Source organism: Chryseobacterium cucumeris (genome assembly GCF_001593385.1).
Lineage (GTDB): Bacteria > Bacteroidota > Bacteroidia > Flavobacteriales > Weeksellaceae > Chryseobacterium > Chryseobacterium cucumeris.
In genome coordinates this window covers 57,672-115,342 of sequence record NZ_LUVZ01000002.1, presented here as the reverse complement: position 1 = coordinate 115,342, position 57,671 = coordinate 57,672, and the positions used below count along the sequence as shown (strand labels likewise).

Below are 57,671 nucleotides of genomic sequence, written 5' to 3'. Positions count from 1 at the left end.
TTAGGTTCTGCATAGTCCCAGAAGTATTTTAAAGCATCTTTCTGCACTCTGTCCATCAGTTGTTCATCCGTGATATTGCTTTTTACTGCTTCAGTTTTTCCAGCTTCCTGTTTGGCAACGGGCGCATTTTTACAGGAATACACAAAGAATAATGAAGTAATAGCTATTGATAATACGTTCCTTTTCATGAGATCTCTTTTTTAGGGTTTCTTACTAAAAGAAGAGGAGAACTTTCATTCTCCTCTAAAGTTTTTATTGATTAAATTTAATAGCCGGGGTTTTGTGCTGACAATCCACCAGCTTCCATTATGAAGTCTTGTGGAAGTGGGAATAGTTCATGTTTTCCAACGATGAATTTTTTACCACCATCAGCCGCCATGGCTGCCTGGGCTTGTCCGGTTCTTACAAGATCAAACCATCTGTCATGTTCGAAAGCAAGCTCTAATCTTCTTTGTTTCCAGATATCCAATCTTACGTCTGCCTGAGAAAAAGCAGTAGTGTTTCCGATGTTAGCTCTGTTTCTTACCTGATTCAGGAAAGGAATAGCTGCAGATGTTTGTCCGAGCTCATTCATTGCTTCAGCTCTGATTAATAGTACTTCGGCATATCTCAGATAACGAATGTTTACGTCTGTTGAAGCCTGATCTCTATAATTGGAAGAATAAGCTTTATAATTATAGAATTTATTTTCTGTATTTGGACCTACATAATATCCATCATATAAAGTCATATCTCTATGGATAATCGTAGCATCTCTTCTGGAATCTGTTGCAGAGTAGGCGTCATATAATCCTTGGGTAGGCGTTGCAAATCCCCAGCCCCAGCCTGTAGTACCTCTGGCTCCCTGAACCTGGCTATACTGCTGGATTGCTCTTCCTGCTGTTCCTCCACTACCATTAATTTCGAAGATAGATTCAGCATTATTTTCTCCGGAAACTTTATAAATATCCTGGAAATTAGTTGTCAATGAATAACCTGTCACCAAATTAGTCTCATCTACTGCCAACTGCCATTTCTTCTGATATAAATACACCTTAGCTAAAAGTGCATGGGCAGCACCTTTTGTAGCTCTTTGTCCCCCCGTTCCAGAAGGCAAAACTGCTGCTGCATCTTTAAGGTCTTTTTCTATAAATGCATAAATCTCTTCTTTGCTTTTTCTGGTTAGTGTCATTTGCTTGTCGGCTTCAACTCCTGTAACGGGAACATGGTCTACTAACGGAACACCTCCAAAAGATCTAACTAAAGTAAAGTACATAAATGCTCTCAAAAACTTTGCCTCTCCCGCTAATCTCTCACGTAATTGCGGGTCTACTTTATCCAATTGAGGAAGATATTTCAACGCCTGATTACATCTATTAATACCTTGATAATTAGAAGCAAACAATTCTTTGAATGACGGTGTTGATGCTGTAAATGTCAAAGCATCTAAAATATCTTTATCTGAACCTGAATCACTTGCACTTGAACCTTTATCCGCATCATCAGAGACAATTGATGTAACCCCGATCCATGCAAATGTACTCATATTCCAGTCTAAAAACTTAGCATAAATAGCTGTAACTAAACTATTGGCTCCTGCATCATTATTGTATATTTCACCCAATGCGCTCTCAGGAATTGCTTCCGTAGGTGACACGTCGATAAAGTCATTACTACAACTTTGGTTAACAGCTCCTAAAATCAAAAATGCCGCTGCTATGATATATTTTTTGTTCATTTTTTTAAAAATTTAGGTTAACACCAAATACAAAAGATCTTAATGTAGGGTAAGCATCTAATTCTACCCCCGCACGTTTGTAAGGATCTCCTTCTGCAGTAGGATCCGCAGGATTATATCCTGATAATTCTGAGGAATATCCTGAGTATTTCTGGAAAACAAAAGGATTAATTGCACTTACATAAAGCTTAATTGATTTCATATAATCCGTTACATTTTTAAATGTATATCCTACTGAAATATTATTGATTCTGAAATAATCTCCGCTTTCCAAATAGAATGTAGATGCAATTGGAATATTTGCAGGATTTACAGGATTTGCTGCATTAGTGTTTGTAGGAGTCCAAAAATCATTCGCTACAGAAGCTTCGACATTTTCTCCACCATTCCTTTGTGCTTTTTTACCGTTATACACTTTGAATCCGAAAGCTCCATAACCACTTAGGGCAAAATCCCAATTTTTATAGGACATTGAAACATTAACACCTAATGTTGACTTTGGTATGTAAGAGTCAAAGAATCTTCTGTCTCCAGGATCTGCACTTCCTGTAATTCCGTTACCATTCAAGTCTTTAAACTTCAGGTTACCATTTGCATCATAACCATCAGCTTCCCATAAATAGAAACTTCCTAATGCATAACCAACTGCATTAGCGTTAAAAAGTTTTGTATCTTGTCCGTTTCCAAGATTTCCTCCAACAATTTGAGAAACAGGCTTAGAAAGATTAATGCTGGCAAGTTTGTTCTTATTGTAAGAATAATTGGCACCAATTGAATAGGTAAAATCCTCGCCTACTTTATCAGCCCAGTTTAGGCTTACCTCAGCACCTTTATTAACAACACTTCCCATATGAGAATAATTCAAATCAGAAATTCCAGTTGCCATATATGGAACAACTCCCAAAATAAGATTTTTGGTTTTTCTGTTATAAATATCAAACGTACCTGTCAATCTTTTATTCAGGATTCCAAAATCTAATCCTAAAGAGGATTCTTCTGTAACTTCCCATCCTAAGTCCGGATCGTAACCTTTATTAACAGTAACTCCATTGCTTACTGGTGAACTTCCAAACGCATAATTATAAGTTGCTCCCATTGAAAGTGGTAGATAATTCAAAGGAACATTCTGGTTTCCGATTTTACCCCATCCACCTCTAAGCTTCAAAAGGTCAAAGAAACCATCTTTCATGAAGTTTTCTTCGGAAATAATCCAACCTGCACCAAATGATGGGAATGTACCCCACTTATTACCAGCAGCAAACTGAGAAGAACCGTCTCTTCTGATCGTTCCACTTAATAAGTAACGATTCATAAATTTATATTGGAATCTTCCGAAATACGAAATTGTAGTATTTCTGTTTCCTTTTATTGATTCAAGAGCTTTTGTATCACTATCACTATACAGGTTACCATAGTAATCAACTCCGCTAAGATTCCAGTAATCTTTTGCAATAGGAACATCTTTCCTGTTAATAATTAAAGTCTCAAGCCCATTCTTTACTGAAGCTTCTGTACCTACAACAACTTCAATATCATGGTTTTCAATTTTCTTTGTATAGGTTAAATAATTATTAAGTAACCAGTTGAAATAGTTCTGACTTTTATTGGTTAACCTTGTTAATGGTGACGTAGCTGAGTATTGGTTTTCTGTTCTCATAGGATCACTATCTAACCAGAAAGATTTTGAATTTACGAAATTATAGTATTTATAGTTACCATATTCTCCACTAAATTGAGAGGTAAATTTTAAATCTTTGTAGATATCTATATCCAATTTTAATCCACCTTGTAATAAGAAATTTCTACCTCTTTGATTATCATAAGCAAGCTGCATCACCGGGTTGCCTACATTATTAAATCGTCCTCCTTCATAATCGATATTCCCGTTGGTCTTATTATAAATAGGCTGACCATATTTTCCATTCGGATAATATACAGGGACTAATGGTGATTGTTTATAAGCATTTGTAAAAGCACCATACGATTTAGGAGTATCATTAGTAAATGTTGCACTTAAAGTCTGCGCCAATCTGATTCCTTTGGTAATTCTGAACTCGTTATTGGTTCTTACTGTAGTCCTGTTATAATTTGTTCCTTTAAGGATAGACTGCTCATCATAATTACTTAAACTTAAAAAGTACTTTGCAGCTTCTGAAGATCCTGAAATTGATAAGTTATGCTGGTTGTAAATTCCCGTTCTTGTAATTTCTTTAAACCAATCTGTATTATAGGGTTGATTAGGATTCAAATAATTACTTGCTTTACCAGCATTATTATAATTTGCAAATTCAGACCCGTTAGCCATTTTAATGGTTTTTAAAGGAGTTCTGAATCCAACTAATCCATCATAGGAAACGCTTAATTTTCCTCTACCTGACTTTGTCGTAATGATAATTACTCCATTAGCAGCTCTGTTACCATAGATAGCCAATGCTGCAGCATCTTTCAATACATCATAGGTCAGAATATCATTAGAGTTAATATTGTTGATGTTATCAGTAAACATCCCATCAACTACATATAAAGGTGTTCTTCCCCCCAGTACTGTACCAAGTCCTCTGATCATCACTGTCGGAGTAGATCCTGGTGCATCGGAAGCTATTACCTGTACCCCGGCTGCTTTACCCTGAATGGCTTGTGATGCATTCAACACTTTAGTTTTAGTTACTTCTTCCGCACTGATAGAACTAATAGAAGTAGTGTTGTCTACTTTTTTACGGCTACCATATCCAATCATAACGACTTCGTCGATCTTCTGGACTTTAGCAGAATCCTGCGTAACCTGTGCATTCACATTCATCCCGAAGTATAGAACGGCAATGAGACCTGAATACTTTAAATTACTTTGTTTCATATAGTTTCAATTTTATTCAAATAAATCAAATTTGTACCTGTCTCTAAATAGTGGAGTTATTTAAAATCTCAAAAAAAGACATTAGCCAAAAATATAAAAAATATCCAACACTGTTAAACTATCTTAAATATTTAAAAATTTCCACATTTTATTAAATGAAAAACACTAAAAAATTAAATTTTATAATCCTTTATTTAAAATCAAGATACTTTATTCATCATATCTCTAAATGAAATTTTATTTTTTTTGACACAATATTCACCAAAACATGTACTCAATTTAATATTTTGTTAAATACAGAATAGTAATTACCTTTGGTGCAGTTTTTGACAAAAGCATGTTAGAAATACATAATAAAAGATCAATGAAAAAATATATCATTGCAGCCGCTCTTCTGATCGGGACCGGTGCTGTTATTACCACCAGTGTACAATCCTGCACTTCACTGGCCACATCAGACATGGGGCTTTCTATTATCAAAAGAATTCTGCTCAATGGTATTGATAAAGGAATGGGTATCTACGGGAATAAAGAAGCGTTCCTGCAGAATAATATGGTTGATAAAGCTCTTCCCAAAGAATTGAGAGATATCAATTCTACGCTGGAGAAAATTGCACCCTCACTGGTCGCCAAAGAAAGAGATTATATAGCACAGGCTGCAGCTTATACCGTGAACACCTCGAAACCCATTTTGCAGGATGCAGTCAACAGTCTTAATGCTCAGGATGTAACGCGAATTATGCAGGGAACAACCGCTACACAGATTCTGAAGGAAAAAACATCCCAACAGCTTATTGCTGCCATTGCTCCTAAAGTAGATGAAAAACTGAACGAATATGGCATAGTAAAAACTATCAATACAGCGTTATCAGGCAGCAATTTTCTGGGCAGCCTTTTAGGGAGAAATAACAACACTGTCAATTCAGGAGGACTGAGTAAACTTGCTTCTGAACAGCTTGTAAATGGATTATTCAACATCATCGAAGATTATGAACACCAGAACTCCAAGTCTCTGCTGGGACCATTTGGAAAATAGGAAATTTTTCGTTATATTTATATTATATTAACAATTGCAGATGGATATATTACAAGGAAATCAACACGCAAGCCCTGAAGACTTTTATCAGTCTTTGAGGGAGAAACTGGAGGATCATCATGATTTTCCGGAGGACTATTTATTTAAATTTATTATTCCTACAGATCAGGCAAAACTTACTGAAATTTACAGAGTTTTTGATGGTATTAAATTTACACTGGGAAACCGCGAAAGCAAAAATGGAAAATACACAGCCTGCAATATCAATGCATTTGTTCTGGATGCCAATCAGGTAGTGAATATTTATAAAGAAGTAGCAAAAATAGAAGGCGTTATTCTATTATAAAAACAAAGGCCGTTTCATCATGTTGAAGCGGTTTTTTTATTATTAATACATAAAAACAGAATATGATGAATATCCAACTGATCCTGTTTAATATCATTTTAGCAACCTCCGCTACAAACTGTATGCACAAAAATAACAGCGAAAATAATACCCAAAATATCTCTTCTGCAGTTCAGCAACAAAAGATTGAACAGATCCGCTTAACAGAAAGGACAAGAGGATTCAGCAGAGATATTGTTTTCACTCCTTCCTCAAAAGAATCCAATATTAACGAAGAAATCACTACTACTAAAATATCTCCCGCAGAATGGCAGATGGTTTCCAGATTAGCTCAAACTATTGATTTATCGAAGATATCAGATCTTAAAGCTCCTACAGAGGGCAGGCATTCTGACAGGGCAATGATAGCATCCATTATCATTACCGCTGGCGGAAAAGAGTATACTTCCTCAGAATTTGATTCCGGACGTCCTCCAAAAGAACTGGAAGCTTTATATAAGGCGATAAACGGCCCGGTTACTACAAAAATCCCATAACATAAAAAGATCCGCTCTTTAACAGAACGGATCTTTTTTATTTATTAAGTTTCATCTATTTTTCAATAAAGAACTTTACATTTTCAATGGGTCTTCCCAGCATTGCCACTGAACCTTTTACCAGAATGGGTCTTTGTATTAAAGATGGGTTTTCGGAAAGAATCTTTATCCATTCCTCTTCTGAATAGTTTTTATCTGCATAGTTCTCAACGTAAAGCTTATCGGTTTTACGGATAATATGAAAAACACTCTGATTCAGTTTCTTCAGCACCGTTCTTATTTCAAGAGGACTTAAAGGATCATCAACAATATCAATGATCTCAAAAGGTACTCCGTTTTCGTCAAGATACTCCAGTACAGCATTGGACTTTGAACAGTTTACGTTATGTAAAACTTTAACTACCATGATACATTATTCAAAAATTAAACTTGGTCTTAACAAATTTAAAAAGATTTACCCTGAGTTTGTCTTAATGTTCTGATAAAAATATGTTAAAACAATCCGTGCAGTTCTGCTTCAATCTTCTCCAGAATAAACCCGAAATCTTCAGGTTTTTCAACGAAATCAAGATCATCCACTTCTACAATCAGCAATTTTCCTTCTGTATAGTTGGAGATCCATTTTTCATATTTCTGGTTCAGTTTTGAAAGATATTCAATACTGATGGATGCTTCATATTCACGACCTCTTTTGTAGATTTTTTTAACCAGGTTAGGAACATCAGATTTCAGATAGATTAAAAGATCTGGAGCAGATACGAAAGACTTCATCAGATCAAATACTGATGAATAATTATTGAAGTCCCTGTCTGAAAGAAGATTCATATCATTCAGGTTTTCCGCAAAAATATGGGCATCTTCATAGATGGTGCGATCCTGAATAATATTTTTCCCGCTTTCTCTGATCTCTTTTACCTGACGGAATCTGCTCCCCAGGAAATATACCTGCAGTGCGAAACTCCACTTGCTCATGTCTGAATAAAAATCTTCCAGATAAGGATTATGATCTACATCTTCAAATTGTGCATCCCATCCGTAATGCTTGGAAAGCATCGTTGTCAAAGTTGTTTTTCCGGCTCCGATGTTTCCTGTAACTGCAATATGCATAATATTCTTTTTCCTTGTATTTACCGATTAGTTGATAAGTTTTTCGACAGCCTCAGTCTGAACCTGGGAAATATCTTCAATCAATTTCTGTAAAGTATTGTCTGAAGGTTTCTCTGCTGTATTCTCAACTGGTTTTTCTTCCATCTTTTCTACTGGTTTTTCTGTAGATGGCTGCAGAGATTCCGGCTGAGCTTCGAGCTGTTTTTGCTGTTGGGCTTTCTTTACTTTTTCAAGGCTGTAAAGATAGAGTTTGTTCCCTTTGATTGCAAAATAAGAGAGGATGTTTTTATCCACAATTTGCGCTTCCTGATCTTCAAAAATGGATGTCATCCCTTTTTCAGGGATGTATTGTGAAATGGAATTACCAGCGACAACCATGATCACATCATTTTCTCTTCGAAAACGTTTTCCGTTTTCCAAAGGGGCTTCGAAAAGTTTTTCAAATTTCAGGCTGTAAATCCTGATATGTTTTCTTGTTAAGATATAGACCTTATTTTCATAGACCAGCATATCCATTAAATCTTCAAAACTGATATCAAAAGGATATGAGTTGATGGTGGTATCATTTCTGAAATTATATTGTATCAGACGTTTTGTACTGTCGTCCAAAAGCCACAGCTGCTGCAGATCTTCGGCATAAGCCATTCTGATAAAACCAAATTTCTGTTTAAAATCCAATCTTTGAATCTCATTCATATTCTGGTCTACAAATTTCATTTCCTGGGCATTTTCAGAAAACAAAGGTACATTCAGAGGATTTTGAACGTTCTGAACTTTATAGGGTACAGTAAGCATCATTTTTCCGATCTGTTTTCCTAAAGAATCATATTTGGTAAAACTGAAATCTTTGTTTTTATAGATATAGAGATTTCCGTAGTCATCGGCAAGCATATCTTTAGCTTCCTTTAGTTTCAATGTATCCAAAGGAAGAATATTCTGCGCTGAAGCTATACAGAAAAGAAAAAAAAATAGTATGTTTAAAAACTTCACTCTGTTTTTTTAATGGGGTCAATTTACTGAAAAATAACTTCACTCAAAAGATGGTTTTATTTCAATAGAATCTTCATTGAGGTGAATCAAAATTGAGACCATCTTCTTGATGAAAAAACTGCTCTACAATAGATATAATGAGTTTATTGAAAAGCGGCTTCATAAATTTTCTCCCAGTTTTTACCTGTCACGAGCATATTATCCCCTTTAAAAGCTATTCCGTTTAAGACATGCTCGCTGTCTCCCTTATCATTTTCCTTTGTCAATTGTGTAAAATCAAGTTTACCTATGACTTCTCCGTTTGCAGGATTAATTTTTAGAATGACAGGTTGATGCCAAACATTAGCATAGATAAATCCCTTGTGATATTCAAGCTCGTTGAGCTGATTATAAACGGTAGAATAACCGCCAACTGCAATCGTTTTCACTACTTTTGAAGGATTATTAACATCCAGAAAATAAAGATTCTTTGAACCATCCGTAGCGATCAGGTTTTTCCCATCATAGGTCAGTCCCCAACCTTCTCCAATTACACCGGGCAATGGAAATTCGGATAATTTTTTCAAAGTATTTTTATCATAAATAAAACCGATTTTATTCTGATAGGTCAGTTGATACACCTTATCTTCTACAATCGTACACCCTTCAGAGAAAATATCAGCGGGCTGCTTAGCCATAATTTTGGGAACTGAAGATCCTAGAGTATATTTTATAAGCTGAGAAGATCCCTTCATTCCATCACTTTCATACACTGTATTTCCTTCTACCACAAAACCTTCAATAAAGTTTTTGGGATCATGAGGGTAATCGGCAACTATTTTATAGGGAATATTATGCTCAGGAGTTTTAGTAAATACATTAATCGTAGCATCCTGGTTTAAAGTTTCACCGCGATTAGTTTTAATCACAAAGACTACTTTATTATCACCCAATGTGAAAAATTGAGGATTAATTCTTAAGTCTTTTGTTTCTTTATCCCCAAAGCTGATGGTTATACTTTCCGTATTTTCAGTCACTTCTTTGGGAAGATCAAGTTTATCACCGAAATGATAGCCTTTTTCTTCTTTTGAGTTATTGTAATCCGCCAGAGAATCCAGCATTTTTTCCTTGTTGCTGCAAGAGGCAAGGAATAAAGCGGCTGCCAAAGCAATATGGATATTTCGCTTCATGAAGGTATTAATCATTTTCCAAAAGTACTAAAATTTAATCCTCAAAACGAAAATAACGCTCCCAAGGGAACGCTATTTTTATTTTTTATCAATAGAATCAGATTATTTGATCTGAACTTCGTAAATCTTTGGCCAGTTCTTTCCTGTTACCAGCATATTATCTCCTTTGAAGGCAATTCCGTTCAGTACATCATCACTTCCTTTGGTATTCTGTTTTGCAATTTCTGTAAAATCAAAAGTTCCCACTACTTCTCCATTGGCAGGATTGATCTTTAAAATAACCGGCTTCTGCCATACGTTGGCATAGATAAATCCATTGTGGTATTCCAGCTCGTTCAACTGATCATATGCCTGAGAACTTCCTGCAACAGCAATATATTTGATCAGTTTTGAAGGATCATTTACATCAAGGAAATATAAAAGTTTACTTCCATCAGAAGCAATCAGGCTTTTCCCGTCATACGTTAATCCCCAACCTTCACCCAATACATTAGGATAAGCAAATTCTGAAAGCAGCTTTAAAGAACTTTTATCATAAACATATCCTTTTTTGCTCTGCCACGTTAACTGATAAACTTTATCACCCACGATGGTGCTTCCTTCAGAAAAGTCTTCCTGAGCCTGTTTTGTAGAAGCCAGCGGAGTTGTTGTTCCCAGCGTATATTTTAAAATCTGTGAAGATCCGTTCTGCCCGTCACTTTCATAAATGGTATTTCCTTCAATCTGGAAACCCTGTACAAAGTTTTTAGGATCGTGAGGATATTCCGCTACAATCTGATAAGGAATATTTTTTTCAGGATTTTTTGCAAATACATTTATGGTTGCATCCTGATTTAGCACTTCACCTCCTTTTGTTTTAATATTGAATGTAACAGCATTGTCTCCTAATGTGAAAAATTTAGGATCAATTGTTAAATCTGCTGTTTCTTTATCTCCAAAGCTGATTGTTACGCTTTCTGCATTTTCCGTTACCTCTTTCGGAAGCTCAAGCTTATCTCCGAAATGGTATCCCTTCGCCTCCATTGAAGTATTATAAGTGTTTAATGTATTAAGAATTTCTTTATCCTTATTACAAGACGCCAATAATAAAATCGCTGCGAAACCCGCTATTATACTTTTTTTCATTGAATTTCTAAATATTTCTCCAAAAATAGCAAATTTTATTCCGTATTGCCAATATTATCTGCGGGTTCACCAAATTGTAATATGTATCCATTGTTGTCATATATTGCAAACTCTCTCATTCCCCACTCAAAAGTTTCGATTTCATAGCAGACTTTGGCTTTTGTTTTAAGGTCTTCCCAAAGATCATCTACCTGATTTACATTGAAATAAAATGATCCTGAAAACCCGATGGAAAGATTGTTTTCATGTTCATTAGGCTGGGAGAGCATAATGTATATATCATTTTTTCGAAGAGAAGCCCATTGCCAGTCGTCATTTCTACCCATCAGGGTAAATCCGAGAACATTCATATAAAATGTAATTGTTTCATCCAGATTTTCTGTCCAGAAAACAGGGCGAAGTGCGGTAAACTGTGTCATGATTCCTGCAATTTAAAGGTATTTTTATGGATTTTCATATTCAGAGAAACCCATGTTTCCTGATCAATCCTGGCTTCGCTTTTAACATATGGATCAAAAGCAAAACCTACTTTTTTGTAACATTCTATAGCTCCGGTATTCCAGTCGTACACGTTCAGCTCTGCTGTTTCTTTATCAAAGTGATTAAACCCATATTTCAAAAGCTCTTGCATAACCTTCTTTCCATAGCCTTTTCCTCTGTTATTTTCATCCCAGATCAGAATTCTTCCCAGCAGGAATGTCTTCTCTTTTAGAAATATCTGGGCATGCCCGATTGTATTTCCGGTCTGATCTGTAATTTTAAAAAGAGTTCTGTTTTCATCAGATAAGTCCTTTTCCAGCTGCTCTTCTGTGAGAGGGAAACGGTATACGGGCCCGGCAAACTGAAGAAGCATCCTTTCGTCTTTTATCTTTGAAATCAGTTGTGGAGCATCTTCTATCGTAAAAAGGTGTAATGTGATCATAATTTATTTTTCTAAATATTCTTTTAAACTCTGTCCCAAAATCGTGTTTCAGCCTTCTGTAAAGTTTCCTCTTGAAAAGCCTTCCCCTAACTCTTTAAAGTTTTCAATATCTTCATGGGTTAGCTTTACCACAGTTTGTCCGCCCTCAGGCAACAATTCCCAGGTTACGATGGTCTTCAGGGCTGAAAAATCAGGATAGGACCATGTGTGCTTTAATTTTTCATTGGGTATTACTTCTAAAATCTGTGCGTGGTGATGGTATTTATTCTCACCTCCCGGTTCATAGAAGTTGAATTCCTTACCTGTTTCCAAAACAAAATCCTGGATATCAAAATACCAGGATTTCATTTCATTTTTATCGGTTAATGCTTTCCAGACTTTTTCAGCCGGAGCATTTATGGTGTACTGAACAGTGATGGGTGTACTCATATTATAGGTTTAATATGTTTAAATGTACACATTTTACCTATAATCTTTAACCACAAAAGTCACAAAGTTTTATCTAGTAAATTATTAAGTTTAAATTTCTACTCATGAGAAGTACACGTAAGCCTTCAAAATTTCAGAATTTTCCTTTTGTGAACTTTTTATTGCTGCAAGTTCATTTTAACTTTTATCCTTTTGTGACTTTTGTGGCTTATTTTGTAATTATCCATGTGAAAAACCTGTGATCTTGGCTTCGTCAAAATCCAACTGCATTTCAATGGTTCTCATCACGTGATCATCAAATATCTTTTCTCTTTTCATTCTGTGCAATTCATTCCTCTGCGCCTGAATGATCTGTCGGAGGACATCTTTATTTTCATTGATAGCAGTTACATAATCTCCTGTGGAAGCCATACACTGTGCTTTATCAGCCATCAGCATCATTTCATTTTCCAACTTGTGCTTTTGATGACGAACCAGACTGTTGGTTACGGCTAGTTCAGAAAAGTCATTATCAAGTTTGTGCAAAGCTGTTTCCTTCAGTTTGCGCATAAGGATTACTTCCTGTTTTTCTTCCGGTAATTCACTTCCTGCATCCTGAATATTTAATAATTTCAAGATGGGAGCCAACAATAAACCTTGCCCTACCAAGGTAATCAATATGATCACAAAAGTGACAAATAAAATAATATTCCTGTGCGGAAACGCTTCTCCGTTTGGTAAAAAAGCAGGAATTGACAAGGCTGCAGCCAGTGAAACCACTCCTCTCATTGCTGCAAAACTGATGATAAACGGCTCTCTCCAATCCGGTTTGGGAACTTTTAATCTTAATTCTTTAGAGCAGACTCTTGGGAAATACATTAATGCGTAACTATACAAAATTCTTGTTCCGATAATCGCTCCGCCAATCACTACACTGTAGAAAATACCTTCTGAAATGGTATATTCTTTCATTCCTTCCACTACAATCGGAAGTTCCAGACCAATCAGGATAAAGATGATGGTATTCATCAGAAATATCAAAACACTCCAAACATTTCCGGACTGTATTCTGGAGGTATGACTTAAATAGCAATGTGAATTATAGGACATCAGCAGACCTCCGGCAACCACTGCCAATACTCCAGAAAAATGAAAATGTTCTGCTCCCACATACATAATGTAAGGAACGATAAGGGTAATAATGGTATCGATATTGGAATTGGTCGGGATAACTTTTAATAGAGCTCCAAACAGGAAGCCTACTGCCACTCCCACAGCAATTCCACCGATCGCCATCGTGAAGAAATCCTGAACGGCATCTCTCCAGATAAACTGTCCTGAAATAACGGCGGCCAGAGCAAATTTAAATACAATTAAACTGGAAGCATCATTGATCAAACTCTCGCCTTCCAGAATATTGGTGATCTTTTTAGGTATTTTCATATGCTTCAATACCGAAGTAGCTGCAACAGCATCCGGCGGAGAATTTACTCCTCCCAGCAAGAAGCCCATAGCTACAGTAAGCCCTGGAATAATGGAAGATGAAAGATAAGCAACGACTATGGATGTTAAAAACACCAGTCCGAAGGCCATCGAAAAAATCTGTTTTCTCCATTTATGAAAATCCTGCCATGAAGTAAACCATGCGGCCTCAAACAAAATAGGCGGAAGGAAAATCAGAAAGACAAGATCAGGTTCTATTTCAATACGCGGCATGCCCGGCACAAAGCTTATCAGCAATCCTGCAATAACAAGGAAAATAGGATAAGCAACTTTTAATTTCTGGCCGATCATTACCAATATCATCACAGACAGCAGTACTGCAATGGATATTATAACATAGCTGTGAATCATTTTTAAGTAAGTTTTTTTTAAGTTTAAGTGTTATTTGTATGGGATATCAAATATTTATTATTACCCAAACCTTATAGGTTTTAGATATATTTGAAGTCTGTCATTAATCTATATCTAAGATCATAAAAGGTTAATCTAAAGCACAATATTATTCTTCGGAGCAATGGCAGGCGGAAGATCAGATTCATCCAGCATATCTCTCATATCAATTTCAATGGTACGGCTGATCTGAGTGATAGGAACATCATTGGGACTTCCTTCAAAAGGATTTACCGAAGCCTCCCCCACGCTGTCCAAGGTATGGAAGCACCATGTTACCAGTAAAGAAAATGGAATATTGAACCACAATGTCCAGCCTTCTACCATGGTTCCTTCACCTAATTTATCGAACTCTTTCAATAATCCGAAAGGCACAAAAACAATGAATAAAAGCAAAAGATACGTGGTGATGGAAGAGAAATTTCTTGGATAGGGAAAATTTTTAATTCTTTCTGCCTTTCCCTGATTATCGGTAAACTTCACCAATTGCTGGTTGATCTGTGTCCATTGAAAATCATTGATTTCTCCTTTTTCATACGCTTCGGACAAATCCTTACTTTGCATTGCCATCAATTGAGTCGCTCTGTTCTTTTTGCTCAAAATATACTGAAGTTCAGATTCTGAAAGGTATTTCTTCAATTCTTCATCCAGTGTGGCCAGTCTCTCGGGAATGTCATATTTTTTAGCATATTCATCAAACTGATCTGTTCCCATATTTTCCCATGCTCTCGGTTCACGGAGCTGAAATCTCAATGCAGTAAGCCATGCATAATGCCGAAGAAACATTTCTTTTACTTTACCGGGATCTTTTGAGAACAATGCATCTCTCAGAATATATCCAAAGCTGCGGCTGTCATTAATAATCGCTCCGTAAATCTGTCTTGCTTCCCAAAGTCTGCTATAGCTGGCATTGTTTTTAAATCCAACGATAAAGGCAACCGCTGTTCCCATAATGGCAATTGGCTGCCAGGGAACAGAAAGAAACTTCCAGCCTAAAAAGTACAGGACTGTAGGAATGGCTGATAGTACGACCAAAGCGTAAATACTTCTTCTGGTCCAGATAATGAACTCGCGGGCTCCGAATCTTTTTCCTGAATGCATAAGTGTTTATTTTATAATGTTTATGATGATCTATTTTCAGATAATGGTTTTCCTCACAGCATTCAGTAACAGTTTTATTAGTTCTTAGTGAATGGGATATTATTATAAAAACCAATCTGAATCTGTCCCCGGTTTCTGTTCTCTTGAATCTGGTTCATATACCCTGCTTCAATCCTCATATTTTTGTTGATGACATATCCTAAAGCTCCATACACTCTGTTCCTGTCGAAAACCGGACTATCGAAGTGCAGAAAAATTTCGTTGTATACTGATGCGTAAAGGGTTTTCGGCAGCATCTCTTTTTGAGTAATCGGAATATTGACTCCCAGCATATAACGGAATCTCATTCTGAAATCATCTTCCAGAAAGCGTTCTTCCAAACGATAACGGTGCTGAAGATAGAAACGTCCGAATTTCTGCTTAGTAATATACTGCTGGAAGATTCGGTGTTCAATATTTTCTTTTTTTTCACCGTTTACGTAAGGCTGGCTGAGAATGAAACCGTATCCTAATAAAACATTGTTATTGTTCTCTGTAAGATCATACCCGATTCCTGTACGGATCAGTAACTGTTCCAGGTCTCCAACAGCGTCGAAATTACGGTACTGAATTTCATTGTGCCAGTTCAGTTTCTTGCTGATCTTATTATTTCCAAAATACATATACCATGCTCCAACATCATTTTTTTGAGCAAATGTCAAAATGGATTCCAAACCTAATACAGTGAATGCCAACTTCGTAAAAACCTTTCTCATGTTTATCAATTACTATTATCTATCGTTTTTAACAAAATTAATATTTTAAATCAATAATAGCAAACAATATTTTATAAGTTAATGGAAAGAAGTACGGATGCAATGGTCTGCATCCGTTTTTTTGTAAAAGATTATCCTGGAACCTGTTCGGTCAGAACATCACTTTCATTCTGGTCAAAATAAGTACAGGTCATCGCCTGAAGATCCATCGTCCAACCTTTGATTCCGTTTTCGGCACAGTCTTTACAGAAAGTCATATAATCTGTTCCTCCCTGTTGATGAAGTTTCAGTCTTATTTTAAAATTTTCAAGATTTAAAGTATCGGAAACAGCAAGAGAATCATACTTTTTTCCTGTATGAACAGATTGATTTTCGTGATTGAAGTATTCTGTGTTTCCATCCTGAACGTACGCCTTATAGTGAGAAACCCCCAACGTTTTTATATTCTGAATATATTTAGGAAAATCGGCTCCGCTTTTTACTTTCTGGTGCTCTGCTTTGATGTTTTCAATTGTAAATTTCATTCTTTTGTATTTTCTGTTTTAACTATAAATTATTGTTTTTTTATAAACAATCCATTGTGTTCTGTTTATCAAAACAAAAGCTAATTTAATCAGAAAATATAAATTTCAATTAATTTTTAATGAAAACAGCTGTATGACTATTTATTCGAACCTATCTTTTAAATAATTCATATCTGCAATTTTACTTTCTATGGCATATACCACTAAGCCTGCAGTATTTTTGGCTCCTGTTTTAAGCAGAAGGCTGTTTCGATGACCTTCAACGGTTCTGGAGCTTATAAAAAGCTGATCCGCAATCTCAGAAGTGTTGTACTGTTTGCAGATGAGTTCCAATACCTCTTTTTCTCTTTTGGAAATATGATTGGCATCAAAAATACTGGAAACCTTTTTCTTAGGTTCTGTAAGGTTTTGATGTAAGGCTTCCATTACCTCGTTATTATAAAAGAAACCTTTGCTGTGTACTTCCCGGATTGCCGTGAGCAATTCTGCAGGGCTTGAGTTTTTTTTAAGAAAGGAGCAGGCCCCGGACTGTATCATATTGACAATAAATGCTTTCGTGTTATAGCTCGTTAAGGCAATAATTTTAATCTGGGGATATTTGATGTGGATCTGTTTGGTAGCTTCTACTCCGTTAATTTCCGGCATATTGAGGTCCATCAGGATTATATCAGGCAGTTTTTCCAGGGTTACAAGCTCATCCAGCAGCTCTTTGCCGTTGCTGAAATCACTTACCAGTTCAATATCTTTTTCTCTCTGTATCAACAATGAAATTCCCTGACGAAAGAGTGCTTCATCGTCTACAATTATGACACGAATTATATCCTTTTCCATTTTATAATGATTTAAAATGTAAATTCTACAGTGATTCCTTTATTGTTTTCACTTTCAATTTTCAGTGTTCCATTGATCAGTTCTACCCGGCTCCTGATATTTCTTAAGCCTAATCCTTCTTTCAAAGTATTTTCATTCAGATCAAATCCTTTCCCATCATCTTTATAGATACAGGTATTTTTTCCGTCTTTTCCCAAAAATTCTATATCAATATGTGTACTTTCTCCGTGTTTTATGGAATTGTTAATGAGCTCCTGAAGTATTCTAAAGATATGTAAATTTTTTTCTTCTTCTGCTTTTGCAAAGTATAAACTGTTGGAATAAGTAACCTGCAGAGTTTTGGACAGGTTAATTTCTGAGCACAATGCATCTATTGCAGCATGGAGTCCAAATTTTTCTAAAATCGGAGGAAGGAGATCATGCGAGATCTGTCTGGCACTTTCTGCTGTTTTGTTGACCAGATGTATAATTTTATTTTTCAGATCGTTGTATTCTTCTCTTGTCAGATTATCAAAATCCAGGAGATGGATATTTAAAGAAACCACACTGAGTTTTGAGCTGATATCGTCATGCAGATCCTGAGCAATGCGCAGCCTTTCTTTTTCCTGAGCACTGATGATAGCATGGGTAAGATCTTTCTCATATCTCACCTCCAGTTCTTTTTTCTGAATAAGGTTTCTTGTTATCTTCTTATTCGAAAAATAATAAAATATGATCAGGGTGACGGCCAGTAAGGTAAATGCCAGAAAGGTATAAACGATAGTGGAAATAATTGTATTCTCATTCATTTTGTAAAATCATAACAGTAATTACACATTTTTTTTGCGGGAAGACAGATAATCTATCAGAATAAAAATCTGATACACAATAAACATAACAACATTGAAAACCCAGATCTCTTTATGCAGTTTTCTATTCATCACCGTATAGAGGTTTCCGGACAAAAATATTACAGTACTGCTTATCAGATAAAGTAAAAGTCCCAGGCTTATATAATTGTATTTCTTTTGGGTATCCAGTATATTATATAAATGAAATAATGCCAGAATTATGATTGAATAAGATGTGACAAAAATTTCAAAAAGATTAAAAACATAATACTTTTCGGGGTATATGATATACTGTATAACAAGAACTACGGGAATGATAATTAAAAGTGTACGTGCTGTTTTTTTCTGGTATTTTTCCGTTACAATTTCATGAAAGAATAATCCCAGTAACAAAAACTGGCCTATCAGATAATAATGTGAAAAAAACAGATTATTAATCTTCTGTGAATTCAATACATAGAAAACAATTTCACATAGTAATATCCAGGCCAAATAGCTGATGAAGTATGTATAGGCTTTTCCTCCTCCGGAAAAGCCTATACAGTATACTGCCAGATTAATCAGCAGAATGCCTTTTCCTATTAACGACAATATTTCAATCCAGTGATCCAATGATCTCCAGTTTTCAGATTACAGGTTCCACCATTTTGCAGCAGAACATACGCTTGGACAAGGTGTGGTCATATCATAGACATAATCTCCATTGTCATAGTTTACAATATCATTGTTATCTGCATCTACTCCTACCAGAAGAAATTTAAATTCGCCTTCATCGGTAATGGCATTATAACCCCGATATCTCGCAAATCCTTTGTCGTCAATAAAAATATCATGAACATCCTTTGCCGGAATAAGATGAGCCCGGATAGATGTTCCATCGATAATTTTTGTATTCTGCCAATTGCTGATCCATTTTTTAGCATCATCTAATGAGACTGCATGTTTAGGTAATTCCATAGTTTTTCTCGTTTTAAATTATATAATAGGTTTAGAATAAGTTACTTCAGCTACACATTACAAGTTATGAAAAAAACTAACCATACTGTGAAATACATTCATTTTAATTAACATAATATTCTTTTTTCAAAATTATAATAATAAAAACCAACGAAATTGCGTATTTCTACCTGTTTTTCAATTCGGCATTTAATACGCTGTTGTCACTTTGTATTTCTCGGTTACTTTGTGGTATCCTTTACAGAAAAAACTCATGAGCACATCAACAGTACGGGAAGCTTATGATCTTCTTTAAACATTAAAAAATCTGTATCATGAAAAAAATTATCTTTTTTGGAATCTTTGCTTTCTTAAGCAATATTACAATGACCAGTGCACAGACAACTACTGTGACTTTTGAAACTTCATCTGGCGGCAGCACAAGCTTTACCAGCAACGGATATACTTTCAATATCGTATCACAGGCCGGAACTTTCAGAATTCAGGGCAATTATCCAAACACCGGCTGGAACGGAACAGCTAATGATAATGTCTATATCGACAATACAGGAACAACCAATATCAGCTCTCCCTCTTTCAGTGTTAAAAGCAATTCTGCATTCACGGTGTCAAAGTTTTGGGTATTTTTAAGCAATACTGCTTTAAACCAGTCTACCTCATCAGGAACACTTATTATTACGGGAAAATTAGGGGGAGTTACAAAGTTCACCACCACAAAAACATCCGGATTTAACACTACATTTAATGCAACTACGGGAACGACAGGCATCAACAACGGATTTACCCTGATTGATCTTTCCACCCTAAATAATCAGAATAACAGTAATACTACCATTGATGAAATCCAGCTGCAATCCACCGGAGGATATGTCTATATGTGCCTGGATGCATTTACATGGACAAAAATTTCCACACTGGGAACTTCAGAAAATTCACTCAAAGGCAAAGGGAATATTTATCCGAATCCAACTACCGGTATCTTCTATATGGATGACCTAAGGAAAAACGAAAAAGTTTCATTATACGACCAGTCTGGAAAACTGATGAAATCTGCAGCAGCTGAAAAAGATAAAAATCAGTTTGATATAAGTGAACTCCCTGAAGGAATTTACCTCATCACAACAGCGTCAGGAAGCTACAAAATTATTAAAAAGAAATAAAGCAATTCCTTATAAATTACTTACAGTCAATCATTAAAAAAACCGACAGCTATCTGTCGGTTTTTGAATATTTTGAACTCCAATATGAATCTTATGGGTGCTGCTGCATTTTAGCGGGATCGTCATAATTTACCATCCAGTTGATTCCGAATTTATCGCTGAACATTCCGAAATAAGCTCCCCAGAAGGTATCAGCCATTGGCATTGTTACCTGTCCGCCTGCAGAAAGACCACTGAATAATTTGTCTGCCTCTTCTTTAGATTCTGCATTCACAGAAATAGAGAAGTTGTTTCCTGCCTTGAAGTTGGAAGACCACTCTCCTCCTGTATCGCTTCCCATCAAAATCGTTTCTTTAGAGATCGGAAGAGAGACGTGCATGATTTTGTTTTTATCTTCTTCAGGTGTTTCTTTTCCTTCCATTGGCGGCATCTCTCCAAATGTTCCGATGTAAGGATATTCTCCCCCGAAAACAGATTTATAAAAATCGAATGCTTCTCTGCAGTTTCCGTTGAATGTCAGGTAGACGTTTACTGTTGCCATAATTGTTTTGTTTTTTTAAGTTGAGTTTGTTTTATTGAGGTTTTTCAGATAAGGTTTTTAATCTTGAAAGCCCTTTCTGATAATCTTTTCCAAGAGCATCCTCCATATTCATAAACAGCTTCATCAAGGTAAACGGATAAGGAATCTCAGAAGTAAATCCCCATGTTGCCTTGCTACCGTTTCCTTCCGGAACTACTGTTACGTAAGCATTTGCTTCACTTTCATAAGGGGTAAGAAATTTGATTGCCGTATCTATTCTTTTACCAGCTTCATCTACTTTTTCCAATTCCTGGCAGCCTTTTCCTGCCTGTTTATTTTTACTGTCCCAGCAAACTTTTTCTCCGTGCTGCCCGGTTGTTCCCGTCCACTCTTTTTTCATACCCGGATCAAGATCATTCCATGGACTCCATTGATCCATTGCTTTAAGGGTATTGGTATTCTGCCATACTTTTTCCACAGGTGCATTAATCGAAATCGATTTTTCATATTGACAGTCACCAGGAATAAAAGCAGCCCAAATCAGCAAAATGATTAGTAATGTGGCTAATAGTAAAAAAATACGTTTAAATGTTCTCATCATCAATGTGTTTTTAATTATTATCTGTGTTGATCTATAAGAATCATATTTCCATCCGGATCTTTCAGATAGATATGTTCCGGCCCGGAGGTGGTTTCATCGGCTTCTCTACCGATTTCTACTCCGTTTTCTTTTAATCTTTTCTGAATTTCACGCACATCATCAAAAGATTCCAGATTCTGTGCATTTTCGTCCCATCCCGGATTGAAGGTAAGCATATTTCCATCAAACATTGCCTGAAAAAGGCCTATCAGTGTAGAACCGTTTTTCATGATCAGATAGTTTTGTGCTTCTGTTCCTGCCATAGTTGTAAACCCAAACTTCTCGTAAAAGTCTTTTGACTTCTGAAGATCTTTTACGCTTAAGCTAATTGAAAATGCGCCTAGTTTCATAATGTTTGTAAGTTTTTAAAGTAAGCCCCCGAGGTCTGGGGTATTGTTAAGTCGAAGATAATGAGGTTGTTTTACTGATTTTTAAGATGGGTCTTAAATTCAATGGTTCCGTCATAACTTTTCCAATCGCCTGTAAGTTCGATGTGCTGCTCTTCAATTTTCTCTGTTTTTCTATTCCATTTGAAATTGTAGACAAACTTCCCTTTGAAAAGTCCGGAATGTTTTCCTTTATTCTCTTCTGCCAGCTCATATTCTCCGTATACTGTTCCCTGTTTTTTGGAATCTTTATATTTTGAAATGGTAATTTTCCCTTCAAATTTTGCATAACTGGTATCCACAAGAGAATATCCTGAAACGAAATATTCCTGATCATTCTTTTTATTCTGTTCAGAAATATTGATCTTCAGTTTCAGTTCCTGGCCTTTATTTCCAATGGTTCCTATATAAGGTTTACTATTGTTCAGCCATGTATTTGAGATATCCGGCATCTGCCCTAATACAAAATTAGCCGTCAGAATGAGGAGTAATAAAAATTTTTTCATAGTGTGTGTTTTAAACGCCAAATTGTGCAAGATGGTGATTCAGATGTTTGGCAAACATATTATTCCACTCCTGGGAATTCAGTTTTCCGAAAGAAAAAGATTCTTTACCATCGAAAGCGTCCGCTCCTAGCTGCTGCGTTTTTTGAATGAACCCTATCAGCCTTGTTTTTTCTTCGTGAAAATTCTTTCTGGTGGTAATCAAAAACTGTGGAGCGGTAGGAGAATCTCTTGGATATGCTTTTTCTCCCACTACTTTAGGTTTTACAAAAGTTTTTAGTATAAATTTTGCAATGGCTCCCGGTTTTTTGTGTTTTTCCGGTTCATAGATCATTTCATAGGTAATACAGCAGTGTGCCAGCATTTGGTCTACTGTCATTTTCCCCCACAAACCGTGAGTATCTTCTACCAATTTGTTGATCCTATCTATATAGTTTTGAGCATCTTTTGCATCAAATACATTTTCCATATAATTTCTATTTTACTATGGACAAATATATCAGTTTTTTTGTTTGATTTTATTGTTGAATGAAAAAATTGAGGGGTTCTTGTTATGAGATACTAGTTACGGGGTACGGGATTCGAGTTCGAAAGTTTTTCGGCTATTTTTCGATTATTTTTTACATATTTTTCCCTGCTCTTTAATTTGTCGGGTATAGATACTGATCATCTGCCAGCCTATATACTACAAAAGTAACCAGCAAACCAGCATCATATCAACCTCTAACTTAAAAACCAGCAACAAATTAACCAAAAACTACTCTATCTCTTCCCGAGAAGTATCCTCAGTTGTAATTTCCTGGGGTCCAGATTTTTTGAAAATAAACCATAGTTTGATCTTTAAAGCAATCCAGCCTATGATCGCATATATTACTAAAAGGATGCTTAAGTGTTTCAGATATGGGAAAGTAAGCTCTACCGAACCTTTTTGAATCAATAAGATCTTGAAAGCCTGTAAAAAGGGAGTCAACGGAATAATATTCGCGATAAACTGTACAAAAGCAGGCATTGCATTTAAAGGCCATGTAAAACCACTGATAATGAAAGCCGGCGAAGCAATGACCATCAGGATTTGTGTCGCCTTCAAAGCATCCGGAATAAGAATACTGATGAATACTCCCAAAAATGAAGCTGATCCCACAAATACCGCTGTGAGGAGAATAAAATTGAGTATTCCTTCCGGCATCGGAACATGGAAAATCATGTGCATAAAGTAATAAATACCTACAATAAGAACAGAAAACACCCAGATCGGAATGACTTTAATCAACATGGTTGGGAAGGCCCATTTTTTCATTTTTAAATATTCTTTCACAAAAGATCCTCTTTCGAATTCTGCAGCAAAACTCACTGCCATTGCTAATAAAATAACCTGCTGTAACACGACTGCCAACATTGCCGGCCACATAAAGATCAGATAGTTTCCGGTTGTATTGAAAAGGGTTATATAATTGGCTTTGAAAGGTTCGTATTGTGTTGCAGCCTTTACAGCGGGCATTCCTGCTTTCTGAAGAGCTTTGATGGAAGCTCCGGCAGAAAATGTTCCTATGGTCAGCTGAAGCGCTTTCGATGCGAAATTTGCTGTTAAAACGTTCCCTGTATTGATATAAACATTCAGTTCCGGATATTTTTTCTGCAGCATATCTCCTTCAAATCTTGAGGGAATAATTACTACCGCAGCAGCCTCATGCCGGATCACCTCATCTTTAATACTGAGAGGTTCCTGCAGATATCTGATAATTTTGATGCTTTTGTTATCATCCAGCATTTCCGTCAGTTGGTTGGATAACGGTGTATTGTCTCTATCAACAACCAAAACAGGAGTATTTTCAACTTTTCCGCTTTTGTAGACAAACCCCAGCAAGGTGGCATAGAAAACCGGTGCCAAAAAGAACACCGTCCTTAAGGTAGAATTGCCGATAAAAAGTTTGAACTCTCGTTTTAAAAGACGGAAAAATTCTTTCATTTGTATATTTTTATAAGTGGAAGAACGAAATGAAATTTTATAGAAGCTTCATCTGTCCTTTTCAATTTATTTCAGGATTACATTGGCATTGACTAAAATATTTTTAGCCTTATTCATGTCTTTGGGTTTTACTTTGATCTCATATATCGCATCCTGCAACTGATAATCCGGGTAAGCCGTGGTGATATCTGCATACTTTGTCAGCTGTTTGATATACACGATAGTTCCTGTCAGGTTTTCTTTGTTATAGACTACCTGCATGGTAACCTCCTGCCCTTTTTTGTACTTTGAAATAGCACTTTCAGGAATGGTAAATCTGAAATACGTACTCTCCGGAATATATCCGTTGAACAGAGCAAAACCAGCAGTTGCCAATTCACCCGTATTTAAGCTGATGGTCTCAATTTCCATATCATTGGTGGCAATGATATATCTTTCGGAATAGGCTACATTTGCTTCCTGTAAAGCGCCTTTAGCCTGTGATGCCTGTCCGGCCGCCATTTCTACTTTTTCGAAACGGGTTCCTCTTTTCACATCATCCAGTTCTGCCACTACAGCATCATATTGTGCCTTTGCGCCCTGTAATTTTGCGTAGATTTCGTCATGGGCCTGTGGAGACATTAAACTATCGCGGAACATATTATTGGCTCTTCTGTATGATTTCTGAGCAAATTCATATTGTTCCTTCAATCCCTTATATTTGGCCTGAAGCTGTCGCATCTGATCGGCTGTCGCTCCGTTTTTTGCCATCTGCTCCTGAGCCGTAGCCGCACTTACTGCTCCTTGCGCCTGTGCAATTTTTGCAGAAACTTCCGGTACATCAAGCTGAGCCAGGGTATCTCCTTTTTTCACAGTCTGACCTTCAGAAACATATATTTTCAGAATCCTTCCGGTAACTTTAGGGGCAAAAGAGATCACATCCTTTTTGGTTTTTCCTTCCGGATCTTTGATTTTCTCGTTTTTTTTGTCACAGCTCCCCAATAAAAACAGAGCAGCGAAGAGTATAGATATATTTTTATGCATCATTTAAATTTTTAAGGGATTAAATAAAATTTGGTGATATCCAGTTCCTGGGTAGATCTCATCAGTTCTATTCCCGCTCTTCTCTGGTTGAAAATGGCATTCTGATATTCCAGTTCTGCAACTTCCAGATCATTTTCGGCATCAATAAGCTGTGAAGATTTGCTCATTCCGTATCTGAATTCTTTTTCTGCCTGTACGAGTGCATTTTTAGCCAGCTCTTTTTCTTTGGCTTTCAGGGTAATCTGCGCAGAAGCGATATCATAATTGGTTTGATTATTAGCCAGATTCAAGGTCAGTTTTTTCAGGGCGTCTTCTTTCTGGTTCTGCAATACTTCTTTGCCTACTTTGGCAGTTTCTTCAGCATGTTTTCCTTCTTTACCATCAAAGATTTCCCATTTAAAACCAACCCCCGCAGTAATCAATGGAAATACATTGATATTATTGGGTCTCCAATCCAGCTTTTTACCTTCATATCCAAGAATTGGCACAGCAGGGATTACATTTTCCGAAGATTTTATTCTGTTCCCGTACAATCCGATATAATAGGCAGAAGCCATCAGCTGTACTTTAGGAATCATCCACTTTCTTTCTGCTTTTATTTTATAGTCTGCCGCACTGATTCCATGTTCCAGAGCTCTAATTTCAGCTCTCTGCTCAATTCCTTTTTCTGCAGCCAGCAATTCTACAGGAGATAATACAGGATCAATCATTCTGAGCCTTTCTCTTTGAATCCCTGTCAAAATATAAAGCTGGGTAAGAAGAAGTTCTTTTTTCCCGTCATATTCTACCATTTTAGCATCCAGAGTAGCCTGAGCGAGTTCAATTTTCTTATGGTCATAAGGCGTTATCAAACCATAGCCAAGCGCTTTATCAGCTGTTTTTCGGTTGATATCCAATCTTTTTTTACTTTCATCCAAAACCTTTTTAGACTGATGAATCAATGCTAACTGATCATAGGCTTTGGAAATGGTGGCAATCACCTCATCTTTTGTTTTTTCCAGAAGGATATCTTCAGACTTTTTCTTTTCTTCCACCGCTTTTTTCATGTACTTCACCTTTCCTCCTGAATACAGCAGCATTTTGGCATCTGCCTTGGCAATACCTGAAAATCCGGATACATTGAAATTATTGTTGAAAGTCCCTTCGGGAATATTGATAAAGGGAGCGAGATTGAATTCCGGGGACGTCAGTCTTGCTGTTCCGTTAAGATAACCGGCCTGACCGCTCAATTCCAGGGTTGGAAGAAAGATATCCTTCAGTTTGTGCTCGTCAAGATCGGTAAGCTTATTTTGGGTAATCTGCATTTTAAGGTTCGAGTCCCGAACCATAGCACTATCCAGAAGTTCTTTAAAATCCGGCGCAGACTGTGCCCAGCCAAAAGCGGGGAAAGCAAAAAAACTAAACGTAAAAATCAATAAATTGTTTTTCATGGTTTATGTTTATAACAAATATAATGCAAAAAAAGATAAAATACTTAAAGATAATTCAACAAGGTAGTGAATTTAAAGTAAGTTTAAAATATGTTTAAGTTTAAAACCTTATAAAATAAAGTTTTGTCGGAGTCGTTTAAATGTTAATTAAATACTAGAAAACCTGAAAAAAATTTTAACTCTACTTTTTCTGTATTATTTTTACGACACTTTTTTCAGGAAACAAAGGAAGAAAAGAACATTCTCTGGAAAAAATCATTCTGAATTTGGAATTTGGATTCCTTCGGAATGACAAACTGGATGGATAGGTTTGTATAATAAATTTCTTAATCTATAAAATCTGTGAAAAACAATATTTAATAGGAACGGGCTTTAGCCCGTTTAATAAAAAACAAAACTTCAATAGCTTTGAATTCGTTCGCAAGGGCGTTTCACTTAGAGCAAAGACATGACGAATTATTTTACCCTGAAAAAAACGAAAACTCCCCACATCGCTGTGAGGAGTTTTCTGTATCATTATAATAAGCTGATTTATTTTTGAACTGCTTTTTTCATGGCAGCATCAGGGCGTAAAATTCTGTAACGAACTTCAATGTCTTTCGGTACGTAGAATACCAATGGAAGTTTACTGTTATACCTTACAATTTCAGGTTTTAAAGTCACAAACTTTTTAGTCTGTTTTTTATCCAGGCAGCCCATCAGTGTTCCTGCCGTTTCCCCTTTAGATTCTACTTCATAATAGTTGTATCCCCATCCCTGAAGGTCCTGAGTTTTCATTTCTCCCATTAAGAAATAGTTATTACAGTCTAACATCTTTTCAGCACCTACAAAAAGCTCAACTTTTAAATCGTTTTCATTTTTTGCTATGGGAAGCTGAATATATACTTGCTTATAACCTTCTTTTGCTTTTGGGAACATTTCAATCTGTAGTTTTTCAAACTTTTCTGCTTTCTTTTGTGCGAAAGCATTTACTCCAACCATTAATACTAATCCTGTGATTAAAGTTTTAGAAAATTTCATCTTTTAATAATTTTTTTAATTGCTACTATCTTAATTCCAAAAACCATTCCAAATTAAACAATTGTTTGGTTTTCGATTTAATTCTATTTTTATTAAAAATCTAGAAATAAAAAACTGTAGTAAAAAAAAATTACTACAGTCTTCTATGTTCATCAGTTACTCTGAAATTGTTACATTACTTCCTTTTGTATGGGCATTCATCTGCGGTGCGTAATAATTCTGCATCGTTGTAATTCCGTTGGAGAATTTTCCGGATGCATTGGCTACTACATCATATTCAAATACATATTTTCCTTTCGGCATATACTGAATATAGAAATTGGTAGAAGCATCTTTGGTCGACTGATAGTAGCCCAGATTATTTTTCCATTGATATCCGGATAATACATCTACAGGCTCAAATCCTGCTGCACGCATATCTTTAATATGAATAAACTCCATCGCTCTGTCTGTATTCAGAATCATCCTTACAGTTACCTTATCACCTACTTTCAACGGGGTTTCAGAAGAAATTTTCTGAAGCTCTTCTCCGTTTACCGTTTTCACTTTTTTATAAAGCTCTTTCGTTACAGAAATATAATTTTCAGAAGATTTAATTTTATCAAGATCCTCATAATATTGCCAGAACAATCCTCCCTGCACAATTCCGGGACCAGGTTTTGTAACCGTTACGGTGGCTAAATTTTTATCTATAGCTTCCGGTTTCACGGTTGATTTTACATAACCAGTTGCCTGTGTCTGAGGAGCCAGTTCTTTTCCACCCCAAACAATCGTTGCTTTATCACTTTCTGTACCCGTCCATGATTTTCCTGAATTCAAAATGGTAAAGATCACCTCAGCTGTTCCTCTTGAGCTTCCCCATGAGTTGACTTCTTTTTGGGTTACCAGCCAGATCTTCATATCTTCAATAAAAGATTGATCATTAGCTTTCAATTTGTTGAAGGCTTCCAGTGCTCCGGCATGGTTAACTACTTTGGAACCAAACCATCCCCAGTCATTCAGGTTTTGTTTCCAGTAGACCCCTTGTGTTTTGGTATCTGTGGAAGTTTCTTTAAGGTAAGTCATTAACTTATCTGACACCTCTTTCAGACCATAATCGTTCATCAATAATGCCGCGCGGTGAAGCCCGAAGAATGTAAAGTCGTTGATCTTAGCTGTCTTTGCTTTTTGCTTTACCAGCATTTTCAGGGTAGCTCCTTTTCCTTTTAAAGGATATTGCTGCTCCCAATAGTTTCTGGTATCAAGATAATCGATCGCCCAGTTGTTCCAGACATTGTCTTTTTTCACATCATAATATTTGGCCACTTCATTGTCTACATACTGAATCAATTTTGCTACAAGAACTTTCTGATCAGCACTTTGATAGTCTTTCACGTTATCTTTTAACCAGGAATTGATTTTTCCTAAGTTTTTAAGGATATACAATGACGTTCCGTAAGAACTTGGATAGCCGGGATACCATGAGAATCCACCGTCAGGATTTTGTAGTTTTTTGAAATCATCCCAATCCTGATTAATGGAGTTTTTCATCGTGTTGACATCAAACAGCAATGCCAGCTTTTGCATCTGCTCGCCTTCATTTTTGCTTTCCAATACCCAAGGAGTTTCTTCAAGCAGCAACTGTTTCAACTCCTGATTTTTTTCAAGATTTGACTGTAATAGTCCTTTGTTCTGATATTCTTCAAAAACCGTTTTCATTTTCGGATTGGCTTTGAAAATTTCTGAAGCCAAAACATCTGCAAACCATTTGTTAAAGATTACGTCTGCAGAGTTATTCTGATCATTTTTCAGACCTGGAAGGGCAAACATGATCTCCCAGATCGGATTGGTTGTCAGTTCCAACGTATTGGAAACATTGGAAGCCGTTGTGGATGTATTATTTTTAAGATTATCTAATACAAATGTTTTGGTTTCGCCTTCTTTCACAAAAACCGGAACAGCATCCGTCACAAGCATTCTGTTAGGCAATACAGCAATGGCTTGCTGTTCTCCGTCAGAATAAGCTCCCGTTTTGGCCACCACTTTGAAAATAACAGAAGAAACATCATCCGGAACCTTTAATTTCCATGTTAACGCACTGCTTCCGTTTTCATTAAGATTGAAGTTTTGTACTCCGGAAGTGATTCCAAACTTCGAAGAAATATTTTCATTGGTAAAGGCATCCAGAATCTGTAATTCGGCAGAACCATTCAATTTTTTATCGGTAAGATTGGATAACTTCGACTGTAGATTCAACTCGTCTCCTTCTCTCAGGAATCTAGGATAGTTTGGCGTTACTGAGAATTCTTTCTGCGTTACCACTTCTTTTTCCAACGTAGCTGCTCTTGCATCTTTGGTGTGGGCAAGGAACATCAGTTTCCACTTTGTCAATGCTTCCGGAGAAGTGAACTCGAAGCTTACATTACCTTCTATATCGGTTTTTAGATCTGGATAGAAAAATGCTGTTTCATTCAGGTTTTGACGAACAGCTACTTTATCCAAGTCTTTCTCTACATCAACAGAGCCAGGAACGTCTGTATATCTTTTTCTCTTCTCTTCCGTCAATTGTCTTCCTGAATCAAGGAGATCAATCGCACTATCATTCAATACCACAGCTTCTTTTGCCACGGCAGCTCTTGCTGTTTTAAATTTGGCACCAGCAATTGGTGACGGAGGAGATGCATACGCAGGAGCTTTCACTCCTTCCTGATTGCTAAATCCTACTATAGTTTCCCTTGAAATTGAATAATAATTTCCATCAAACCAGTTAAACTGAGGAACAGTTATATATCTGTCTTCAAAATACTTTAATCTCTTCTGATAGTTTTGCTGCTGCAGATAATTTCTGATTCCATAAGAAGTCACCATTACAAATGGAGTATATAATTTTCTCCAGCTGTACGTGTTTTTAGCAAACTGATCCAAAGATATATCATACATATTCGCTAATACCTCGGCATTGATCTTTTCCTTGTCATTTCCGGTAACTTTTACCGTCCATTTTTCCTTAGCGTTAGGTTCAAGCTTATCTCTGAAGGTTACGGTTTCAATTTTTAAAGGTTTTTCTGTGTCTTTTATTTTTAAGGAAACAGATTCTGTATTCACATCATTAAATGCTACCAGCTGAAACTGAAGGTTCAGATCTGAAACACTTTTATCTTTAGAAATCTCAGCCGTGTATTCTAATATTCCCTTTTTCATCTGATGAACTTCAGAAACGGTTTTTCCGGATCCGTCCTGTACAAAAACATTGATTAAAGCATCAGGAACAGCTGAGTAAACATACACTTTTGCTTTTTCTCCTCTTGATAATTCTTCTTTGGGAGCGATAACTGTAAGGAATGTTTTCTGAGTGGGTTTTAAAACGGTTTTATCCCAAACACTGAAATACTGTGAAGTTTTGATCGTATCTTTTCCTTCAATATTGAAAAGTTCAAGTTCATAATCCCCTGCTTCCAGTTTTCCTAAATCAAGACTTGCTGCTGCCTGAGAATTATCAGCGGATGGCTGCTGCTGTTTTTCAATCAATACTTTTTCGGTTTTCCAGTTTTTGATCTCATCATTTTTATCAAAAAGATCATGTGGAAATTTGCTGATAAATTCTTCTTTTGAATATTTCGGAAGATTCTGAACATCAGATTTAAAATTATCTCTGAAGATCCTGTCCGGAGCAGTCAGCTTCGATAACTTAACCTGATAAGGTTTCTTTAGATTCTGATCGTTATAATTTTTGGTTTCCACCTTTACTTTTACATTTTCGTCTGTAAAAGTATTGCTGATATTTTCTGCCTGAATGTAATGAGAAACCGAAGCTACTTTTAATTGAGTATTGGCAGTCTGCGTTTCCCCGTTGATGTCTGTAACAGAAGCATTGATGGCATAATTATCAATCTGTATTCCTTCCAGCTTTTCATCTTTTTTAAGTTCCAAACGAATCGTAAACTCTCCTTTTTCATTGGTTTTTGCTTCGCCCAGAATCGAGTTTTCATTATCATCATTCTGCGGATACCAGCTGAAATATCTCCATCGGATATTCTGTTTTTTGATTTCATAGTTTACGGCTGTATTACTCAGCGGAACACCGGAAAACATAACAGCTTTTCCTTTCAGTTCTATCGTCTGGCCATATTTGTACTCGTCTTTAACGGGATCAAAGGTCACTTCAAATTTTGGTCTTTTATACTCTTCTACCCTGAAATTTTTATATCCAGCACTTTCCCCTTCTATTCTCAAGTAAAAATTACCATTCAGTTTTCCTTTTGGAAGGATGAAACTTCCATGATAAGAACCGAATTCATTAGTGGTAAAATCTTGTGAAGAAACTTCTTCACTATTGGTATTTAATAAAGAGATTTTTTGTTTTAGTCCTGAAAGAACTGCTTCAACTTCCTTATTCATTCTGGTGTTGATCACCTTGAAATAAACAGTCTGTCCGGGACGATAGATCCCTCTGTCGATAAAAATCTGAGCCGTTGAACGCGTTTGTTTATTTGGATTATAATCATCGGCATATCCTCTGTTTCCGTACACCTGCATGATCTGGAAATCATTAGTTTTAGGTTGTTGAATCAGGAATGTTCTGTAATATTCTTTGCTGTCTGTAGCAGGAAGCTTAAATACTCCGTTGGCATTGGTTGTTCCCTCAATTTTAGTTAGAGTCTTATTGGAAACAAATTCATAAAACCGAAGCCCTTCATTAGCCAAAGGCTTACCGTTCTCACTATTCACCAATTTCAACTCGTCGGAAAGAGGGCTTCTATCCGTTTTGGATTGATAAATAATCTTGTTTCCGGAAACCAGAAAATATAAATTATGTCTGGAGTCTGTATCTTTCATATCTGCTCCTGCAACTGTAAATTCTGCGACATACACTCCTGAAGGAAGGGGTTTCACTTCCAAAGTAGTTTTATGACTCTGATAATCTTTAGGATCCGGAAGCTGGAATGTTTCCTTCCTTACAAGATTCTTCTTTAGTTTGCTAAAAGTATCTGAATATGAATCCTGAACATATCGAATTAACGAAGTAAAATCGTCTTTTACTTCATAAATATTCAGAGTAAATTCTGATACATTCTGATACTGTACTACAAAGTGAATCGGAAGATTATTCTGCGTCTGTGCTTCATATTTTAAAGTCAGATACGGATTGACAATCTGTGCTTCTTTGCTTTTGATATTCTCCAGAAAAAGAGATTTCGGGTATTCACTTTTAGCTTGTGCCGCTAATGCAAGAGCTTCTTTAGGTTTCTTCTGATTAGTGAGTTCATCCATGACATCTCCCATAATCAACACTTTATAATCTCCCTCTATATTAGATTTCAAAAGATTCTGAAGCTGCTGAAGTTTATCCTTGCAATGATTGAAATTACAGTTTTCCGTTATCTTTTCTTTCATGAAATACAACTTTGGATTTCCCGTATTCTGTTCGATCAGTTCATCATACATTGCATTGATTGCTGTACGGTTGGCTGTCAACTCATTTTTGGTAAAAATGTTGTTTTCAGATAGAAACGTTATTTTTTTAACGGCATACCAATCCGCCAATGTCGGAAAATAAACAAGGTCTCCTGCTTCTGAAAAGATATTCTTATACTTTTCCAGAGAGATCTTTCTCATTTCAGGTTTTTCTTTATCAAGTTCCTGGAAGTTTTTCGTCAGATAATTTTTGAAATCAAGTTTACTCCAGGTTTCAATCTGCGAAACATCCTGAGAGTTGATATTGGTTCTTCCGTTTATTTTCCATGAGTTCTGGTTGTAATAATCCATAAAAAAGCCATTCAGCAGAACTTTGTACACCAGTTTACCTTCTCCGTTTATTTTTCCTTCTGCCTCTTTAAGTCTTTTAAAAAACTGAGAAGCAGCATCATTCTGATCATCGTCAACGGTTTGGTTTACAATACTGAATTCCGCTTTCAGAGAACGGATCAGCTCGAAGGCATTATTTTCTTTCATGGCTTGTTTTTGTATGTCTAAAATAATGGGAAGATTAGATTTATAAGCTCCTTTCACACTGTTATCAGCTACTTTTTTCCATTGGGTATCGTAATATTTCTGTGCGGATACCATTGAAAAGCTCAGCATTACAAGCAAAAGCAGAAAAATCTTGGAAAATCTTTTCATATATATTAATTTTGATAAATGAACATCTTAAAAATACTGAAAAAAACCGTCATAGACAGCCAGGTTTATGTCTCTCTTATGGGAACTCTTTTTGCAGTATTTTTCATGAAAGAGCAAAACACATTCCGTTTCCCTACTTTTGCACTTATTTTCATCACTTATTTCAGTGGCTATCTGTATACTAAATATCAATATACCAGATATTTTTTCAGAATAGTGATCATCAACGCCATTGCAGGAATCATCTGTGCTTTTTTAATCATTCATAATCATAATGGAATAAGACTTCTGAAATGGTTTGTCATTGTTGTGCTGGGGTTACTTTATAATAGCTTTTTTCTTGATGTTTATATCCGGAAAATTCCTTTACTGAAAGTTTTTTACGTAGGATTAGTATGGGCATTGGTTAATTGCTGGCTTACCCTTCCTGAATTTAGTATTCCTATTTTTCTTATCAGCTTTTTCTTTATCACCGCACTTGTGCTTCCTTTTGATATCCGCGATATGAACAGCGATACCGTAAAAACCTTTCCTATGCTGATTGGGGTACAAAATACCAAGTACATTGCTTATGCACTTGTTTTCGTCAGCAGTATCATTTCTGCTTTTTATCTTGATTTGGAATATGCGCTTGCTTTTTTTATGGCCAGTATCATAACTTATATTCTCATCTATTTCTCTGAAAATAAAAGAGATGACGCTTATTATTCGTTCGGGGTGGAAACTTGTTCGGCACTTCCTTTTTTATTTTTAGTAATAATGGAGTATTTTTGACGAATGATTATCAAGAAGCTTTCCCTCTATAATTTCAAAAATCATTCTGAGAAAAAGTTTGAATTTTCCCCGCAGATCAACTGTTTTGTGGGAAATAATGGCGTAGGAAAGACCAATATTCTGGATGCTTTGCATTATTTATCCGTAGGAAAAAGCTTTCTGGGAAATACGGACCTCAACAATATTAAACAAGAGGAAGGCTTTTTTACCATTGATGCTGAAATTCAGAATGAAGACAGTGAGGATATCATCAGAATCACCCAGCCCAAGGAAGCTAAAAAGGTGATCAAGAAGAATGATAAAAGCTATGACAGGCTTGCAGATCATATTGGATACCTTCCAAGCGTTATGATATCACCTTACGATTCTAATCTTATTTCGGATTCCGGAGAAAGCAGACGCAAGTTTCTGGATGCGATGATCTCTCAGACGGATTCAGAATATCTTTTTGATCTCATCCAATATCAGAAAACAATTCAGCAGCGAAATGCTTTACTGAAATATTTTGCCAAGAACAGAACCTGGGACAAAGATTCTCTGGAAATTTATGATGAGCCTATTAGCAGATTCGGGACTAAAATCTTTAAGAAAAGAAAAGAATTTGTAGAGCAGCTCAACCCTATTGTTCAGAATTTCTATCAGATTATTTCTGGTGGAAAAGAAAGCGTATCAGTAATTTATGAATCTCATTTGCTGGAAGATTCTTTTGAAAAACTTTTAAAAGAAAGCCTTGAAAGGGACCGAATGCTTACTTACACATCAAAAGGAATTCATAAGGATGATCTTCTTTTTGAAATGGATTATATATTAATCAAGAAAATCGGATCACAGGGACAGCAGAAATCGTTCCTGATCTCTTTAAAACTGGCTCAGATGAGTCTTGTAAAAGAACTCACTAAAAAGACTCCTATCCTGTTGCTGGATGATATTTTCGATAAGCTTGATGATACCAGAGTTTCTCAGTTGATTGAACTGGTTAACAAGGAAAATTTTGGACAGATTTTTATCACAGATACGCATAGAGAGCGTACGGAAAGTGTGGTAAAGAAAATAAATGAAGAAAGTATTATTTTTGAAGTTTAGTAAGAGGTTCGGGATGCGAGTTACGAGGTATTAAATGCAGGTAAATAAGTGTGGATGTAGATATGAAGTAAAAGACTAATATTCTTTATCATCAAACCGTTTTTTGTCTTAACTTAAGATCCTAAAAACATAAATGATATGAGTTATAGAAATCTGGATATTTATAAATAGCTTTCGACTTATTTTTAAAAACCCATAAAGCCTCCCTGCTTCTGCCTAAATATGAACTGTTTGAATTAGGCAGTCAGTTAAGAAGGTCTTCAGACTCAGTCATTACAAATATTGCTGAAGGCTATGGTAGATCAACTTATAGGAATGACTACATTCGCTTCCTGATTTACAGCCATGCGAGTAATGATGAAACAATCAACCATCTGGAAAAAATCATGATATTATATCCTAATTTTTCCTTAGAATTTGAGACATTAAGAAATGAATACAACACATTATGCGGAAAAATCAACATTTATAAAAAATGGGTCATAGAAAATTGGAATAAAAATAATCTTCAGTAAAAAAATAAATCCCCAAGCCAAAACCACGCAACCCAAAAACCCGAATCACGCATCCCGAAACCCGAAACCCAACTATGAAGAAGAAAAAACGTGAATATCAATCCTCTGAACTGGTAAAATCTTTTGCCAGAATTTATGGTTTTGAACACAAACTAGTTGCTTTTGACATTAAAGATTTCCTTGAAGAATATCTTGATGAAAGTCTTTTCAATGAAATCAAAAGTGTGAATATTGAAAACGAATGTATCATAATCAAAATTGATTCTCCTTTGCTGAAACATGATTTTAAAATGCGAAAAAGCTTTTATCTCAAAAAGTTTCAGGACAAATTTGGGGCAGAGAAATTTAATGATCTTCAGATATTATAGGAGTAGAATGCAAATTCATTTAAATAATTCACCAACGTTAAAATTATTTTATTCTATACAATTTTATATGTATTTTTAATGCACATTAATTAATATTTTTACCATGAAAAAATCAATTGCATCAAAAAAACTGACAAGAAAAACTTTAAAAACAATACAGGGAGGAGGCGTTGGACAGATCTGCTGTGCTGTAAGCTGCGCTAACGAAAACGAATGTGCTTATTGGACAACATTGCCGACAAAATGCCCATTACTTCCTATTTGTCTTTAATAGCTATAACAATAGAAAAATGCTACCCGAGGGTAGCATTTTTTATGATATTAATGTTCTTCTGATTTATTAGAAATGGTACTGCTCATCAAATCGTCTGCTTTCTTGTCCAGACCAGAGCTAAGCGGCAGGAAGAATTTCAGCGGATGTTTCGTAAAGTATCTGAAAATCTCTTTATAGATCTCACTTACCTGTCCGAAATTCATTTTTCTTGACCTAAATGCCAGGAACATCGATAAACTGAAACTTACCAGAAAGTTGAAGAAACCAATCAGGAATACCGTTACAAAAGACATCCAGAATGTATAGGAATCTACAGAGAAATCTTTTCCATATAACCCTAAAGCAAAGTTTCCGGCTGCAAAAGTAATGTGTCTGATATCCAGATCCAGTCCGAAAAACATTCCGACCGGAGCAGTTGCTCCAAGGAAAACCCCAAACCAGAAATTGGAAATGATTCCCGGCCAGTTTTTAGCATAATATTTTGAAAGTCCTTTCGCAAATTTCTTTCCAAAAAAGCTTCTGATGGAAAGGTTTTTGGCAATTCTCTCCGGTATCTGATAAAACACAGAATTGTTCCCGATATTTCCAGAAATAATCCCGGAAATAAAAAGATAGAATCCGGCAATGCTGGCGTGCAGAATAGCTTTTGATTTAAAAGGATCAAGGTCTTTTAACAGTTTATCAGAGCGCTCTACAGCAAGATTTTGTGAGAAAAACACATCCAATCCGTAAATAATGGCAAGCGCTACCGGAAAAGCAAGCAATACATTTCCTACAAAGGCAATGAACTGGCTTCTAAACAACTTGGATACCAAATGGGCAAATTCCGTATTATTTCTTTGGGCATTTCCTTCTTCAGATAATACTTTTGTCATCGTTGCAGCAGTCATAGCCGGCTGCTTTGTAGCAAGTGTAAAACCCATCAGATAAATCATCACAAATCCCATCGCATAGTTCATGGAATACAGAAAGGCATGTGAAAAATCACTTCCCGGGATGTATCCATAAAGCATTTTCAGAACACAAAGGGCTCCTACGATAATACCACCACCACTCGCTTTGTAGAACATGGTCATATATTCCTTCCGGGTAGAAGTTATATAATGCGTGCCGGTTTCTGCAGTGTGATTGGTAATAAGGTGTGAGATCAACCTCGTGCTGTCGTTGATAAGATCTGAAATATTATTTTTGTGAGATTTATAATTCAGAATATTAAAAATCAACTGCTTGGATTTTATCTGAACATCTTCATCTGTATCAATAACCAATAACTGAACGATTTCATATATTCTTTCAGTTTGTTGACGGATTTTTAACAGAGATTGATTAATCTTCCCGGAAATACCATATTTGGCAGAATTTTTAAAAGCAATATTCACAAACTCCTGGCATTGTTCTGCGTAGATTTTGATCTGCTTATATCTGCTGTCTTTTGAATGCAGTTGTAATTCAGGATCTTTAACCAAATCATCGGCCAATGTTTCCAGCTCATTCTGAAGGGCAAGAAACGGATTATCCAGATTTCTGTATTGAGGGGCCATTCTCACCACTTCCACTTCCATCGCCATTCCTGTTACCCTCCAGGAAAGGATGTTCATAGAGAAAATAAGTTCTTTTTTAACGTTAGGGCGGATAATAAAATCCGCAGCTCCCATCATATTTAAAAATTCATTGATCTCGTTTTCAGGAAGATTATGCAGATATTTTAAATCCTTTTTAGGCCTCATACTGACGTTATCGATCATGTACCATACCGTATTTTCGTTTTCAACGGGTGGCAGAACCTTGTTCAGTATTCTTTTTTTAAGCTCCGGAAAGAAGGCATTTTCTGAAAGAATATTCGCTTCCGTCAGTGAAAGGTTGAAAGGTCTTCCTCTAAAAATATTGTGGATATAATATTTAAAGTTCTCAGCAAAATTAGGATTGCTTCTGAAAAAATTGAGCACATCTGTAAAGTCGGCCTCTTTTATCGTCTCTAAAAACTCTGCAAAAGGTTCTAAAGAAAGAGTTTCGTTCTTAAAAGAAAAATATTTTTTAAGAACTGACTCAAAATTTGTGCTGGAATTAAAGAATTTCATTAGTACAAAGATACTATTTCAAAGTCACATTCCTCATCTGTCTCATGATCCAATTATGTTTCTTCCTTAAATAGGGTGATGGATTTTTAGGATCATACTTTTTTGGATTAGGCAATACAGCAGCAATCCAGGCTGCATCTGAGGTACTTAAGTCTTTGGATGATTTTCCAAAATAATATTGAGCAGCGGCTTCTACTCCAAATACACCTTGCCCCATTTCTATGGAATTCAGGTATCTTTCAAGGATAATATCTTTTGTCCAAACTTTTTCGATGATGAAAGTATACACTGCTTCCAGTCCTTTTCTTACCCAGCTTCTGCCCTGCCAAAGAAAAACATTCTTCGCTGTTTGCTGGGAAATAGTACTTCCTCCTCTTATTTTTTTGCCTTTCTCATTATATTTCATGGCTTTTTCGATTGCTGTATAATCGAAGCCGTCGTGATCAAAGAACTTCTGATCTTCAGAAGCAATTACGGCTTTTTTCACATTATTTCCCATTTCGTCATAGGAAATATAATCCCTATGCAGTTTTCCATATTCAAAAAGTCCTCCTATCTGGGTAAGAGTAATGGGTGGATTAAAGAATCTACCCCAGATGATAAAAACTACATTCAAAATAAGAATGATGAAGATAAGCTGTTTAATTTTTTTCCACATAACTTGATAAAAAGGAAAGGCAAAAATAAGCAAATAGTATGAGTTACTGCAATTCTTTCATGTAAGTAAGGTGATAATTAGGTAAAAGTTCAGGATGAAAGATCTTTATATAATCTTTAAGAATCAAATCTGCTCTCACCACACCGCTTTCAAAGAAATCATTCGCTTTCAGTTTTTCTTTTCCTGCAATGGTATAGATCTTTCCTTTATTGAATACATCCAGCTTTCCATAGAAAGGATTCATACCCAGCATTTCTTTTTTCGAAGTATGACTTCCTGCATTTACCCAGTACTGAACGCCTCCTGCTTTCGCATATACTTCCTCAAAGCTCATTGTCAAAGCTTTTTCATCTTTATTATCCTTCATGATATAATTCGCATTGGCATCCGAAATATAATGAGCCACAGAAGTATTTCCTCCCGGAAGATACCAAACGTCTCCATACATTTCATTAGCAAGCACCACAGGTTTTTCTTTTGCTTTTGACGCAAGCTGTTTCAGATCACTATAGTTTTTCTCCACTTCCTGATATTTAGCTTCTGCCTCTTTTTCTTTTCCTAAAAGCTCTCCGAAAAGTTTGATATAAGCCGTTTTTTCCAAAGGTTTCTGCTCCATGTATTCATCCAGAAATATTACCTGAATGCCGTTATTCTTTAAAAGCTCATACGCATTGTCAAAACTTGCGATATGATTGGTAAAAATAGCATCCGGTTTCATAGCGATGATCTTTTCCACATCATATTTCTGTTCGCTCCCTACATTCTGGATTTTTCCTTCTTTAATCAGATTTTGAATTTTATCTGAAAAAATATACTCCGGACTGGAAACTCCTATGATTACATTTTCTGCTCCAAGCTCTGAAATATACCCTGCCATACTTGCATTCAGTAGGATTATTTTCTTGAAAGGAGTTTGATTCTGCTTAAAATTATAAGTAAAATTCCCCGATTTCAACTCCAGGTTTCCGTCCTGTTCCTTGTATTGGGTACGATTTGAGATATTTGTCCAATCTGAGGACGAAATTTTTGATTCTCTTTTACAGGCAATTAGCGAAAATACCGTAAATAAAAGTAAAATTTTCTTTTTCATGTTTCAAAGAACGGAAAAAAGTGGTATATTTGCAACCGTTAAACAACAAGATAACAAACGGCCTCGTGGCGCAACTGAATAGCGCATCTGATTACGGCTCAGAAGGTTACAGGTTTGAATCCTGTCGAGGTCACAAACATCCAAATGGCTCAATTTAATCCAAATTGGGCCATTTTTTTATTCCAAAATAAGCCAGATTAGGATTTTTATTGTTTTAGTGAATCTATTTTAAGAAAATAAGAAATGGCAGTAATATGAGGTCAGAAAAATAAAATCCGTTTCATTTAAGTATATCATAACTAAAGAATAGGAACTATACACTTTTCTGCACCAATTAGATGATATTCTTAAAAGTCTTTATTTAATTCGGGATGTTAATTTACCTTCAATAACACTATCATATAGGACTTTGCTAAAAGCTACGTTTCCTGTGTTCAAAAGATTTTTCATGAATTAAACTCATTAATGGCCAGCAGCCAATTTTATCACCATTCCTTTAAAAATAAATCCGTGAAAAGGCAATACAGAATACCAATATAATCTTCCCCACAATCCTTTTGGTCGGAAAACTGCTTTCTGCCAGAGCTTTCCTTTGTATAATTTGAACATCAGCCACGCCTCTCCAGGCAGTTTCATTTCAGCAATAAGAATCAATTTCCCTTCTTCCCTATCAGCATAAAGTACGCGCCAAAAATCCAAAGCATCTCCTTCGTGAAGCTCTACCGGGTGCGTTCTTCCTCTTCTGAGCCCCGGACCGCCAACCAATACATCCATATAACCCCGGATTTTCCAAAGGTTTTGTCCGTACCATCCATTTTTGCCGCCCAAACCAAAAACACGGTCGAGACATTTTTCACGGTCGTCATATTTTTCACTTCGAACGTCTTTAAAACAGCCAAAATGCGGAACTTCAATAAATTCCTTCAGGGAAGAATCATTTCTGCTGCTTATAAAGCTGTCTTTCCAACTGGAAAGTATTTCGTTGGCCTGAATCTTTGCCATCGTTCTCTCCAAAGCCTGCTCGTAAGAAAATGGTTGAACTCCAGTTATTTTTTTAATCTCTGATAAACTTTCATTGTTACAAACCACCTCAATTTTCATACTTCCGACGAGCGAACTTGCCAGACTGTAAGTGGTTGAAGTGATGAAATATAACCAATACGAAGACAGTTTCGGAGTCATTACCGGCAATGTGATAATAGTTCTTTTCAAACCTCTGATTTTCGCAAAACCCAGCAATATTTCTTTGTAAGTCAAGACATCTTCACAACCGATGTCAAAACTTTTACGGTAAGTTTCTTTTTTGAATAAAGTAAAAATTAGAAAATCCAAAACATTTGCAATTCCTATGGGCTGACATTTCGTATTGAGCCATTTTGGCGTAATCATGACCGGTAATTTTTCAACCAAATCTCTAATGATCTCAAATGATGCACTTCCAGAACCGATGATGATCCCAGCTCGTAAAACCGTTGTTGGAATTTTAGACTCAATTAAAATCTTTTCTACATTAAATCTTGAATTCAAATGCTTTGATAATTCTTTCTGATTGACTAATCCTGACAGATAGATAATATGTTTGCACGCCGTTTTTTCAATTGCTGAAACAAAATTCTGAGCACAGATTTTCTCCGATTCTTCGTAATCACCATTCGCACTCATAGAATGCATCAGATAATATGCCCCTGAAATATCCTCCGGAATATTCTTCAAAGTTTCCTCTCTCAGGAAATCAACTTCAATGACTTCTATCAAATCATCATTGATCCCGGCAGGTCTGGAAAATCGGCAGATATCTCGGCAGCAGCACACCACTTTGTAGCCTTGCTCTGTAATCACACTCATCATCCTTTTACCGATGTAACCTGTTGCTCCCGTTAATAAAATCTTTTTCATGAGAATTAATTTTGAATCAGTTAAAGAATTTTTCTTTGAATTTTCAATGTAACTTAAAGTTTTTCGAAGAGATGCCCAAAATAATCCTTCTTTGTTGTAAGATACGACGCATTGACTGAATTAGATTCAATTTCCAAAGGAATTCTTTTATTGAGCAAAATCCCGCTGTTGTTGAAAGCTTTCAATTTTTCAGGATTATTGGTCAATAAATTAACTTTAGAAATTTCCAGCATTTTCAGCATCTCGATTGCAACATCAAAACTTCTACCATCTGCCGGCAAACCTAATCTCAAATTTGCTTCTACCGTATCAAAACCTTGTTCCTGAAGAGCATAAGCCTTTAATTTATTGATGATTCCAATATTTCTGCCTTCCTGTCTGAGATAAATAATCATTCCTCCGTTTTCCGACATAAATTTCATTGCCGCATCCAGTTGTTGTCCGCATTCACATTTCCTCGAATGGAAAACTTCTCCGGTAATGCACTCCGAATGGAAACGAACATTAACAACTTCATTAAAATCTGTTTTTTCAGCCACCCACACCAAATGTGGACACCAGTCATTTTCATTTTCAGAAAATGCATAGACGGTAAACATTCCAAAATCGGTCGGTACATTAGATTGAGCCTGTATTGTAAGCATTAGTTATATTTTGAATTATTGTTATAGTACAAATTTATACTTAATTTATTTAAGTAGTAAAATTAATTACTAAATTTGTTGATAAATAAAATCAATAATGGAACCAAAAAATATAATTACGGAAGATAAAATATTTGAATTGTACAGTGACTACCTTTTGAATCACGGCGAAAGACCAAAAAACATTTACCGTTTCGCAAAAGACAATGAATTCGAAGAAAAAGACTTTTACGATTACTTCTCAAGCTTTGAACAGATAGAAAAATCAATGTTGGTCAATCTTTTTGATAAATCTGTAGAGTTAGCTTCGGAAATTAACAATTCTGATGAAATTACTTCAAAAGAAAAACTGTTGAATGTCTATTTTATCTTTTTTGAAAATATGACGATGAACCGTTCTTTGGTTCTGATGATCTTGGGGAATGACAAATTACACTTGGCAAAAATTTCAAATCAGCTTAAGGAAACGCATCGACAATTCGTCAAAACTCTTGATTTTAATGATTGGGAAATGATTCAAAAAGCGAAAGATGATTTGAAAAATTTCCACGAAAAAGCTCGTGAAGAAGCGTTGTGGATTCATTTGGTTTCCGCCATCGAATTTTGGAAAAAAGATACATCTCCATCATTCGAAAAGACGGATATTTTCATCGAAAAAACAATTGACACAGGATTTGAACTGATGGAAAACGAACCTTTGAGAAAAATAGTTGACCTCGGAAAGTTTTTATTTAAAGAAAAATTTAAAAAATAGCAGATGAAAACACTCAATAAAATACCAACAGGAAAGCTGGAACGAACGAGCAGCTTGCTGAAAGCAGGAGCAAAAGTCGGTGTTAATTACATTAAATATTACGGAAATAAAATCACAAAAAATAAAGATGAGGGCGAAGCGAAAAAAGCTTTGAATGAAAACAACGCAACCGACATTTACGATTCTCTGAAAGAACTGAAAGGCTCAGCCTTGAAAGTTGCCCAAATGTTAAGTATGGAGAAAAACATTCTTCCGCAGGCTTATGTTGAAAAATTTTCTTTGTCGCAATTTTCTGTTCCGCCGCTTTCGGGAGCTTTGGTAAAGAAAACTTTTAGAAAATATTTCGGAAAAAATCCGGAGGATCTATTTGATGAATTCACGGATGAATCCGTTAACGCGGCAAGTATCGGACAGGTTCATAAAGCGAAAAAAGATGGTCAAAATTTTGCTGTAAAAATTCAGTATCCCGGTGTGAGAGAAAGCATTTCAAGTGATTTGAAAATGGTAAAACCTATTGCGATGAAAATGTTTAATATCCAGAAAGAAGGTTCAGAATCTTATTTTCAGGAAGTAGAAAATAAATTGTTTGAGGAAACAGATTATGATCTTGAACTGAAAAGAAGTCAGGAAATTTCTAGAAAATGCAGTCATCTTGCGAATTTGGATTTTCCCAAATATTATCCTGAATTATCTTGCGAAAGAATCATCACAATGGATTGGATGAACGGAAAACATTTCTCGGAATTCACAAAATTGAAAAATTCTCAGGAAGATTTGAACAAAATCGGACAGACACTCTGGGATTTCTATATGTACCAAATGCACGTCCTAAAACAAGTTCACGCAGACCCACATCCAGGCAATTTCCTGGTTTCAGAAGATAAAAAACTGCTCGTGATTGATTTCGGATGTATCAAAGAAATCCCGAATGACTTTTATAAACCCTATTTTGAGTTGGCTCAACTTGAGAATCTGAATAATCCTGAATTTTACAAAGAAAGATTATACGATCTGGAGATTTTGAGTTCTAATGATTCTGCTAAAGAACAGGAATTTTTCACCAAATTATTCTACGAATTACTGGAATTGTTCACAAGACCTTTTAACGCAGAAATTTTTGATTTTTCTGATGAATCGTTTTTTCAGGAAATTGCAGATCTGGGTCAGAAATACGCTAAAATAAGCGATATGAAAGGAATGAATACCAACAGAGGTTCGAAACATTTTATTTATCTGAACCGTACATTTTTTGGTTTGTATAATATGATGCACGATTTGAAAGCCAAAAATGTCGTAATCAATCAGTACAAGAATTTTAACGAATAAATGCCTGCCAACTTACCTTCAAAGATTTGTGAAGTCTGCGGACTGCCCTTCAACTGGCGGAAAAAGTGGAAGAAGAACTGGAACGAAGTAAAATATTGCAGCGAAAAATGCCGGAAAAACAAAAAATCAACCTCCTCTGGTTCGGAAACAATTTAAGAATCAGAGACAATGAATCACTTTACAACGTGATGCAAGAACATTTACCTTTTCTTGCAGTGTATATTTTTGACAAATCTTTTTTCCATTCGACACAACTTAATTTTAAGAAAATTGGAAAATTTCGGACTAAATTTTTGTTGCAAACTGTTTCGGATTTGGAAAATAATTTAAAAGAAAAGAAGATTCCGTTTCTTAAAAAATTGGGTAAGACCAAAGATGTTTTTAAGCAGATATCTAAAGATTTTGAGGTTGAAAAAATATTCTGTCAGAGAGAGTGGACAAAGGAAGAAATTGAATTGGAAAATCAAATCAAAACCATTTTTCCTGATGTACAATGGGTAAAATCTTATTCTCAACTTTTGTTTGAACCAGATTTCGTAAAAGAACGATTAGATAAAATTCCTTTACTGTTTACTACATTCAGACAAAAAATAGAGGAAGATTTTAAAATCAGAAATGAATTTAATGATGAACATCTGGTTTACAATAAATCCATTTTAAATTTAAAAATAAACAGCGACGATATTACATTAAAGACTTTAGGTTTTGACGATTTTGAAATGCATCAATTTTCTGCTTTTCCATTTTCGGGTGGTGAAACTGAAGGATTGCAACGATTGAATCATTACTTTTTTAAAACTAAAAACCTAAGTTGTTATAAAGAAACAAGAAATGGGTTAATTGATAAAGACTACAGCAGCAAATTTTCTGCGTGGCTTGCCAACGGAAGTCTTTCTGCAGTGTCTATTTTCCACGAAATCAAGAAATATGAGAAAGAATTTGGAAGTAACGAATCGACATATTGGCTTGTTTTCGAATTGCTTTGGCGAGACTTTTTCAAATTTACTTCAATGCAGTTTCGGGATACAATATTTCAGCAAAATGGAATTTCAGAACAAAAATACGAATGGAAATATGATCAAAATTTAATTAACCAATGGATCAATGGCGAGACAGATTCTGATTTTATCAACGCCAATATGCTGGAAATTAAAAACACGGGCTGGATGAGCAACCGCGGACGACAAAACGCAGCTTCCTATTTCTGCAAAATCCTGAAGCAGGATTGGAGAATGGGTGCAGCTTATTTTGAGAAAATGCTCATCGATTACGATGTTCACAGCAATTATGGAAACTGGATGTATCTCGCCGGCGTTGGAAATGACCCGAGAAGCAGAACTTTCAATGCTGAAAAACAGGCTGAACAGTATGATTCGGATCGAAAATTCAGAAATTTATGGCTAAAGTAGCATCTTCAACGGCGCAATTGATATTTCCGCATCAGCTTTTTAAAGACACGGATTATCTGGATAAAAATCACCCTGTTTTTCTGGTGGAAGAGTTTCTGTTTTTTAAACAATATAAATTTCACAAACAGAAAATTGCCTTTCATAGGGCGAGTATGAAGTTTTATGAGGAATTTTTGACCAAAGAAAAATTCAAGGTGGAATATATTGAAAGTGCTTCCCCGCTTTCTGATGTTCGAAATTTAATCAAGCATTTGGAAAAACTAAATTTTGACAAAATTCTCATCACGGATGTTTGTGACAATTGGCTTGAAAAGAGAATTAAGGAAACTACATTGGAATTAGAGATTATTGAAAGTCCTTTGTTTATCAATACTAAGGAAGATTTGAAAGACTATTTTGAAGATAAAAAATCGTATCATCAAACCGATTTTTACAAGCAACAGAGAATTTCCCGAAATCTTCTAATGAAAGCCGGAAAACCCATCGGTGGAAAATGGACTTTCGATACAGAAAACCGTAAAAAATATCCAAAGAACAAAAAAGCTCCATCCATTCACTTCCCGGAAAACAGCGCATATTTTGAGGAAGCGAAAATTTATATCCGGAAAAATTTTAATGAAAATTATGGCAATTTAACGTCGTATCAACTCTATCCCGTCACTTTTGAGGAAGCTGAAAATTGGCTGAATCAGTTTCTGGAACTGCGTTTTGCCGATTTTGGGGTTTATGAAGACAGTATCGTAGAGCGTGAACATTTTCTGCATCACAGCGTGCTTTCGCCATTGTTAAACATTGGACTTTTAACTGCAGAAAACGTTTTGAGAGAAGCCATTGAATATGCGAACGAATATAAAATCCCCATCAATTCTCTTGAAGGATTTGTGCGGCAGATTTTGGGCTGGAGAGAATTTGTGAGAGGGATTTACCTTTATGAGGGAACTTATCAGCGAAATAAAAACTATTGGAAACATCAAAATCCGCTTTCTGAATCTTTTTATACAGGAAGGACTGAAATTAAACCGATTGACAGCACAATTTTGAAGGTTCTGGAAACTGGTTATGCACATCACATCGAACGATTAATGATTTTCGCCAACTTTATGAATCTGTTGAAACTTAATCCAGACGACGTTTACCAATGGTTTATGGAAATGTTCATCGATTCTTACGATTGGGTAATGGTTCCTAATGTTTATGGGATGAGCAGCTTTTCTGACGGAGGAAAAATGAGTACAAAACCCTACATCAGCGGAAGCAATTACATCAAAAAGATGAGCGATTACTCTGATGACGACTGGACAGAAAAATGGGATGCCCTCTTTTGGAATTTTGTGAATGATAACAAAGAATTTTTCAAAACAAATCCGAGATTGGGAATGATGTTGCGAACTATGGATAAAATGACGGATGAGAAAAAATCTGAACACTTTAAAATCGCCAGGCACACGATTAAAAATTTAAAATAATGGTGAAAGAATTTAATGTAATACAGACAGACCGCATCATTGAAATGGCCTGGGAAGACAAAACGCCGTTTGAAGCGATAGCATTTCAGTTTGGAATTTCAGAATCTGGAGTGATTGAATTGATGAGAAGAGAACTGAAACCATCAAGTTTTCAGCTTTGGAGAAAAAGAGTGAATTCTGGAGTAAGCCAGAAGCATCTGATGAAAAGAAATCCTGAAATTGACAGGTTTAAATGTAAAAGACAGCGTACAATAAGTCATAATAAAATTTCGAAACGATAAAAACAGAATAAAATGAAAAACATAGTCATTATCGGTTGCGGACAGGGAATTGGATTTGCTGCTGCAAAAATATTATCAGAAAATCATTACGTTATTGGTCTTTCAAGAACCGAAAATCCTGAAATTGAAAATTTAAATATTGAATTTCATCCAATAGATATTCTTTCGGGGAATCTGGATGAAATTATATTACCTGAAGTTATTGACGGTTTGGTTTATGCGCCGGGAAGTATTAATTTAAAACCATTTAACCGTTTTTCGATTGAAGATTTCAGAAATGATTTTGAAATCAATGTTTTGGGTGCTGTGAAAACGATTCAGAAACTGTTGCCTAATTTGAAGAAGTCGGAAACGGCTTCTGTTGTGTTGTTCAGTTCGGTGGCGGCAAAGCTGGGAATGCCTTTTCACTCCTCAATTTCTGCAAGTAAAAGTGCTGTTGAAGGTTTGACGAAAAGTATGGCCGCAGAATTTTCTACTCAGAAAATCAGAGTGAATGCCATCGCTCCCTCTTTAACGGATACTAATTTAGCTTCACCACTTCTTTCAACACCTGAAAAACGGGAAGCTTCAGGAAGAAGACATCCATTGCAAAGAGTCGGAAGAGCCGACGAAATCGCAAGAATGGTTGCGTTTCTACTATCTGATCATTCAGCGTGGATCACGGGACAGATCATTGGGATTGACGGAGGAATGAGTAACATCAAATTGTAATCATTCCCAAAAACTAATATCTTTACCAAAATTATTATGCAAACCGACTTTTTCATAGACCTGCTCCATCACGTGAAAGAATTTGAACATTCTGACGCCTGCAAATCCAACTCCACCGTTGATGATTTCCGCGTGTGGATGAATGATAAAAAATATGCTGATGAAAGCCCTACCAAGCTTTTTAAAAATGAAAATCATCAGGTTTCATTTACCGAAAATGAAATTTGCAAACAGGTTCTCTTATTAGGACGATATTCTAAATTACTGATCAGAAAAGGGTTGGGAGATTTCCCTGAATTAGCGAATGAAGAATTTACCTACCTTTACCGCTTAAAAGACGAACCTTTTTTAACGAAAATTCAATTGATCGAAAAAAACGGTCACGAGAAACAAACCGGAACTCAAATCATCAAAAGACTTTTGGAAGCAGGATTTTTGGAAGAGAAAAATGATAAAGATGATAAGCGCAGCAAACGATTAAATTTGACTAAAAAAGGCGAAGAAATTTTCCACGCATCTGTTTCTAATGTCAACTTAATCTCAAAAATTTTATCCGGAAAGCTTAATAAAGTTGAGAAGAATGAATTTCTTAGGATTTTGAAAAAACTTAATGAATTTCATTATCATATTTATGTTGATTATAAGAATTCCGACATCAATCAGATATCAGAATTTTTCCTCTAAAATACGTGCAAAACCTTGCTTGTAAAACTATTTCCACATTGGATTCCTTTCTTATAATGTATAGTAAAACAGGACGACATATTTTCAATAGCTCATCAGAAGACCTATACTTTTTAGCATTATTAGAAACAAGTATACTATCATTTATTTGATAGTCAAAATTATCCCAATAAGTAAATTCGGTATTTTCTGTTATAATTAATCCATATAACATGTATGAATTAAGATAATTCTCCAATATCAATTAAATCAGGAAAAACGTATTTATTTGTCTCCTTATCGTAATAAATATTCATAGGAGGAATCTCCATATTATGACTTTCAAAAAACCATTTCCTGAACATATAATACATACCCTCAGGTTGATAATCACAAATATTATATTCCAATTTTTCTATACAAAAGCAGACTGGAAATTCTTTGATAAATTGTATTATACTCTGTATTCCTTTCTTTAAATACTCTAACGAAATAGTATCCAATAAATCACTCTTTAACTTTATAAAAACAGAAGGAGCTATTTCATATACATTCTCATCATTTTGATTATGATTTATGATTTCTATTATCTCATAAAAGATACCTATTCCCCAACTTGACTTTAGGATTATAAATTCATTCATTACTTTTTTGTTAAATAGATTTATACCTATCTTGTTCAATTGTATTTTCCACTGAACTATTGAGTTTCTGAAAATAACTTTGTACAAAGGAGCAGAGATTGAGTCACAATCAGATTTTTGTGATAGAATATTTACTGATTATACAACCTGAGAATCTCTACCAATTCGGGTATGGACCGTATTTTAAGCTTCTCAAACAACCTGATTTTGTATGTACTGATCGTTGATGAATGGAGATTCAGCTGATTAGAAATTTCTTTGAGGGGAAGACCTTCTGCAAGCTTATTGGCAATTTGCAATTCGCGGTCTGATAGAGCTTCAAAGGGAGAAGTTTTTACAGAGCCGTTTAATGATTCTAAAAAAATCGCTTCTTTTATATTCTCACTGACATATCGGCCTTTATTAAGCATCGCTGTTAAAGCAGTCTCAATTACATCAGTGGAGCTTAGCTTGCTTAGATAACCACCAGCACCCATTTTCAGATAACGCATTCCATACAATTCTTCATCCTGGGAAGAAAATATCAAAGTCTTTAATGCAGGTTGGTGAATTTTTATGTAATCTATTGCTTCCTGAACAGTACCATTAGGCATATTAACGTCCATAATGGCCAGATCAAATTCTTCTTTCAGAATTAAATTGTACAGCGATTTATAATCCTCTACTTCTGAAATGATAGCATCGGGTCTGAATCGTTTAATTGTCTGTATCAAACCCATCCGAACGATACCATGATCGTCTGCTACAACAATGCGAATGTTTACTTTTAAACCCATTACTCTATAAATTTACGTAAAAAAAGGGAAACTGTGGTGCCTTTATTTTCAGTGGAAATGATTTGGATGTTTCCATTAAGCAAGGATATAAAATTTTTTACAATTTTCAAACTTAATCCCACTCCTTTCTCGCCCGCAGTTCCCAGAAATACAGGATTACCATAAGTATAGATCCCAGGTAAATACTTTTCATTGATTCCTGTTCCGGAATCAATTATAGAAAGCACAACCTCACCACCTTCTGTAACCTCCTGTAAATAAATATCTTGACCTGGCAATGAATATTTTACCGCGTTGTTGAAAATTTTGTCTAAAACATATTCGAGCAACATGCGATCGCCTGTAAGAAATGCATTGTGATCTCCTTTAAAATAAAACTTAATCTTTTTTTCTTTTAATCGAGCAGCATATTTTTCTTCCAAATAGTGAAAAAGATCTATCACCATGATTTTAACGGGTTTAATCTTAAATTCCCCGTATTGTGTTTTTAGCCAGGCAATGGTGTCCTGTATAGTTTGCAGATTTTTCTGAGCATCTCGTTTTACCTGCGGCAACAACTTAAAAAAATCTTCCTCATTGATAGTATTTTGCTCCAGCTCTTCTGTAAGCCACAGAAAGGTTCCCAACAGTTCTTTTGAGTCATGAGACAAAATCGAGATCAATCCGTTCTTGAAATTGATTTCGTTTTCCAGTCTTTCAATTTTTAATTGGAGTTCGTTGATTAAATCATTCATAAATTAAGTATCACGGTTTTAGAAGCTGTTTGAGTTATTTTTTTGAAAGAAGGCAGAAAGAGTTATATTGCTTCAATGTAACTAAAAACATATAGTTCAGACCTTTCTTCCAGAAGGTAGCAAGTTAAAAAAAATATCATATTGGTTAAAAAAAAATCAAATGGGATTTACCTGAAATAATACAGGTTCTGTTTATCTCACAAAATGGCTGTATCAGATTCCAGGAGAATTTTGACTCTGGCAGACTGTTTACCGGTATTATCGAAAATAGTGAAAAGTGAAATATAGAACAGTATCATAGATTACTGATCACAAACAGCTGAATGATGCAAGATAAAAAATGGCATCCTGAAGTGACAATCATTGATAGCCGGACTACCAAAATACATCTACAGATATTGAAGCGGATTGATGAAAGAAAAATCATCAAAGTAAGAAAACGTATCTATAGCGATACTTCAGAAAATTTTTGGGCAGTTTTGTATTTTCTGCCAATTGCATGATGAAACCACAGCTATAAAATGCTGTAAAAAAATGCACTCAGAAAACGAATTATTGGAAGACATACACCTTATTTATACTGATGGAGAAATTTTTCATCAGCAAATAAGAGGATTGATTTCAAAAAGTATTGTTAAATTGCCGTAAAGCTATAATAAACATTGATAGAGTAAGTAGTATTTTCCTTCCCTACCAAACTTTGGGCATTCGTAGGTGATATGGTATATCTTACGTTCAATCCACGGTCTAAAACCGGAGCTCCGTTAAAGAGTATTTTCTGAGGAGTTTTGGATAAAGGAACATTTACAGAACTCCCATCTATGCCGATTTCTAAAATATTTGAATTGATGTTGGTCTGTAAACCACCTTTCTTAAAATAATTTTCGTCCGATTTTACATAGAGCTCAAAATTTTCATTATTGGACAACATGATTTGGTTGGGAATCATTTGTGTCTGGCCATCGGTGTAATGGGCAGCGGTATTAAAATTGAAATTTACATTGCGTCCGGAACTGGGAATAGTGATCTCCGACAGAGGAAGTACCTTTAACTGAACAGCCGTATTTTGCAAACTGTTAATGGAGTTATCTGTACTGCTGGCATTGAAGTTTAAATCAAACGTATAAGTTCCGGCTTCAAAAAAGAAGTTTTTAAAATCTTCCGCAGACACATAAAGCTGTGGAATGAAGTTGTTTCTGTTTCCTGCTACTACACTGAAATTAGCCGCGGAAAAATTCTGAAAATCGGAAGATAAGGCTTTGGTTGTGAGTGAAGATCCGTTACTACCCAATTTAATGTTTGCTATATTTCTGGTTCCCGGAACACCTTTAGAGGACGTGAACTGAATGTTTGTGGCAGCAGCTTTCGCCCAAAAATTAAAATCAACCGTATTTGCAATTTCTGTATTCCCCAAATCCCACACTCGCGTGCTTGTACTGCGGTAGTCATTCAAAGAAGATATTTCTATGTATTTTGTTAAAGAGTTTGCAACCCATTTTATAGCTGAAGGAATGACTAAAATTGTTTTAAAATTACGTGGTGTGAAGTCATTATAATTCTGAGTGATATCCATAGAGTAATTCCCGGCCCGGAAGGCATTGGCACTAAATTGTGAGGCAGGAATTTTAAAGATAAAATTGATATTTCCCCGGTTGAATCCTCCTCCCAGACTGATGGATGGTGGTTCAAACCATCTTACAGCACTTGTACTGAAAGACTGAAAACCTGGTAAATAACCTGAAAATCCAGTAGATGGCATCTGTCCTCCCATACTTTCCAACTGCCACAGAAGCGCGGAACCGGGTAAAGTAAGTGAGGAAGAAGAGTGAGTAAAATTGGGCCCGGAAACAGAGGTAAATGTAGGAGCTGTTGGGAGTAATCCCAAAAAGGCATAATCCCAGTTGGTTCTGTTGGCGTTCGTCATTACTCTTGTAGGTACTGAAGTAAATTCGCTCCTGTTAAAAATATTATTTTCAGGAACCGACAGATATACATCCTGACCTTTCGTAACCGCAGCCCCGAACAATACGGTAAAAATTCCTATTAGAAAAGACCTCATCTTTTTCATACTTTTAAATTTAAAACTTTTTCACCTTAATGGTGGTGTCTTTCTTCTTATATTCAAAAACCACAGTTTTTGAATAACCTTCTTTTGTCACCTGAATAGTTTGGCTGGGTTGCGTATAGCTGTATTTGTCATTTTCAATATAGAGCGTGTATTTTCCATCTTTCAGGAAAAATTCAAACTCATTTTTTTGGTTAACCACAGCAGTATAGATCATACCCTCTTCACTTTTTGCATATACCACGATTCCGGTTACATCCGTTTCCAGAACATCATAAGCTTGTCTGATCTCTGTTAATTTTCCACTTACCCTGATGTTTTTTACCAAGCCTACTTTACGGTTAATATTGGCATGCACCATAATGACTGGATCCATCATCAATCGGGCACCTGCACTTTCGTTCATTTTTAGTGTATAAGTTCCTTCTGGGACATTCTGAAAAACTACTTTTCCATTCTTATCTGTTATCGCTACATAATTGTCCAGTTTTACAATTTCATTAGCAAGTACCGATTCGCCGGATTCCAGAAGTCCATTAAAATTTTTATCTTCAAAGAACTGGAAAGCCACTTTATGATTTCCGAGAGTTGTTGCTGTGGTAAAATATTTTTTAATCCCCACTCTAAACTGGTAATAGCTTCCACTGGTTGCATATTCAGCTGTAGATTTATAACCGGATAGATTAAAATACCCTGTGGTAGACCAGGAAGGCGAAATCTTATACTCCAGATTACCGGTGATATTGCTGTTTAAATTTTTATAAAGTTCCGAATAGAAAGTCCCGGCTGAAAAAGATCCGGTCAGATTATGATTAAACATCTGGAAATTATAGGAGGCATACACATTATAGTTGGCGAAATTACGGTTTCCATTATAATAAGAATTTAAATCAAAGACACTGATCGCGTTCCATTGGGCTGTTCCATTGAGGGAGAATGATTTATATCTGTAAGATAAAGTCGTTTTCAAACTGTTGAACCATTCTGGATTATCATTCTCTTTTGAATAAGAATATTCCGCCGTCAGGTTCAATCCGTGAGCACCTAATGTAGTACTGATATTGGCTTCCAACCGGTAAGAAAAAAGTTCCTGTGATGTGTAAAAATTAGCTGTTTTTTGTTTTTCAACCTTTGGATAAAGTAGGAAATTCCACTTCTTTAAAGAAAACTGATATCCTAGTCCCAAAGCTTCCGTGCTGTTGAAATAATAACGCAAATTAGAGGTATTCCCAGGTTGGATAGGTTCACTCTGGAAACTCAGGAACTCGGGTTCTACCTGCGAATTCTGATATTGTATAAAAGCACGCTGAGCAGCAGAAAATTGGCGGCCGATCCGTTGATTTGAGAAAAAAGATCCCCGTTTAATCCCTGCATAACTTTTGGTGGCAAAGGAATTGAAAGATTGTATATCCCATTTCCCTATTTTTCCTTCGTAATTGGCTCCCATGGAAGCTCCTGTGTTTTCGTCTTTATTCAAAAGGCCTTTTTCGTTGCTCACTCCCACCTCCGTGCGGATGATATGTTTTTCGTTAATTAACAATGATGTTACCGCGTTCGCTACCTGTGTATCTATGTTAAAGCGTGGATCATGGTCGAATATATAGGATACTTTTCCATTGAAAGATTTAGCATTTCCAAAAGCATATTTTGCACCTACCATGGTAGATCCTTCTGTTTGCTGGAAATAAGTACCATACAGATTATAATTACTTTCCAGCGCAAGAACTTCAACCTGATTACTGTTACCAAATCTGGTAGAAACTTTTCCTCCCCTTCCGAAAACCGGGTAGTCGTAATCGCTGCTATTAACATTTCCCAAGCGTAAAACCGTATTTTTTCTCTCCAGTTCCAGCCAGGTATCATACACGTTATAAAGGCCGTCTTCAAAATAGTAATCTGCACCGATATTGAAGCGTGATTTTAAATTCTCAGACATACGGAATGCTGTGTTTCCCCTCAATTGAAGAAAATTGAACCCTGAACTGTTTTCATTATAGCTCATTTCCGCAAAGTTACTTCCACTCGCCGCTTCGTTTCCACGGGCAATTTGTCTGTTGTGCGATAAAATAACCAAGTAGAGCGTGTTGCTTCCCACAATTTTATTATCAAGCAGATCTGTGACAATTGCATTAATATTAAACTCTGGGTAAAGTGTATTCTGTTTTCTGACGGCAATTTTAATTTCAAGCGTTTGTTTTTCTAAACCTTCCAGAGATAAGGTTTGCTGTTTTGGCAAAATTTCCAGACCATCCGGAATTGACTGCAAATCAATCTTAACGGTACGTTTACTATACCCCTGATTTTCTACTGTCAGCAGAATTGAGGATTGGGGCAAAGCAGGGTTAATAAAATTTTCGTAGGTAGCCGTATAAATCGCGATGTTTTTGTTCTCACCTTTAGAGACGAAGAATGAGGCGTTTTCAGCCCTGGTGACCTTTGAAGTGGCATACGAAACCTGAAATTGGATCTTATTGGATCTCAGCTTCATAAAATCAACGTTGGCGATCAGTTTCACAGGAAGATTTTTAGACTGACCCGGGCCTAGGGTAAAGTCAGTTTTGGGATAGAAAAGCAATCCCGGAAACTGTTCCTGAGGGCTGATATTCTGAATCATCATCTCTTCAGAACTTTTATTCTCAATGATCAGGAAATTAGTAAAAGTAGAACCCTTTTCAACAGTTACACTGTCATTTTCAAAATGGATTTGTATATCCTTCTTTTCCTGTGCAAAGGCCCACGAAAAGTTCAGAAGAACAAATATAAAAAATAAGATTGTTCTTCTTAGTACTGATACTGATATTCCATTCTGTGGTTTCAAAGCTTAATTTTAAAATTTAAAGTTTTTTTCTCCTACACGTAAATCATTAGATTCGGCCATTTTGACGATAACCACACCAAGGAAGTTCCCTGAAATGTTCTCTGGTAAAGAAAACTGAACAACCTGATTGGTATCCGGAAACATAGAGATGGAAATTGCGGGTAATTTTATTTCCTTACCACTGTCTGTATTGGTGAGTTCAAACTCAACGGTGGCATCATTGATGGTGTTTCCATCATTATGGATGCTTATAGCAACTTTTCTATTCGCAGCATTCTCATTTTTCACTTCTGAAATATTGGTGATATCCAGACTTTTCACATGGTTTCCCGGTGGAGTGTAAAAGATGTGAAGTCCTACCTCAAATAAGGTGATAATACCAATACCATTCTGAATACGTGCCTTATCTGCCTGCTGAGGAAGCTGTGTGAAAAACAGCATGCTGTTTGTAACGACAGACTGTGATGCGTTTGTCGGAATTTGCATGGTTACTACAATCTCCTTTGTACTTTTCGCAGGAACTGTTACAGTGTTTTCTAAGGTAGACACCCAGGAGGCATTGGAAGTTTTTGAACTGCCTGCTTCAAGATAAACCTTATTTCCGTCTTCTTCTCTAACCCAATCTTTATAGTTGAGATTAAAAACATAATCTTTATCCGAGCTGTTTTGAAGCGTGACTGTCTTTGTTACTTTTTCTCCTGGATTACCTGTGAAAAACAATCTTGTAGGCGACATAGAAATACTTTGTGCCAAAAGTGAAGAAGATCCTGTAAGAATAAAGAAAATGAAAAGGTGA

Annotated in this window: 57 protein-coding genes and 1 tRNA gene (2 of these 58 cut by a window edge); 18 read left to right on the top strand and 40 right to left on the bottom strand. The window is 35.9% G+C overall.

What is annotated here, in order from left to right; all coding sequences use genetic code 11:
* The 3 genes from A1704_RS06785 to A1704_RS06775 all read right to left on the bottom strand — a co-directional run.
* Positions 1-188 carry the start of a glucoamylase family protein gene (locus tag A1704_RS06785; protein ID WP_062671813.1) on the bottom strand. Its footprint begins 1,204 nt before the window's first position, so the window shows 188 of its 1,392 coding nt (coding positions 1-188); its start codon is at positions 186-188; its stop codon lies off the left edge, out of view.
* A gap of 77 nt (positions 189-265) precedes the next feature.
* Positions 266-1,717 carry a RagB/SusD family nutrient uptake outer membrane protein gene (locus tag A1704_RS06780; RefSeq protein WP_062671807.1) on the bottom strand — a complete coding sequence of 484 codons (1,452 nt, stop codon included), beginning with the start codon at positions 1,715-1,717 and terminating at the stop codon, positions 266-268.
* 4 nt (positions 1,718-1,721) lie between these two features.
* Positions 1,722-4,571, bottom strand: coding sequence for a SusC/RagA family TonB-linked outer membrane protein (locus A1704_RS06775; RefSeq protein ID WP_062671806.1), 2,850 nt, complete (start codon positions 4,569-4,571; stop codon positions 1,722-1,724).
* 364 nt (positions 4,572-4,935) lie between these two features.
* Here A1704_RS06775 and A1704_RS06770 point away from each other — a divergent pair, with 364 nt between their 5' ends.
* The 3 genes from A1704_RS06770 (at position 4,936) to A1704_RS06760 (ending at position 6,489) form a co-directional block, all read left to right on the top strand.
* Complete coding sequence (locus tag A1704_RS06770) at positions 4,936-5,607, top strand: DUF4197 family protein (protein ID WP_062671805.1); 672 nt, start codon at positions 4,936-4,938, stop codon at positions 5,605-5,607.
* A 40-nt stretch (positions 5,608-5,647) separates the two neighbouring features.
* A complete protein-coding gene (locus A1704_RS06765; protein WP_047433612.1) occupies positions 5,648-5,953 on the top strand; it encodes a DUF493 family protein in 306 nt (101 codons plus the stop codon).
* A gap of 62 nt (positions 5,954-6,015) precedes the next feature.
* Positions 6,016-6,489 carry a hypothetical protein gene (locus A1704_RS06760; protein WP_062671804.1) on the top strand — a complete coding sequence of 158 codons (474 nt, stop codon included), beginning with the start codon at positions 6,016-6,018 and terminating at the stop codon, positions 6,487-6,489.
* A 55-nt stretch (positions 6,490-6,544) separates the two neighbouring features.
* On the opposite strand, the gene A1704_RS06755 is transcribed toward A1704_RS06760, so the two are convergent.
* The 16 genes from A1704_RS06755 to A1704_RS06680 all read right to left on the bottom strand — a co-directional run bounded on the left by A1704_RS06755 (position 6,545) and on the right by A1704_RS06680 (position 19,101).
* On the bottom strand, positions 6,545-6,895 hold the full coding sequence (locus A1704_RS06755; RefSeq protein ID WP_062671803.1) for an arsenate reductase family protein: 351 nt from the start codon (positions 6,893-6,895) through the stop codon (positions 6,545-6,547).
* A gap of 86 nt (positions 6,896-6,981) precedes the next feature.
* The gene (locus A1704_RS06750) at positions 6,982-7,596 is read right to left on the bottom strand and encodes a deoxynucleoside kinase (protein ID WP_002977952.1); all 615 of its coding nucleotides are present in this window, start codon (positions 7,594-7,596) and stop codon (positions 6,982-6,984) included.
* A 27-nt stretch (positions 7,597-7,623) separates the two neighbouring features.
* Complete coding sequence (locus tag A1704_RS06745; RefSeq protein WP_062671789.1) at positions 7,624-8,586, bottom strand: hypothetical protein; 963 nt, start codon at positions 8,584-8,586, stop codon at positions 7,624-7,626.
* A gap of 143 nt (positions 8,587-8,729) precedes the next feature.
* Positions 8,730-9,755 (bottom strand): glutaminyl-peptide cyclotransferase, encoded by a 1,026-nt coding sequence (locus A1704_RS06740; protein ID WP_062671901.1) that lies wholly within the window; start codon positions 9,753-9,755, stop codon positions 8,730-8,732.
* Positions 9,756-9,857: 102 nt separating this feature from the next.
* Positions 9,858-10,880 (bottom strand): glutaminyl-peptide cyclotransferase, encoded by a 1,023-nt coding sequence (locus A1704_RS06735; RefSeq protein WP_062671786.1) that lies wholly within the window; start codon positions 10,878-10,880, stop codon positions 9,858-9,860.
* Between the two features lie 35 nt (positions 10,881-10,915).
* Positions 10,916-11,299: a VOC family protein gene (locus tag A1704_RS06730; protein WP_062671784.1), complete on the bottom strand. Its 384-nt coding sequence runs from the start codon at positions 11,297-11,299 to the stop codon at positions 10,916-10,918.
* The gene (locus A1704_RS06725) at positions 11,296-11,802 is read right to left on the bottom strand and encodes a GNAT family N-acetyltransferase (protein WP_062671782.1); all 507 of its coding nucleotides are present in this window, start codon (positions 11,800-11,802) and stop codon (positions 11,296-11,298) included. The genes A1704_RS06730 and A1704_RS06725 overlap by 4 nt, the downstream gene beginning before the upstream one ends.
* Before the next feature lie 48 nt (positions 11,803-11,850).
* Complete coding sequence (locus tag A1704_RS06720) at positions 11,851-12,231, bottom strand: SRPBCC family protein (protein WP_062671780.1); 381 nt, start codon at positions 12,229-12,231, stop codon at positions 11,851-11,853.
* Positions 12,232-12,450: 219 nt separating this feature from the next.
* Positions 12,451-14,064, bottom strand: a complete 1,614-nt coding sequence (locus A1704_RS06715; protein WP_062671779.1) for a Na+/H+ antiporter — start codon at positions 14,062-14,064, stop codon at positions 12,451-12,453.
* 135 nt (positions 14,065-14,199) lie between these two features.
* Complete coding sequence (locus A1704_RS06710; protein WP_062671777.1) at positions 14,200-15,204, bottom strand: bestrophin family protein; 1,005 nt, start codon at positions 15,202-15,204, stop codon at positions 14,200-14,202.
* Positions 15,205-15,281: 77 nt separating this feature from the next.
* Positions 15,282-15,959, bottom strand: a complete 678-nt coding sequence (locus A1704_RS06705; protein WP_062671775.1) for a DUF2490 domain-containing protein — start codon at positions 15,957-15,959, stop codon at positions 15,282-15,284.
* Positions 15,960-16,090: 131 nt separating this feature from the next.
* Positions 16,091-16,483, bottom strand: a complete 393-nt coding sequence (locus tag A1704_RS06700) for a DUF1398 domain-containing protein (protein WP_062671773.1) — start codon at positions 16,481-16,483, stop codon at positions 16,091-16,093.
* Positions 16,484-16,624: 141 nt separating this feature from the next.
* Positions 16,625-17,314, bottom strand: coding sequence for a response regulator transcription factor (locus tag A1704_RS06695; protein WP_062671771.1), 690 nt, complete (start codon positions 17,312-17,314; stop codon positions 16,625-16,627).
* Between the two features lie 11 nt (positions 17,315-17,325).
* On the bottom strand, positions 17,326-18,102 hold the full coding sequence (locus A1704_RS06690; RefSeq protein ID WP_062671769.1) for a sensor histidine kinase: 777 nt from the start codon (positions 18,100-18,102) through the stop codon (positions 17,326-17,328).
* 21 nt (positions 18,103-18,123) lie between these two features.
* Entirely contained in the window at positions 18,124-18,756 is a 633-nt protein-coding gene (locus A1704_RS06685; RefSeq protein WP_062671767.1) for a hypothetical protein, read from the bottom strand.
* A gap of 18 nt (positions 18,757-18,774) precedes the next feature.
* Complete coding sequence (locus A1704_RS06680; RefSeq protein WP_062671765.1) at positions 18,775-19,101, bottom strand: hypothetical protein; 327 nt, start codon at positions 19,099-19,101, stop codon at positions 18,775-18,777.
* A gap of 314 nt (positions 19,102-19,415) precedes the next feature.
* On the opposite strand from A1704_RS06680, the gene A1704_RS06675 reads away from it, so the two are divergent.
* Positions 19,416-20,261: a T9SS type A sorting domain-containing protein gene (locus A1704_RS06675; protein WP_062671763.1), complete on the top strand. Its 846-nt coding sequence runs from the start codon at positions 19,416-19,418 to the stop codon at positions 20,259-20,261.
* A 91-nt stretch (positions 20,262-20,352) separates the two neighbouring features.
* Here the strand turns inward: A1704_RS06675 and A1704_RS06670 are convergent, their stop codons facing one another.
* From A1704_RS06670 to A1704_RS06625, 10 genes are all read right to left on the bottom strand, one after another.
* On the bottom strand, positions 20,353-20,802 hold the full coding sequence (locus tag A1704_RS06670; protein ID WP_062671761.1) for a VOC family protein: 450 nt from the start codon (positions 20,800-20,802) through the stop codon (positions 20,353-20,355).
* A gap of 31 nt (positions 20,803-20,833) precedes the next feature.
* Entirely contained in the window at positions 20,834-21,382 is a 549-nt protein-coding gene (locus A1704_RS06665) for an SRPBCC family protein (RefSeq protein ID WP_238590585.1), read from the bottom strand.
* Between the two features lie 17 nt (positions 21,383-21,399).
* Complete coding sequence (locus tag A1704_RS06660) at positions 21,400-21,771, bottom strand: VOC family protein (protein WP_062671757.1); 372 nt, start codon at positions 21,769-21,771, stop codon at positions 21,400-21,402.
* A 71-nt stretch (positions 21,772-21,842) separates the two neighbouring features.
* Positions 21,843-22,313 (bottom strand): hypothetical protein, encoded by a 471-nt coding sequence (locus tag A1704_RS06655; RefSeq protein ID WP_062671755.1) that lies wholly within the window; start codon positions 22,311-22,313, stop codon positions 21,843-21,845.
* A 10-nt stretch (positions 22,314-22,323) separates the two neighbouring features.
* A complete protein-coding gene (locus A1704_RS06650) occupies positions 22,324-22,779 on the bottom strand; it encodes a DUF1569 domain-containing protein (RefSeq protein ID WP_062671753.1) in 456 nt (151 codons plus the stop codon).
* 288 nt (positions 22,780-23,067) lie between these two features.
* Positions 23,068-24,276 (bottom strand): ABC transporter permease, encoded by a 1,209-nt coding sequence (locus tag A1704_RS06645; RefSeq protein ID WP_062671752.1) that lies wholly within the window; start codon positions 24,274-24,276, stop codon positions 23,068-23,070.
* Positions 24,277-24,342: 66 nt separating this feature from the next.
* Entirely contained in the window at positions 24,343-25,299 is a 957-nt protein-coding gene (locus tag A1704_RS06640) for an HlyD family secretion protein (RefSeq protein WP_062671750.1), read from the bottom strand.
* 11 nt (positions 25,300-25,310) lie between these two features.
* Complete coding sequence (locus tag A1704_RS06635) at positions 25,311-26,729, bottom strand: TolC family protein (protein WP_062671748.1); 1,419 nt, start codon at positions 26,727-26,729, stop codon at positions 25,311-25,313.
* Between the two features lie 531 nt (positions 26,730-27,260).
* Positions 27,261-27,749 (bottom strand): serine protease inhibitor ecotin, encoded by a 489-nt coding sequence (gene eco, locus A1704_RS06630; protein ID WP_062671746.1) that lies wholly within the window; start codon positions 27,747-27,749, stop codon positions 27,261-27,263.
* Positions 27,750-27,905: 156 nt separating this feature from the next.
* Positions 27,906-33,848 carry an alpha-2-macroglobulin family protein gene (locus A1704_RS06625; protein WP_062671744.1) on the bottom strand — a complete coding sequence of 1,981 codons (5,943 nt, stop codon included), beginning with the start codon at positions 33,846-33,848 and terminating at the stop codon, positions 27,906-27,908.
* A gap of 18 nt (positions 33,849-33,866) precedes the next feature.
* Between A1704_RS06625 and A1704_RS06620 the strand changes: the two genes are divergently transcribed.
* The 5 genes from A1704_RS06620 to A1704_RS24400 all read left to right on the top strand — a co-directional run bounded on the left by A1704_RS06620 (position 33,867) and on the right by A1704_RS24400 (position 36,859).
* Entirely contained in the window at positions 33,867-34,622 is a 756-nt protein-coding gene (locus A1704_RS06620; protein ID WP_065119565.1) for a UbiA prenyltransferase family protein, read from the top strand.
* Between the two features lie 3 nt (positions 34,623-34,625).
* Entirely contained in the window at positions 34,626-35,705 is a 1,080-nt protein-coding gene (recF, locus tag A1704_RS06615; RefSeq protein ID WP_062671742.1) for a DNA replication/repair protein RecF, read from the top strand.
* 167 nt (positions 35,706-35,872) lie between these two features.
* Entirely contained in the window at positions 35,873-36,220 is a 348-nt protein-coding gene (locus A1704_RS24000; protein ID WP_317041191.1) for a four helix bundle protein, read from the top strand.
* Between the two features lie 74 nt (positions 36,221-36,294).
* A complete protein-coding gene (locus A1704_RS06610) occupies positions 36,295-36,588 on the top strand; it encodes a hypothetical protein (protein ID WP_062671740.1) in 294 nt (97 codons plus the stop codon).
* Positions 36,589-36,691: 103 nt separating this feature from the next.
* Positions 36,692-36,859, top strand: coding sequence for a hypothetical protein (locus A1704_RS24400; protein ID WP_157885754.1), 168 nt, complete (start codon positions 36,692-36,694; stop codon positions 36,857-36,859).
* Between the two features lie 50 nt (positions 36,860-36,909).
* Here A1704_RS24400 and A1704_RS06605 read toward each other — a convergent pair whose 3' ends face one another.
* From A1704_RS06605 to A1704_RS06595, 3 genes are read right to left on the bottom strand one after another with little or no spacing between them, the layout of a single operon-like run.
* Positions 36,910-38,940: a recombinase gene (locus A1704_RS06605; RefSeq protein WP_062671738.1), complete on the bottom strand. Its 2,031-nt coding sequence runs from the start codon at positions 38,938-38,940 to the stop codon at positions 36,910-36,912.
* A 13-nt stretch (positions 38,941-38,953) separates the two neighbouring features.
* Positions 38,954-39,598 (bottom strand): monofunctional biosynthetic peptidoglycan transglycosylase, encoded by a 645-nt coding sequence (mtgA, locus tag A1704_RS06600; protein WP_062671736.1) that lies wholly within the window; start codon positions 39,596-39,598, stop codon positions 38,954-38,956.
* A 43-nt stretch (positions 39,599-39,641) separates the two neighbouring features.
* Positions 39,642-40,688: an ABC transporter substrate-binding protein gene (locus A1704_RS06595; RefSeq protein ID WP_062671734.1), complete on the bottom strand. Its 1,047-nt coding sequence runs from the start codon at positions 40,686-40,688 to the stop codon at positions 39,642-39,644.
* Positions 40,689-40,747: 59 nt separating this feature from the next.
* Here A1704_RS06595 and A1704_RS06590 point away from each other — a divergent pair.
* Positions 40,748-40,821, top strand: a tRNA-Arg gene (locus A1704_RS06590).
* 329 nt (positions 40,822-41,150) lie between these two features.
* Here the strand turns inward: A1704_RS06590 and A1704_RS06585 are convergent.
* Entirely contained in the window at positions 41,151-42,584 is a 1,434-nt protein-coding gene (locus A1704_RS06585; protein WP_062671732.1) for an SDR family oxidoreductase, read from the bottom strand.
* A gap of 53 nt (positions 42,585-42,637) precedes the next feature.
* Positions 42,638-43,228 (bottom strand): GTP cyclohydrolase II, encoded by a 591-nt coding sequence (ribA, locus tag A1704_RS06580; RefSeq protein WP_062671730.1) that lies wholly within the window; start codon positions 43,226-43,228, stop codon positions 42,638-42,640.
* A gap of 97 nt (positions 43,229-43,325) precedes the next feature.
* Between ribA and A1704_RS06575 the strand changes: the two genes are divergently transcribed.
* Genes A1704_RS06575 through A1704_RS06545 form a run of 8 tightly spaced genes read left to right on the top strand, consistent with a single transcriptional unit; the run spans position 43,326 to position 49,859 of the window.
* The gene (locus tag A1704_RS06575; RefSeq protein ID WP_062671728.1) at positions 43,326-43,982 is read left to right on the top strand and encodes a hypothetical protein; all 657 of its coding nucleotides are present in this window, start codon (positions 43,326-43,328) and stop codon (positions 43,980-43,982) included.
* Between the two features lie 3 nt (positions 43,983-43,985).
* Complete coding sequence (locus tag A1704_RS06570) at positions 43,986-45,308, top strand: ABC1 kinase family protein (RefSeq protein WP_062671726.1); 1,323 nt, start codon at positions 43,986-43,988, stop codon at positions 45,306-45,308.
* Entirely contained in the window at positions 45,309-45,464 is a 156-nt protein-coding gene (locus tag A1704_RS23995) for a DUF2256 domain-containing protein (RefSeq protein ID WP_082798729.1), read from the top strand.
* Complete coding sequence (locus A1704_RS06565) at positions 45,416-46,717, top strand: DASH family cryptochrome (RefSeq protein ID WP_062671897.1); 1,302 nt, start codon at positions 45,416-45,418, stop codon at positions 46,715-46,717. The genes A1704_RS23995 and A1704_RS06565 overlap by 49 nt, the downstream gene beginning before the upstream one ends.
* A complete protein-coding gene (locus A1704_RS06560) occupies positions 46,705-48,183 on the top strand; it encodes a cryptochrome/photolyase family protein (RefSeq protein ID WP_062671724.1) in 1,479 nt (492 codons plus the stop codon). Before A1704_RS06565 ends, A1704_RS06560 begins: the two co-directional genes overlap by 13 nt.
* Positions 48,183-48,464 (top strand): TIGR03643 family protein, encoded by a 282-nt coding sequence (locus A1704_RS06555; RefSeq protein ID WP_062671722.1) that lies wholly within the window; start codon positions 48,183-48,185, stop codon positions 48,462-48,464. Before A1704_RS06560 ends, A1704_RS06555 begins: the two co-directional genes overlap by 1 nt.
* A gap of 12 nt (positions 48,465-48,476) precedes the next feature.
* Entirely contained in the window at positions 48,477-49,175 is a 699-nt protein-coding gene (locus tag A1704_RS06550; RefSeq protein WP_062671720.1) for an SDR family NAD(P)-dependent oxidoreductase, read from the top strand.
* 36 nt (positions 49,176-49,211) lie between these two features.
* Positions 49,212-49,859 carry a MarR family winged helix-turn-helix transcriptional regulator gene (locus A1704_RS06545; RefSeq protein ID WP_062671718.1) on the top strand — a complete coding sequence of 216 codons (648 nt, stop codon included), beginning with the start codon at positions 49,212-49,214 and terminating at the stop codon, positions 49,857-49,859.
* Between the two features lie 221 nt (positions 49,860-50,080).
* Here A1704_RS06545 and A1704_RS06535 read toward each other — a convergent pair whose 3' ends face one another.
* The 6 genes from A1704_RS06535 to A1704_RS06505 form a co-directional block, all read right to left on the bottom strand.
* A complete protein-coding gene (locus tag A1704_RS06535; RefSeq protein WP_131797479.1) occupies positions 50,081-50,482 on the bottom strand; it encodes a hypothetical protein in 402 nt (133 codons plus the stop codon).
* A gap of 131 nt (positions 50,483-50,613) precedes the next feature.
* Positions 50,614-51,258 (bottom strand): response regulator, encoded by a 645-nt coding sequence (locus A1704_RS06530; RefSeq protein ID WP_062671712.1) that lies wholly within the window; start codon positions 51,256-51,258, stop codon positions 50,614-50,616.
* Positions 51,258-51,992: a sensor histidine kinase gene (locus A1704_RS06525; RefSeq protein ID WP_062671711.1), complete on the bottom strand. Its 735-nt coding sequence runs from the start codon at positions 51,990-51,992 to the stop codon at positions 51,258-51,260. The genes A1704_RS06530 and A1704_RS06525 overlap by 1 nt, the downstream gene beginning before the upstream one ends.
* Positions 51,993-52,626: 634 nt before the next feature.
* Positions 52,627-54,060 carry a hypothetical protein gene (locus A1704_RS06515; RefSeq protein WP_062671707.1) on the bottom strand — a complete coding sequence of 478 codons (1,434 nt, stop codon included), beginning with the start codon at positions 54,058-54,060 and terminating at the stop codon, positions 52,627-52,629.
* A 10-nt stretch (positions 54,061-54,070) separates the two neighbouring features.
* Positions 54,071-56,875 (bottom strand): hypothetical protein, encoded by a 2,805-nt coding sequence (locus A1704_RS06510; RefSeq protein WP_062671705.1) that lies wholly within the window; start codon positions 56,873-56,875, stop codon positions 54,071-54,073.
* Between the two features lie 9 nt (positions 56,876-56,884).
* Positions 56,885-57,671 carry the 3' portion of a WxL protein peptidoglycan domain-containing protein gene (locus tag A1704_RS06505; protein WP_238590584.1) on the bottom strand. It continues 14 nt past the right edge of the window, so the window shows 787 of its 801 coding nt (coding positions 15-801); its start codon lies beyond the right edge, outside the window; it ends in the stop codon at positions 56,885-56,887.

Bases quoted from the DNA above. Each gene is read 5' to 3' on its own strand.
- A1704_RS06620 (WP_065119565.1), top strand. From the start codon at position 33,867: ATGAACATCTTAAAAATACTGAAAAAAACCGTCATAGACAGCCAGGTT.
- A1704_RS06655 (WP_062671755.1), bottom strand. From the start codon at position 22,313: ATGAAAAAATTTTTATTACTCCTCATTCTGACGGCTAATTTTGTATTA.
- A1704_RS06710 (WP_062671777.1), bottom strand. From the start codon at position 15,204: ATGCATTCAGGAAAAAGATTCGGAGCCCGCGAGTTCATTATCTGGACC.
- A1704_RS06610 (WP_062671740.1), top strand. From the start codon at position 36,295: ATGAAGAAGAAAAAACGTGAATATCAATCCTCTGAACTGGTAAAATCT.
- A1704_RS06690 (WP_062671769.1), bottom strand. From the start codon at position 18,102: ATGAATGAGAATACAATTATTTCCACTATCGTTTATACCTTTCTGGCA.
- A1704_RS06660 (WP_062671757.1), bottom strand. From the start codon at position 21,771: ATGAAACTAGGCGCATTTTCAATTAGCTTAAGCGTAAAAGATCTTCAG.
- A1704_RS24400 (WP_157885754.1), top strand. From the start codon at position 36,692: ATGAAAAAATCAATTGCATCAAAAAAACTGACAAGAAAAACTTTAAAA.
- A1704_RS06665 (WP_238590585.1), bottom strand. From the start codon at position 21,382: ATGATGAGAACATTTAAACGTATTTTTTTACTATTAGCCACATTACTA.
- A1704_RS06575 (WP_062671728.1), top strand. From the start codon at position 43,326: ATGGAACCAAAAAATATAATTACGGAAGATAAAATATTTGAATTGTAC.
- A1704_RS06755 (WP_062671803.1), bottom strand. From the start codon at position 6,895: ATGGTAGTTAAAGTTTTACATAACGTAAACTGTTCAAAGTCCAATGCT.
- A1704_RS06735 (WP_062671786.1), bottom strand. From the start codon at position 10,880: ATGAAAAAAAGTATAATAGCGGGTTTCGCAGCGATTTTATTATTGGCG.
- A1704_RS06770 (WP_062671805.1), top strand. From the start codon at position 4,936: ATGAAAAAATATATCATTGCAGCCGCTCTTCTGATCGGGACCGGTGCT.
- A1704_RS06595 (WP_062671734.1), bottom strand. From the start codon at position 40,688: ATGAAAAAGAAAATTTTACTTTTATTTACGGTATTTTCGCTAATTGCC.
- A1704_RS06680 (WP_062671765.1), bottom strand. From the start codon at position 19,101: ATGGAATTACCTAAACATGCAGTCTCATTAGATGATGCTAAAAAATGG.
- A1704_RS06545 (WP_062671718.1), top strand. From the start codon at position 49,212: ATGCAAACCGACTTTTTCATAGACCTGCTCCATCACGTGAAAGAATTT.
- A1704_RS06605 (WP_062671738.1), bottom strand. From the start codon at position 38,940: ATGAAATTCTTTAATTCCAGCACAAATTTTGAGTCAGTTCTTAAAAAA.
- A1704_RS06765 (WP_047433612.1), top strand. From the start codon at position 5,648: ATGGATATATTACAAGGAAATCAACACGCAAGCCCTGAAGACTTTTAT.
- A1704_RS06725 (WP_062671782.1), bottom strand. From the start codon at position 11,802: ATGATCACATTACACCTTTTTACGATAGAAGATGCTCCACAACTGATT.
- A1704_RS06750 (WP_002977952.1), bottom strand. From the start codon at position 7,596: ATGCATATTGCAGTTACAGGAAACATCGGAGCCGGAAAAACAACTTTG.
- A1704_RS06720 (WP_062671780.1), bottom strand. From the start codon at position 12,231: ATGAGTACACCCATCACTGTTCAGTACACCATAAATGCTCCGGCTGAA.
- A1704_RS06705 (WP_062671775.1), bottom strand. From the start codon at position 15,959: ATGAGAAAGGTTTTTACGAAGTTGGCATTCACTGTATTAGGTTTGGAA.
- eco (WP_062671746.1), bottom strand. From the start codon at position 27,749: ATGAAATTTTCTAAAACTTTAATCACAGGATTAGTATTAATGGTTGGA.
- recF (WP_062671742.1), top strand. From the start codon at position 34,626: ATGATTATCAAGAAGCTTTCCCTCTATAATTTCAAAAATCATTCTGAG.
- A1704_RS06530 (WP_062671712.1), bottom strand. From the start codon at position 51,258: ATGGGTTTAAAAGTAAACATTCGCATTGTTGTAGCAGACGATCATGGT.
- A1704_RS06695 (WP_062671771.1), bottom strand. From the start codon at position 17,314: ATGGAAAAGGATATAATTCGTGTCATAATTGTAGACGATGAAGCACTC.
- A1704_RS06775 (WP_062671806.1), bottom strand. From the start codon at position 4,571: ATGAAACAAAGTAATTTAAAGTATTCAGGTCTCATTGCCGTTCTATAC.
- ribA (WP_062671730.1), bottom strand. From the start codon at position 43,228: ATGCTTACAATACAGGCTCAATCTAATGTACCGACCGATTTTGGAATG.
- A1704_RS06760 (WP_062671804.1), top strand. From the start codon at position 6,016: ATGATGAATATCCAACTGATCCTGTTTAATATCATTTTAGCAACCTCC.
- A1704_RS06675 (WP_062671763.1), top strand. From the start codon at position 19,416: ATGAAAAAAATTATCTTTTTTGGAATCTTTGCTTTCTTAAGCAATATT.
- A1704_RS06585 (WP_062671732.1), bottom strand. From the start codon at position 42,584: ATGAAAAAGATTTTATTAACGGGAGCAACAGGTTACATCGGTAAAAGG.
- A1704_RS06700 (WP_062671773.1), bottom strand. From the start codon at position 16,483: ATGAAATTTACAATTGAAAACATCAAAGCAGAGCACCAGAAAGTAAAA.
- A1704_RS06535 (WP_131797479.1), bottom strand. From the start codon at position 50,482: ATGAATGAATTTATAATCCTAAAGTCAAGTTGGGGAATAGGTATCTTT.
- A1704_RS06670 (WP_062671761.1), bottom strand. From the start codon at position 20,802: ATGGCAACAGTAAACGTCTACCTGACATTCAACGGAAACTGCAGAGAA.
- A1704_RS23995 (WP_082798729.1), top strand. From the start codon at position 45,309: ATGCCTGCCAACTTACCTTCAAAGATTTGTGAAGTCTGCGGACTGCCC.
- A1704_RS06625 (WP_062671744.1), bottom strand. From the start codon at position 33,848: ATGAAAAGATTTTCCAAGATTTTTCTGCTTTTGCTTGTAATGCTGAGC.
- A1704_RS06645 (WP_062671752.1), bottom strand. From the start codon at position 24,276: ATGAAAGAATTTTTCCGTCTTTTAAAACGAGAGTTCAAACTTTTTATC.
- A1704_RS06560 (WP_062671724.1), top strand. From the start codon at position 46,705: ATGGCTAAAGTAGCATCTTCAACGGCGCAATTGATATTTCCGCATCAG.
- A1704_RS06635 (WP_062671748.1), bottom strand. From the start codon at position 26,729: ATGAAAAACAATTTATTGATTTTTACGTTTAGTTTTTTTGCTTTCCCC.
- mtgA (WP_062671736.1), bottom strand. From the start codon at position 39,598: ATGTGGAAAAAAATTAAACAGCTTATCTTCATCATTCTTATTTTGAAT.
- A1704_RS06715 (WP_062671779.1), bottom strand. From the start codon at position 14,064: ATGATTCACAGCTATGTTATAATATCCATTGCAGTACTGCTGTCTGTG.
- A1704_RS06515 (WP_062671707.1), bottom strand. From the start codon at position 54,060: ATGAAAAAGATGAGGTCTTTTCTAATAGGAATTTTTACCGTATTGTTC.
- A1704_RS06640 (WP_062671750.1), bottom strand. From the start codon at position 25,299: ATGCATAAAAATATATCTATACTCTTCGCTGCTCTGTTTTTATTGGGG.
- A1704_RS06730 (WP_062671784.1), bottom strand. From the start codon at position 11,299: ATGACACAGTTTACCGCACTTCGCCCTGTTTTCTGGACAGAAAATCTG.
- A1704_RS06555 (WP_062671722.1), top strand. From the start codon at position 48,183: ATGGTGAAAGAATTTAATGTAATACAGACAGACCGCATCATTGAAATG.
- A1704_RS06565 (WP_062671897.1), top strand. From the start codon at position 45,416: ATGCCGGAAAAACAAAAAATCAACCTCCTCTGGTTCGGAAACAATTTA.
- A1704_RS06550 (WP_062671720.1), top strand. From the start codon at position 48,477: ATGAAAAACATAGTCATTATCGGTTGCGGACAGGGAATTGGATTTGCT.
- A1704_RS06780 (WP_062671807.1), bottom strand. From the start codon at position 1,717: ATGAACAAAAAATATATCATAGCAGCGGCATTTTTGATTTTAGGAGCT.
- A1704_RS06570 (WP_062671726.1), top strand. From the start codon at position 43,986: ATGAAAACACTCAATAAAATACCAACAGGAAAGCTGGAACGAACGAGC.
- A1704_RS06650 (WP_062671753.1), bottom strand. From the start codon at position 22,779: ATGGAAAATGTATTTGATGCAAAAGATGCTCAAAACTATATAGATAGG.
- A1704_RS06740 (WP_062671901.1), bottom strand. From the start codon at position 9,755: ATGAAGCGAAATATCCATATTGCTTTGGCAGCCGCTTTATTCCTTGCC.
- A1704_RS06525 (WP_062671711.1), bottom strand. From the start codon at position 51,992: ATGAATGATTTAATCAACGAACTCCAATTAAAAATTGAAAGACTGGAA.